The sequence below is a fragment of the Nocardia sp. NPDC004123 genome (genome assembly GCF_053603795.1).
The window spans coordinates 56,215-111,809 of the sequence record NZ_JBSGGG010000001.1 but is presented as its reverse complement, the minus strand read 5'-3'; the positions used below and the strand labels follow the sequence as shown (position 1 = coordinate 111,809).

The 55,595-nt window shown below is 68.5% G+C and carries 55 protein-coding genes, 1 tRNA gene and 1 riboswitch (2 of these 57 only partly in view); of the genes, 38 read left to right on the top strand and 18 right to left on the bottom strand.

Going from position 1 to position 55,595, the window contains the following annotated elements:
- Positions 1–131: the 5' end (the start) of an ArsA-related P-loop ATPase gene (locus ACWEQQ_RS00560; RefSeq protein WP_364621551.1), read on the bottom strand. 889 nt of this gene lie to the left of the window's left edge; 131 of the gene's 1,020 nt are visible here — the first part of the coding sequence; it begins with the start codon at positions 129–131; its stop codon lies off the left edge, out of view.
- A 168-nt stretch (positions 132–299) separates the two neighbouring features.
- On the opposite strand from ACWEQQ_RS00560, the gene ACWEQQ_RS00555 reads away from it, so the two are divergent.
- The 3 genes from ACWEQQ_RS00555 to ACWEQQ_RS00545 all read left to right on the top strand — a co-directional run bounded on the left by ACWEQQ_RS00555 (position 300) and on the right by ACWEQQ_RS00545 (position 1,807).
- Positions 300–464, top strand: a complete 165-nt coding sequence (locus ACWEQQ_RS00555; protein ID WP_085996654.1) for a DUF4177 domain-containing protein — start codon at positions 300–302, stop codon at positions 462–464.
- On the top strand, positions 464–919 hold the full coding sequence (locus ACWEQQ_RS00550; protein ID WP_452346666.1) for a RidA family protein: 456 nt from the start codon (positions 464–466) through the stop codon (positions 917–919). The genes ACWEQQ_RS00555 and ACWEQQ_RS00550 overlap by 1 nt, the downstream gene beginning before the upstream one ends.
- 81 nt (positions 920–1,000) lie before the next feature.
- Positions 1,001–1,807, top strand: coding sequence for an MBL fold metallo-hydrolase (locus ACWEQQ_RS00545; protein ID WP_452346665.1), 807 nt, complete (start codon positions 1,001–1,003; stop codon positions 1,805–1,807).
- Between the two features lie 114 nt (positions 1,808–1,921).
- Here the strand turns inward: ACWEQQ_RS00545 and ACWEQQ_RS00540 are convergent, their stop codons facing one another.
- Together ACWEQQ_RS00540 and ACWEQQ_RS00535 are read right to left on the bottom strand one after the other, a co-directional pair.
- Positions 1,922–2,596: a Crp/Fnr family transcriptional regulator gene (locus ACWEQQ_RS00540; RefSeq protein WP_019044571.1), complete on the bottom strand. Its 675-nt coding sequence runs from the start codon at positions 2,594–2,596 to the stop codon at positions 1,922–1,924.
- A 273-nt stretch (positions 2,597–2,869) separates the two neighbouring features.
- Positions 2,870–3,097, bottom strand: a complete 228-nt coding sequence (locus ACWEQQ_RS00535) for a hypothetical protein (protein ID WP_081986109.1) — start codon at positions 3,095–3,097, stop codon at positions 2,870–2,872.
- A gap of 286 nt (positions 3,098–3,383) precedes the next feature.
- On the opposite strand from ACWEQQ_RS00535, the gene nth reads away from it, so the two are divergent.
- The 4 genes from nth to ACWEQQ_RS00515 are packed head-to-tail and all read left to right on the top strand — an operon-like array spanning position 3,384 to position 6,679.
- Entirely contained in the window at positions 3,384–4,064 is a 681-nt protein-coding gene (gene nth / locus ACWEQQ_RS00530) for an endonuclease III (RefSeq protein WP_452339808.1), read from the top strand.
- A complete protein-coding gene (locus tag ACWEQQ_RS00525) occupies positions 4,061–4,723 on the top strand; it encodes a TlpA family protein disulfide reductase (protein WP_452346664.1) in 663 nt (220 codons plus the stop codon). Before nth ends, ACWEQQ_RS00525 begins: the two co-directional genes overlap by 4 nt.
- A gap of 37 nt (positions 4,724–4,760) precedes the next feature.
- Positions 4,761–5,489, top strand: a complete 729-nt coding sequence (locus ACWEQQ_RS00520; protein WP_452346663.1) for an NUDIX hydrolase — start codon at positions 4,761–4,763, stop codon at positions 5,487–5,489.
- Entirely contained in the window at positions 5,486–6,679 is a 1,194-nt protein-coding gene (locus ACWEQQ_RS00515) for a MarP family serine protease (protein ID WP_354839071.1), read from the top strand. Before ACWEQQ_RS00520 ends, ACWEQQ_RS00515 begins: the two co-directional genes overlap by 4 nt.
- 73 nt (positions 6,680–6,752) lie before the next feature.
- Here ACWEQQ_RS00515 and ACWEQQ_RS00510 read toward each other — a convergent pair whose 3' ends face one another.
- The 4 genes from ACWEQQ_RS00510 to acs all read right to left on the bottom strand — a co-directional run bounded on the left by ACWEQQ_RS00510 (position 6,753) and on the right by acs (position 11,655).
- Positions 6,753–7,703 (bottom strand): alpha/beta fold hydrolase, encoded by a 951-nt coding sequence (locus tag ACWEQQ_RS00510; protein WP_452346662.1) that lies wholly within the window; start codon positions 7,701–7,703, stop codon positions 6,753–6,755.
- Positions 7,704–7,726: 23 nt separating this feature from the next.
- Positions 7,727–8,242, bottom strand: coding sequence for a phage holin family protein (locus ACWEQQ_RS00505; RefSeq protein ID WP_452339712.1), 516 nt, complete (start codon positions 8,240–8,242; stop codon positions 7,727–7,729).
- The gene (gene nhaA, locus ACWEQQ_RS00500) at positions 8,239–9,507 is read right to left on the bottom strand and encodes a Na+/H+ antiporter NhaA (protein WP_452346863.1); all 1,269 of its coding nucleotides are present in this window, start codon (positions 9,505–9,507) and stop codon (positions 8,239–8,241) included. The genes ACWEQQ_RS00505 and nhaA overlap by 4 nt, the downstream gene beginning before the upstream one ends.
- Before the next feature lie 201 nt (positions 9,508–9,708).
- The gene (acs, locus tag ACWEQQ_RS00495; RefSeq protein WP_452339711.1) at positions 9,709–11,655 is read right to left on the bottom strand and encodes an acetate--CoA ligase; all 1,947 of its coding nucleotides are present in this window, start codon (positions 11,653–11,655) and stop codon (positions 9,709–9,711) included.
- Between the two features lie 327 nt (positions 11,656–11,982).
- On the opposite strand from acs, the gene ACWEQQ_RS00490 reads away from it, so the two are divergent.
- From ACWEQQ_RS00490 to ACWEQQ_RS00470, 5 genes are read left to right on the top strand one after another with little or no spacing between them, the layout of a single operon-like run.
- Positions 11,983–13,587, top strand: coding sequence for a peptide ABC transporter substrate-binding protein (locus tag ACWEQQ_RS00490; protein WP_452346661.1), 1,605 nt, complete (start codon positions 11,983–11,985; stop codon positions 13,585–13,587).
- Between the two features lie 6 nt (positions 13,588–13,593).
- Positions 13,594–14,520: an ABC transporter permease gene (locus ACWEQQ_RS00485; RefSeq protein ID WP_452339709.1), complete on the top strand. Its 927-nt coding sequence runs from the start codon at positions 13,594–13,596 to the stop codon at positions 14,518–14,520.
- Positions 14,513–15,490, top strand: coding sequence for an ABC transporter permease (locus ACWEQQ_RS00480; protein ID WP_452346660.1), 978 nt, complete (start codon positions 14,513–14,515; stop codon positions 15,488–15,490). The genes ACWEQQ_RS00485 and ACWEQQ_RS00480 overlap by 8 nt, the downstream gene beginning before the upstream one ends.
- Before the next feature lie 5 nt (positions 15,491–15,495).
- Positions 15,496–17,184 (top strand): ABC transporter ATP-binding protein, encoded by a 1,689-nt coding sequence (locus ACWEQQ_RS00475; protein WP_452346659.1) that lies wholly within the window; start codon positions 15,496–15,498, stop codon positions 17,182–17,184.
- Between the two features lie 51 nt (positions 17,185–17,235).
- A complete protein-coding gene (locus ACWEQQ_RS00470) occupies positions 17,236–17,982 on the top strand; it encodes an oxidoreductase (RefSeq protein WP_452346658.1) in 747 nt (248 codons plus the stop codon).
- A gap of 466 nt (positions 17,983–18,448) precedes the next feature.
- Here the strand turns inward: ACWEQQ_RS00470 and ACWEQQ_RS00465 are convergent, their stop codons facing one another.
- On the bottom strand, positions 18,449–19,249 hold the full coding sequence (locus ACWEQQ_RS00465) for an HAD family hydrolase (RefSeq protein ID WP_379391106.1): 801 nt from the start codon (positions 19,247–19,249) through the stop codon (positions 18,449–18,451).
- Positions 19,250–19,640: 391 nt separating this feature from the next.
- On the opposite strand from ACWEQQ_RS00465, the gene ssd reads away from it, so the two are divergent.
- The 7 genes from ssd (at position 19,641) to ACWEQQ_RS00430 (ending at position 24,937) form a co-directional block, all read left to right on the top strand.
- Entirely contained in the window at positions 19,641–21,089 is a 1,449-nt protein-coding gene (gene ssd, locus ACWEQQ_RS00460) for a septum site-determining protein Ssd (protein WP_452346657.1), read from the top strand.
- On the top strand, positions 21,086–22,282 hold the full coding sequence (locus ACWEQQ_RS00455; RefSeq protein WP_452346656.1) for a TadA family conjugal transfer-associated ATPase: 1,197 nt from the start codon (positions 21,086–21,088) through the stop codon (positions 22,280–22,282). Before ssd ends, ACWEQQ_RS00455 begins: the two co-directional genes overlap by 4 nt.
- Before the next feature lie 234 nt (positions 22,283–22,516).
- On the top strand, positions 22,517–23,329 hold the full coding sequence (locus ACWEQQ_RS00450; protein ID WP_452346655.1) for a type II secretion system F family protein: 813 nt from the start codon (positions 22,517–22,519) through the stop codon (positions 23,327–23,329).
- Entirely contained in the window at positions 23,326–23,925 is a 600-nt protein-coding gene (locus tag ACWEQQ_RS00445; RefSeq protein ID WP_452339702.1) for a type II secretion system F family protein, read from the top strand. Before ACWEQQ_RS00450 ends, ACWEQQ_RS00445 begins: the two co-directional genes overlap by 4 nt.
- A gap of 72 nt (positions 23,926–23,997) precedes the next feature.
- A complete protein-coding gene (locus ACWEQQ_RS00440) occupies positions 23,998–24,213 on the top strand; it encodes a DUF4244 domain-containing protein (protein WP_452339701.1) in 216 nt (71 codons plus the stop codon).
- A gap of 35 nt (positions 24,214–24,248) precedes the next feature.
- Positions 24,249–24,563, top strand: a complete 315-nt coding sequence (locus ACWEQQ_RS00435) for a TadE family type IV pilus minor pilin (protein ID WP_452339806.1) — start codon at positions 24,249–24,251, stop codon at positions 24,561–24,563.
- A complete protein-coding gene (locus tag ACWEQQ_RS00430; RefSeq protein ID WP_452339700.1) occupies positions 24,560–24,937 on the top strand; it encodes an Rv3654c family TadE-like protein in 378 nt (125 codons plus the stop codon). The genes ACWEQQ_RS00435 and ACWEQQ_RS00430 overlap by 4 nt, the downstream gene beginning before the upstream one ends.
- 353 nt (positions 24,938–25,290) lie before the next feature.
- Here ACWEQQ_RS00430 and ACWEQQ_RS00425 read toward each other — a convergent pair whose 3' ends face one another.
- The gene (locus ACWEQQ_RS00425) at positions 25,291–27,687 is read right to left on the bottom strand and encodes a DEAD/DEAH box helicase (protein WP_452346654.1); all 2,397 of its coding nucleotides are present in this window, start codon (positions 27,685–27,687) and stop codon (positions 25,291–25,293) included.
- 435 nt (positions 27,688–28,122) lie between these two features.
- Here ACWEQQ_RS00425 and ACWEQQ_RS00420 point away from each other — a divergent pair, with 435 nt between their 5' ends.
- The 10 genes from ACWEQQ_RS00420 to ACWEQQ_RS00375 all read left to right on the top strand — a co-directional run bounded on the left by ACWEQQ_RS00420 (position 28,123) and on the right by ACWEQQ_RS00375 (position 40,185).
- Complete coding sequence (locus tag ACWEQQ_RS00420) at positions 28,123–28,329, top strand: cold-shock protein (protein ID WP_011206895.1); 207 nt, start codon at positions 28,123–28,125, stop codon at positions 28,327–28,329.
- Between the two features lie 315 nt (positions 28,330–28,644).
- Positions 28,645–31,527, top strand: coding sequence for a type I DNA topoisomerase (topA, locus tag ACWEQQ_RS00415; protein ID WP_452346862.1), 2,883 nt, complete (start codon positions 28,645–28,647; stop codon positions 31,525–31,527).
- 113 nt (positions 31,528–31,640) lie between these two features.
- Positions 31,641–32,147: a DinB family protein gene (locus tag ACWEQQ_RS00410; RefSeq protein WP_452339698.1), complete on the top strand. Its 507-nt coding sequence runs from the start codon at positions 31,641–31,643 to the stop codon at positions 32,145–32,147.
- Between the two features lie 42 nt (positions 32,148–32,189).
- Entirely contained in the window at positions 32,190–33,404 is a 1,215-nt protein-coding gene (locus ACWEQQ_RS00405) for a DNA polymerase III subunit delta' (RefSeq protein WP_379393447.1), read from the top strand.
- An 82-nt stretch (positions 33,405–33,486) separates the two neighbouring features.
- Positions 33,487–33,562 (top strand) — tRNA-Thr (locus tag ACWEQQ_RS00400).
- Positions 33,563–34,041: 479 nt separating this feature from the next.
- Positions 34,042–34,863, top strand: coding sequence for an FAD binding domain-containing protein (locus ACWEQQ_RS00395; RefSeq protein ID WP_452346653.1), 822 nt, complete (start codon positions 34,042–34,044; stop codon positions 34,861–34,863).
- A 16-nt stretch (positions 34,864–34,879) separates the two neighbouring features.
- Positions 34,880–37,597 carry a molybdopterin-dependent oxidoreductase gene (locus ACWEQQ_RS00390; RefSeq protein WP_452346652.1) on the top strand — a complete coding sequence of 906 codons (2,718 nt, stop codon included), beginning with the start codon at positions 34,880–34,882 and terminating at the stop codon, positions 37,595–37,597.
- Between the two features lie 15 nt (positions 37,598–37,612).
- Entirely contained in the window at positions 37,613–38,584 is a 972-nt protein-coding gene (locus tag ACWEQQ_RS00385; protein WP_452346651.1) for an antibiotic biosynthesis monooxygenase, read from the top strand.
- A gap of 18 nt (positions 38,585–38,602) precedes the next feature.
- A complete protein-coding gene (locus tag ACWEQQ_RS00380; RefSeq protein WP_452346650.1) occupies positions 38,603–39,688 on the top strand; it encodes a hypothetical protein in 1,086 nt (361 codons plus the stop codon).
- Positions 39,688–40,185: a nucleoside deaminase gene (locus ACWEQQ_RS00375; RefSeq protein ID WP_452346649.1), complete on the top strand. Its 498-nt coding sequence runs from the start codon at positions 39,688–39,690 to the stop codon at positions 40,183–40,185. Before ACWEQQ_RS00380 ends, ACWEQQ_RS00375 begins: the two co-directional genes overlap by 1 nt.
- 75 nt (positions 40,186–40,260) lie before the next feature.
- Here the strand turns inward: ACWEQQ_RS00375 and ACWEQQ_RS00370 are convergent, their stop codons facing one another.
- Both ACWEQQ_RS00370 and ACWEQQ_RS00365 read right to left on the bottom strand, forming a co-directional pair.
- Entirely contained in the window at positions 40,261–41,325 is a 1,065-nt protein-coding gene (locus ACWEQQ_RS00370; RefSeq protein ID WP_452339691.1) for an NAD(P)H-dependent amine dehydrogenase family protein, read from the bottom strand.
- A 25-nt stretch (positions 41,326–41,350) separates the two neighbouring features.
- Positions 41,351–42,139, bottom strand: coding sequence for an SDR family oxidoreductase (locus ACWEQQ_RS00365; RefSeq protein ID WP_364606614.1), 789 nt, complete (start codon positions 42,137–42,139; stop codon positions 41,351–41,353).
- 149 nt (positions 42,140–42,288) lie between these two features.
- Here ACWEQQ_RS00365 and ACWEQQ_RS00360 point away from each other — a divergent pair, with 149 nt between their 5' ends.
- The 3 genes from ACWEQQ_RS00360 to ACWEQQ_RS00350 all read left to right on the top strand — a co-directional run bounded on the left by ACWEQQ_RS00360 (position 42,289) and on the right by ACWEQQ_RS00350 (position 43,751).
- Complete coding sequence (locus ACWEQQ_RS00360) at positions 42,289–42,918, top strand: TetR family transcriptional regulator (RefSeq protein ID WP_452346648.1); 630 nt, start codon at positions 42,289–42,291, stop codon at positions 42,916–42,918.
- Positions 42,919–43,091: 173 nt separating this feature from the next.
- Entirely contained in the window at positions 43,092–43,544 is a 453-nt protein-coding gene (locus ACWEQQ_RS00355; RefSeq protein ID WP_452339690.1) for a DUF2752 domain-containing protein, read from the top strand.
- 18 nt (positions 43,545–43,562) lie between these two features.
- Positions 43,563–43,751 carry a hypothetical protein gene (locus ACWEQQ_RS00350; protein ID WP_452346647.1) on the top strand — a complete coding sequence of 63 codons (189 nt, stop codon included), beginning with the start codon at positions 43,563–43,565 and terminating at the stop codon, positions 43,749–43,751.
- Positions 43,752–43,767: 16 nt separating this feature from the next.
- Here ACWEQQ_RS00350 and ACWEQQ_RS00345 read toward each other — a convergent pair whose 3' ends face one another.
- Together ACWEQQ_RS00345 and ACWEQQ_RS00340 are read right to left on the bottom strand one after the other, a co-directional pair.
- A complete protein-coding gene (locus ACWEQQ_RS00345) occupies positions 43,768–45,081 on the bottom strand; it encodes an aminotransferase class V-fold PLP-dependent enzyme (protein ID WP_452346646.1) in 1,314 nt (437 codons plus the stop codon).
- Between the two features lie 56 nt (positions 45,082–45,137).
- Positions 45,138–45,251, bottom strand: a riboswitch (SAM riboswitch).
- A 64-nt stretch (positions 45,252–45,315) separates the two neighbouring features.
- Complete coding sequence (locus tag ACWEQQ_RS00340; RefSeq protein WP_452346645.1) at positions 45,316–45,771, bottom strand: class I SAM-dependent methyltransferase; 456 nt, start codon at positions 45,769–45,771, stop codon at positions 45,316–45,318.
- A gap of 450 nt (positions 45,772–46,221) precedes the next feature.
- Here ACWEQQ_RS00340 and ACWEQQ_RS00335 point away from each other — a divergent pair, with 450 nt between their 5' ends.
- Positions 46,222–47,166: an NADP-dependent oxidoreductase gene (locus ACWEQQ_RS00335; protein WP_452346644.1), complete on the top strand. Its 945-nt coding sequence runs from the start codon at positions 46,222–46,224 to the stop codon at positions 47,164–47,166.
- 89 nt (positions 47,167–47,255) lie between these two features.
- On the opposite strand, the gene ACWEQQ_RS00330 is transcribed toward ACWEQQ_RS00335, so the two are convergent.
- Positions 47,256–47,870, bottom strand: coding sequence for a class I SAM-dependent methyltransferase (locus ACWEQQ_RS00330; protein WP_452339685.1), 615 nt, complete (start codon positions 47,868–47,870; stop codon positions 47,256–47,258).
- 333 nt (positions 47,871–48,203) lie between these two features.
- Here ACWEQQ_RS00330 and ACWEQQ_RS00325 point away from each other — a divergent pair, with 333 nt between their 5' ends.
- On the top strand, positions 48,204–48,863 hold the full coding sequence (locus tag ACWEQQ_RS00325; RefSeq protein WP_452346643.1) for a biliverdin-producing heme oxygenase: 660 nt from the start codon (positions 48,204–48,206) through the stop codon (positions 48,861–48,863).
- A 153-nt stretch (positions 48,864–49,016) separates the two neighbouring features.
- Positions 49,017–49,655: a LysE family translocator gene (locus ACWEQQ_RS00320; RefSeq protein ID WP_452346642.1), complete on the top strand. Its 639-nt coding sequence runs from the start codon at positions 49,017–49,019 to the stop codon at positions 49,653–49,655.
- Between the two features lie 13 nt (positions 49,656–49,668).
- On the opposite strand, the gene ACWEQQ_RS00315 is transcribed toward ACWEQQ_RS00320, so the two are convergent.
- The 3 genes from ACWEQQ_RS00315 to ACWEQQ_RS00305 all read right to left on the bottom strand — a co-directional run bounded on the left by ACWEQQ_RS00315 (position 49,669) and on the right by ACWEQQ_RS00305 (position 51,129).
- The gene (locus ACWEQQ_RS00315; protein ID WP_452339682.1) at positions 49,669–50,217 is read right to left on the bottom strand and encodes a flavin reductase family protein; all 549 of its coding nucleotides are present in this window, start codon (positions 50,215–50,217) and stop codon (positions 49,669–49,671) included.
- Positions 50,218–50,294: 77 nt separating this feature from the next.
- Positions 50,295–50,768 carry a YbaK/EbsC family protein gene (locus ACWEQQ_RS00310; RefSeq protein ID WP_354831494.1) on the bottom strand — a complete coding sequence of 158 codons (474 nt, stop codon included), beginning with the start codon at positions 50,766–50,768 and terminating at the stop codon, positions 50,295–50,297.
- Positions 50,769–50,808: 40 nt separating this feature from the next.
- Positions 50,809–51,129 carry a 2-oxo-4-hydroxy-4-carboxy-5-ureidoimidazoline decarboxylase gene (locus ACWEQQ_RS00305; RefSeq protein WP_452346641.1) on the bottom strand — a complete coding sequence of 107 codons (321 nt, stop codon included), beginning with the start codon at positions 51,127–51,129 and terminating at the stop codon, positions 50,809–50,811.
- Between the two features lie 146 nt (positions 51,130–51,275).
- Between ACWEQQ_RS00305 and ACWEQQ_RS00300 the strand changes: the two genes are divergently transcribed.
- Entirely contained in the window at positions 51,276–52,097 is an 822-nt protein-coding gene (locus ACWEQQ_RS00300) for a crotonase/enoyl-CoA hydratase family protein (RefSeq protein WP_452346640.1), read from the top strand.
- Positions 52,098–52,181: 84 nt separating this feature from the next.
- Positions 52,182–53,837 carry an MDR family MFS transporter gene (locus ACWEQQ_RS00295; RefSeq protein ID WP_452346639.1) on the top strand — a complete coding sequence of 552 codons (1,656 nt, stop codon included), beginning with the start codon at positions 52,182–52,184 and terminating at the stop codon, positions 53,835–53,837.
- A 65-nt stretch (positions 53,838–53,902) separates the two neighbouring features.
- On the opposite strand, the gene ppa is transcribed toward ACWEQQ_RS00295, so the two are convergent.
- On the bottom strand, positions 53,903–54,394 hold the full coding sequence (gene ppa / locus ACWEQQ_RS00290; RefSeq protein WP_379383333.1) for an inorganic diphosphatase: 492 nt from the start codon (positions 54,392–54,394) through the stop codon (positions 53,903–53,905).
- A 133-nt stretch (positions 54,395–54,527) separates the two neighbouring features.
- Here ppa and dacB point away from each other — a divergent pair, with 133 nt between their 5' ends.
- Positions 54,528–55,595 carry the 5' portion of a D-alanyl-D-alanine carboxypeptidase/D-alanyl-D-alanine endopeptidase gene (gene dacB, locus ACWEQQ_RS00285; protein ID WP_452346638.1) on the top strand. It continues 393 nt past the right edge of the window, so only the first 1,068 of its 1,461 coding nucleotides appear in the window; the start codon lies at positions 54,528–54,530; the stop codon falls past the right edge of the window.

The window sequence follows — 55,595 nt, the reverse complement described above, 5'->3', positions numbered from 1 at the left end:
AGTGCCAGTGCCAGTGCCCCGGCGACGGTCGACTTCCCGGTGCCCCCTTTCCCGGAAACGTAGTGCAGGCGGGCCTTGTCCGCCCGCTCCGGCCAACCTGCTTCGACCCCCGGCTCAACCGAAACGGGCACTGCTATCGGTACTCCCACGCTCGCGAGCCTATAACTCGTTCCGAATTCCTGCCCACAGGACTCGGCAACTGTCTGATACACCACTCTGGAAACTCGTATTTCCTGATCTCGCAGCGTAGTCGGCGGGCCTGGGGAACTGGGGGAACCTGGCCGGGCTAGTCTCAGCGCATGAGTGATGTGACCGTGTGGGAGTACGCGACGGTGCCCCTGTTGACCCATGCCACCAAGGCCATTCTCGACCAGTGGGGTTCCGACGGCTGGGAACTCGTCACGGTGCTGCCCGGACCGACCGGTGAACAGCACGTCGCCTACCTGAAGCGGGCGAAGAGCTGATGTCCTGGGCCGAGAACCTGAAGGAGCTCGGGCTCGAACTGCCGACGGCTCCGAAGCCGGTCGCGGCGTACGTGCCCGGCGTCCGGTCCGGCAACTACGTCTACACCTCCGGGCAGTTGCCGTTCGTGAACGGCGAGCTGCCGCTGACCGGCAAGCTCGGCGCCGAGGTCACCGTCGAGCAGGGCGCGGAGATGGCCAAGCTGGCCGCCCTCAACGCCCTTGCGGTCGTGCACGATCTGGTCGGCCTCGACAATGTCGTGCGCATCGTCAAGGTCGTCGGTTTCGTGGCCTCCGCGTCCGGCTTCAACAGCCAGCCGCTGGTCATCAACGGCGCGTCCGAGCTGCTCGGCGCGGTGCTCGGCGAGGCCGGGGTGCACGCCCGTTCCGCGGTCGGCGTCAACGAGCTGCCCCTGAACACCCCGGTCGAGGTGGAACTCATCGCCGAGGTGCGGTAACCCCGAAATGCTTGGGGCACAGTCGGAAGCGTGATGCGTTCAACTCTGGACGCATCACGCTCGGTGCATTAGGACGAAACAATGACGCTCACTCACCCCGCGTACGAGCAACTGCGGCAAGTGACTCCGTCCGCCGCCGTCGTGCTGGCCGACAATCCCAGCGGAATGACATTGCAGGGCACCAACACCTGGCTGCTGCGCGCTCCCGGCGCCACGGAATACGTTGTGGTGGACCCGGGTCCGAAGGATCGCGCGCACACCGAGGCGCTGGTGCGCGAGACCGGTGGGAACATCGCCCTCACCCTCATCACCCACAAGCATCACGACCACACCGGCGGCATCGACCACCTGGTCAAGGCCACCGGAACCGCGGTGCGCGCCAAGGATTCCGAGTTCCTGCGCGGCGCGGGCACCCACCTGACCGACGGTGAGGTCATCGAGGTCGCCGGGCTGCGCATCACGGTGCTCGCCACCGCCGGGCACACCGAGGACTCGCTCAGCTTCCTGCTCGACGGCCCGGACGGCGAGCAAGCGCTGCTCACCGGTGACACCGTCCTCGGAAGCGGTACGACCGTCCTGGAATCCTGGGACGGCGCGCTGGCGGCCTATCTGGACTCGCTGAACCGGCTCGTGGCGGTCGCTCCCGGCCGCACCCTGCTCCCGGCCCACGGTCCCGACCATGCCGACGCCGAACCGGTCATCCGCTACTACATCGCCCACCGCGAGGAGCGCCTGAACCAGGTCCGCGCCGCCTTGGAGAAGCTCGGCCCCAAGGCCAAAGCACTGCAGATCGTCGCCGAGGTCTACGCCGATGTGGACAAGCGCCTCTGGCCGGCCGCCCACAGCTCGGTCGAAGCGCAGCTGGCGTACCTGCGTTCACAGGAATAGGGGTTTCAGGGCCGAAGCCCCGGAGGATCCGAAGAGTTCGGTCCTCTACACGTCGAGGCGCGTCGCCACCGCTACGGGGGTGGCGACGCGCCTCGCGTATGTAGCTGTCGCCGCTCAGCGAGCGCGGCGGGCCAGTCTCTCCGAGTCGGAGATCAGCACGCTCTTGCCCTCGAGCCGCAGCCAGCCGCGGTGCGCGAAGTCGGCGAGCGCCTTGTTCACGGTCTCGCGGGAGGCGCCGACCAGCTGGGCGATCTCCTCCTGGGTGAGGTCGTGGGTCACGCGCAGCGCGCCCGCCTCCTGGGTGCCGAAGCGCTGAGCGAGCTGCAGCAGCGCCTTGGCGACACGACCCGGAACGTCGGTGAAGATCAGGTCGGCCAGGTTGTTGTTGGTGCGGCGCAGGCGGCGGGCGAGCACCCGCAGCAGCTGCTCGGCGATCTCGGGGCGCTGATCGATCCACGCCTTGAGGGCGTCCCGGTCCATGGTGACCGCGCGGACCTCGGTGACGGTGGTGGCCGTCGAGGTGCGCGGGCCCGGGTCGAAGATCGAGAGCTCGCCGAACATGTCCGACGGGCCCATGATCGTCAGCAGGTTCTCACGACCGTCGGGGGAGCGGCGGCCGATCTTCACCTTGCCCGAGGTGATGATGTACAACCGGTCGCCGGGTTCGCCCTCGTTGAAGATGACGTGGCCGCGCGGGAAGTCAACGGGCTGCAGCTGTTTGGCGAGAGCGGCCACCGCGGTGGGCTCGACGCCTTGGAAGATGCCTGCTCTGGCGAGGGCCTCGTCCACGAATGTGCTCCTTATGGGAAATGGCTCTGTCCTGGACCGAAACGACTCGGCCGACAGTGCAGTCTACTTTGCAATACCGCCGGGTAGTGATAGACACCACGCGCCGAGCTCATTCTCAGACACGCGGAGCCGCAGTAAGCGACACACAACGACGGTTTCGCGACACGCTTCATAAGCAATCTACGACACGCCGTGAGACCTGCGTCATGAAGATCGTAAAAAGTGGTCCGGAGCTGAAAGCCACCGGACCACTCGACCACCGACCCGCGCGGATCAGCTGGCCTGTGCGACGTCCATTCCCTTGGCCGCGGGCCGGGCGCGCCGCGGACGCGCCGCCGCGGCCGGCAAACCCAGCTTGGTCAGATCGCTGACCTCGGCATTCGTGGCTCGATCGAGATACTGCTGGACCTCTGGGTCTGGTTCGAGAAGCTTGCGAAGTCGATTCTCGACCCGTTCCATCACCAACGCGAACAGCATCAGCGCTATCGGAAACAGCACCACAGCGAGTCCTTGCATAGGCAGCAGTAAACACGCCGAAGGTCTCAGATGGAACACGGCGGGTACTCAGCCCGGTTGTGGGGCAGGGGTGGTTCCGTAAGGTGGGGGCGTGCGTGTCTCTGAATCCAACGCGGCCGTGAGCGGGGCAGACCCGGATAATTCGGGCGTTCAAGCGACCCCTGACGGAGCTCCGGTCGATGTCTCGGATGCGCCACGGTTTTCGCGTCCGGCCAAAGCGCGCAAGCGCGACAAAGAGACTCGGATCGGCCTGGTCCGGCGGGCCCGGCGTATGTACCGGGAAATGACCATCGAGTTCCCCGACGCGCACTGCGAGCTGGATTTCACCACGCCCCTCGAATTGGCGGTCGCCACAATTCTTTCCGCGCAGTGCACCGACGTGCGGGTGAACCTCACCACACCCGCGCTGTTCGCGAAGTACCGCGGCGCACGCGATTACGCCGAAGCCAATCGGGCCGAGCTGGAGGAGTACATCCGGCCCACCGGCTTCTACCGCAACAAGGCCAATTCCCTCATCGGGCTGGGCCAGGAACTGGTCGAGCGTTTCGACGGCGAACTGCCGGGCACCCTCGGCGAACTGGTCACCCTGCCCGGCATCGGGCGCAAGACCGCGAACGTCATCCTCGGCAATGCCTTCGATGTCCCGGGCATCACCGTCGACACCCATTTCGGGCGGCTGGTGCGGCGCTGGGGCTGGACCGCGGAGGAGGACCCGGTCAAGATCGAGCACGCCGTCGGCGAGCTGATCGAGCGCCGTGACTGGACCATGCTCTCGCACCGGGTGATCTTCCACGGCCGCCGCGTCTGCCATGCGCGCAAGCCCGCGTGCGGCGCGTGCCTGCTGGCCAACGACTGCCCGTCCTTCGGCGCGGGGCCGACCGATCCGACCGAGGCCGCCAAGCTGGTGAAGGGCCCGGAGACCGAGCATCTTCTCGAGCTGGTCGGCCTGTGAGCGCCGAGACGGCGCGGGGCAACACCGGGTGGCAATGGGCGCTGGCGGCGGTGATCGTCGCCGTGGCGGCGGCGGTCGCCCTGTGGCCGCAGTTCACCCACTCCGACGACAAGAGCGCCGCGACCGGCTCGACCACGGCCACCGGGCCCGCCGAACCGGCTGTCGCCGACTCGGATCGGGCCGCGGCGGCGCTGGCCGCCTGTCCCGTGCCCACCGGCGCGCCCGTCGGCGACGGCCCGCTGCGCGGCATCACGCTGGACTGCCTGGCCGACGGCCGGCCGGTGGATCTGGTTGCGGCGCTGGCCGGCAAGCCCGCGCTGCTCAATCTGTGGGCCTACTGGTGCGGTCCGTGCGCGGAGGAACTGCCGCTGCTGCAACAGTTCTCGCAGCAGGCCGGGAACGCGCTCACGGTGCTGACCGTGCACAGCGATCCGGGGACCGCCAAGGCGCTGTCGCGGCTGAGCGGGCTCGGCATCCACCTGCCCGGGGTCGAGGATTCGAATGCCAGGGTCCGCACCGCGGTCGGCGCGCCCGCCGTGCTGCCGATCTCGGTGCTGTTGCGCGCCGACGGCACCGTTGCGAAAGTCGTGGTGCGCCCGTTCACCAGCGTCGAGGACATTTCCGCCACCGTCGCGGCCGAATTGGGGGTCAGGGCGTGAGGGCTGGACGAATGGATCTTTCGACAAGGGTGTGGTGATGAGACTCGAGGCGTCTGCCAATGGCATTCCGGAGTGGCTGCGCGGGGTGGCCGAGCACGACCCGGCCGATCCCACCGGCGTGAACCCGGTGCTGCGCCGCAGCACCATGCGGCGCTTCGCCGCCGCGGCGACCCGGGCCCGGGAGGCGTCGGTGCTGGTGCTCTTCGGCGGCTCCCCCGAGCCCGATTCGACTGCGCCGGGCGGGCTTCCGGCCGATGCCGACGTGCTGCTCACCCAGCGTGCCGCCACCCTGCGCCAGCACAGCGGCCAGGTGGCCTTCCCGGGCGGCGGGGTGGAACCGCAGGACGACGGCCCGATCAGCACCGCCCTGCGCGAGGCGCGCGAGGAGACGGGGCTCGATCCCGCCGGCGTGGAGCCGATCGCGGTGCTGCCCAAGATCTTCGTGCCGCCGTCGCGGTTCGATGTGACGCCGGTGGTCGCCTACTGGCGTACCCCCGGCGAGGTGGGGGTGGTGAGCGAGACGGAGGCCGCCCGCGTGGCGCGGGTGCCGCTGTCCGAGCTCATCGATCCGGCCAACCGTTTCGTGGTGCGCCATCCACTGGGCTATGTGGGCCCGGCGTTCACCGTGGACGAAATGCTGGTGTGGGGGTTCACAGCCGGGGTGCTCGCCGGATTGCTGGCGGTGTCCGGGTGGGAACGCGAATGGGACCATCACGATGTACGTGATCTGCAGGCCGCATTGGCCGCGGTAGGGATGACATTATGAGCGCCTCGGGCTGGCTCGACCTCGGCATCATCATTCTGGCGCTGCTGGCCGCGACCTCCGGGTGGCGGCAGGGCGCGGTCGCTTCGGCGCTCGCCTTCCTGGGCGTCATCCTCGGTGCGGTCGCGGGCATTCTGATCGCGCCGCACATCCTGAAGCACCTGAACGAGGGCCGCACCCGGGTGCTGGTGGGCGTGCTGCTCATCGTGGCGCTGGTGATCGTCGGCGAGGTCGCGGGCATGGTGCTCGGGCGGGCCGCGCGCGGCGGCATGCGGGATCCGTTCACCCGCAGCGTGGACAGCGTGGTGGGCGCGGGCCTGCAGGCGGTGGCGGTGCTGGCCACCGCGTGGCTGCTGGCGCTGCCGCTGACCAACTCCTCGCAGCCCGGAATCGCGGCCGCGGTCACCAACTCCCAGGTGCTGCGCAATGTCGACCATGTCGCGCCGGACTGGCTGCGGCGGGTGCCGACCGACTTCTCCAACCTGCTCAACACCTCCGGGCTGCCGGATGTCATCGGCCCGTTCGGGCACGTCCCGATCACCGCCGTGGAACCGCCCGATCCCAGCGTGCTGCAGCTGCCGGTGGCCCAGCAGCTGCAGGGCAGCGTGCTGCGCATCCGCGGCATCGCGCCCAGTTGCCAACGGCAGCTGGAGGGTTCGGGCTTCGTGGTGGCCCCGGAGCGCATCATGACCAATGCGCACGTGGTCGCGGGCACCAACACTGTCAGCGTGGACACCGCGCGCGGGTCGCTGCCCGCCACCGTGGTGTTGTTCGACTCGTCCAAGGACGTGGCGATCCTGGCGGTGCCGGGCCTGAACGCGCAGCCGCTGGACCTGGCTCCGGCCGACGCCGGCTCGGGGGAGAGTTCCATCGTGCTCGGTTACCCGGGCGGCGGGCGCTACACCGCCAGCGCGGCCCGCGTGCGCGAGACCCTGAACCTGAAGGGTCCCAATATCTACCGCGACGCCGACGTCAAGCGTGAGGTCTACACCATTCGCGGCCAGGTCCGGGCCGGTAACTCCGGCGGCCCGCTGGTGGACACCGACGGCCGGATCCTGGGCGTGGTGTTCGGCGCGGCGGTCACCGACGACGACACCGGGTACGTGCTCACCCTCGACGAGGTGCGGCCCGAACTGAGCTCGGCGGCAGGTCAATCGACGGCGGTCGGCACCGGCAGCTGTGTGCTGAGCTGAGCCTGGAAGAACGGAAAAACGGCCCCGGCGAACATGATTCGCCGGGGCCGTTCTTCCGTATCGGAGAGCCCCGTCAGGCCAGCAGTTTGGCGATCTCCGCGGTCACCGGCTCCGGATTCTCCTGGTGCGCATAGTGACCCGCGTCCGGGATGGCCACCACCCGGCGCTGCGGCGAGAGCTGCCGGCCGCGGCGGATGGTGCCCGGCAGGATGTACCGGTCGCAGTCGCCGTACAGGGCCAGCGTGGGCACCGGCACCGGTTCGCTCATGGCCGCCATGAAACGCCGGCCGTCGGGCCGCCACTGGCTACGGAAGGCCCAGCGCTGATATTCCAGCGCACAGTGCGCCGCGCCGGGGATCCGGATGGCGGTGCGCATGCGGCGGGCGGTGTCGGTGAATTCCTCGGTGGCCGACCAGCGTTCGCCCACCCGGTCGCGGAGCAGGAGTTCGATCGCGATGCCGTCGTCGCGGGTGAGCCGGGCCTCGGGCACCCGCGGCACCTGATAGCGCAGGAAGTCCGGCAGCCAGGCCGAGCGCTGTGGCTTGTCGCGCAGCACCGCCCGCTTCAGCGCCACCGGATGCGGGGAGCTGATCAGCGCGATGGATCGCACCACCCGCGGGTGCAGAACGGCGGTGGCCCAGCACACCAGGCCGCCCTCGGCGTGCCCGACCAGGGTCGCCTCGGTGTGGCCCAGCGCGCGGATCAGGCCGGCGACATCACCGGCGAGGGTCCAGCCGTCGTAACCGCGTGGTGGCTTGTCGGTGTCGCCGTAGCCGCGCAGGTCCACCGCCACCGTGCGGAAGCCGCGTGCGGCCAGCCCGGTCAGCTGGTGGCGCCAGGACCACCAGAAGTCGCCGAAGCCGTGCAGCAGCACGACCAGCGGCATGTCCGGGTCCGTGTAGGCCGTCCCGGCGGGCACGGCCTCGACCACGTGGAAGCGAATGCCGTTGGCGTGCACGTCCCGATGGGACCACGGCCCGTCATAGCGGACTGCGGACGGATCCGGATGCGAATTCGACGACACGCCGATGGAGCGTAATCGAAGGTCTAGGTCCGGGGCTTGCCGAGTTCGACGGAGACCTCGGCCGTCTCCCCGTCGGTGTGGCCGAAACCACTGGGCAGCACGCTCTTCGCCTCCTTGAGGGACTCGATGGTCTTCGCCGGCGCACGCAGCTTGCGCACCTTCAGGTAGCCCAGCAGCGCGAAGGCCGCGACCGCCGCGATCATCAACAGGAACACCACCAGGAACGCGGCCCAGCGGTACAGCCAGATGTCGAGCAGTTCGGCGAGGAAGAAGAAAAAGAAGAAGGAGCTGAACAGCAGGATGGTCAGCGCCAGGATGAAGAAGACGCTGCCCTGCAGGCCCTTCTTGATCTCACCGGTGACCTCGGCCTTGGCGAGTTCCACCTCGGCGCGCACCAGGGTCGACATCTGCTCGGTCGCGTCGCGGACCAAGGTGCCGAAGGTCGCCGACTGATGGGCGTCGACATCGGACAGCGGAATCGAAGTGACGGTGCGGGTGCGGTTCCCGTCGTAGCCGTTACCGCCCTGTGTGAAGCTCAATTGCTCGACCCTTCTCCATGTCCCGGTAGTACTGTCCGGTGTCGCTCTTGATTTTGCAGTGCCCGCTCGTCACGTCGTGCCTGGTGAGCACGGCCCCGACGCAACAGTAGCGCCGAACCCGCCAGGGAAGCCGCCAAAGACGTGAGCAACACCGCCGCTTTCGCGAGCTCTGCGGCCGACCCGTCGCCGACGTCTTCCAAGGCCAGTTCTGCCACCAAGAGGCTAACGGTGAAGCCGATCGCGCCCAGTACCGACAGGGCGAACATGTCCCGATAACCGAGATCATCGGGTCGTTCCGCGATTCCCAACCGGACGGCGAGCCAACTGGATCCGAAGATGCCGGCCGTCTTGCCGACCAGCAGGCCCAGGACGATGGCCAGCGCCAGCCGGTCGGTGAACAGCTTCGACAGCACGCTCGCATCCAGCGGAACGCCCGAGGCGAACAGCGCGAACAACGGTACGCACAGTGCGGCGGAGATGGGCTGGAAGAAATGCTCGAGCCGGGCGGCGGGCACGCGGTGCTCGTCCTCGCCGGGATCCGGTCGCACCCGGGTGAGCAGGCCGCAGGCCACGCCCGCCAGGGTGGCGTGAATTCCGGCCTCGTGCAGGGAGTACCAGGCGATCAGGCCCAGCGGGACGTAGATGAACGGGCTGCCGAGGCGGAAGCGCTGGGCCAGCGCCCAGCCGGCCAGGCACAGCACGGCCACCAGCAGCCACAGCATCTTCAGGGTGGTGGTGAACAGGACGGCGATCAGGATGATGGCGATCAGGTCGTCCACCACGGCCAGGCTGAGCAGGAACACCCGGGCGCCGGCCGGAATCCGCGATCCGGTCATGGCGAGCACGGCCAGCGCGAAGGCGATATCGGTGGCGACCGGGATGGCCCAGCCGCGGTCCATGCCCGGCGCGCCCCAGCCGACGGCGGTGGCGATGAGCGCGGGCAACACCACACCACCGACGGCGGCCACGATGGGCAGGGTGGCGCGTTTGCGGTCGGCGAGTTCACCGACCACCAGCTCCCGTTTGAGCTCCAGCCCGGCCACGAAGAAGAAGATGGCCAGCAGGCCGTCCTTGGTCCAGTCGGCCAGCGTGAGGTCGAGGTGGAGGGCGGGAATGGCGAGCCTGGTGTCGACCATGGTCGTGTAGCTCGCGCCCCACGGTGAGTTGACCCAGATGAGCGCCGCGGCCGCGGCGATGAGAAGCAGTGCGCCGCCGAAGGTTTCGGTTCTCAGATAGCGGGTCAGCTCGGAACGGACCTGAGTGATCACGGTGCAGCCTTTCGGTCGGTCGACGAGAAAGCGGCGTGCTACACCACTCCAGGGACCGACGGCACAACCGCATGCCGACCAGACTTCCCGGCACACCTTTTGCGCAATTCTAACGGTCTGCCCGGAACTTCTTGACTACCCCGTACCCGAAGCGGCCCCCTGATCGCCGATCAGGGGGCCGCTTCGGGGTCTGCCCGTTTACGCCTTGCCGGCGCGGATGGACTCGAACACGTTGGGGTCCACCAGGGTTGAGGTGTCGCCCAGTTCGCGGCCTTCGGCCACGTCGCGCAGCAGGCGGCGCATGATCTTGCCCGAACGCGTCTTCGGCAGTTCCGGCACCACGTGGATCTCGCGCGGGCGGGCGATGGGGGAGATCTCGCGGGAGACCTCGGCCTTGAGTTCGGTGATCAGATCGGCGCCGGTGTCGGTGGCCTCGGCGGTGAGGATCACGAACGCCACGATGCCCTGGCCGGTGGTCTCGTCGGACGCGCCGACGACCGCCGCCTCCGCGACGCCGGAGTGGCCCACCAGCGCGGACTCCACCTCGGCAGTCGAGATGCGGTGGCCGGACACGTTCATGACGTCGTCGACGCGGCCGAGCACCCACAGGTCCCCGTCGGTGTCGAGCTTGGCGCCGTCACCGGCGAAGTACCAGCCCTTCTCGGCGTAGCGGGACCAGTAGGTGTCCTGGTACCGCTCGTTGTCGCCCCAGATGCCGCGCAGCATGGACGGCCACGGCTGGTCGAGCACCAGGTAGCCGTTGGCCTCGGTCTCGCCGAGGGAGACCGGATTGCCTTCCTCGTCGACGACTTTCGCGGAGATGCCCGGCAGCGGGGTCATGGCCGCGCCCGGCTTGGCCGCGGCGACGCCCGGCAGCGGCGAGATCATGATGGCGCCGGTCTCGGTCTGCCACCAGGTGTCCACGATGGGAGTCTTGTTGCCGCCCACCACATCCCGGTACCAGCGCCAGGCCTCCGGGTTGATCGGCTCGCCCACCGAACCCAGCAGCCGCAGGCTGGACAGGTCGTGCGAATCCGGGATCTCGCGGCCCCACTTCATGAACGTGCGCACCAGCGTCGGCGCCGTGTAATAGATCGTGACGCCGTACTTTTCGATGATCTGCCAGTGCCGGTGCTCGTCGGGGAAGTTCGGGGTGCCCTCGTAGACGACCTCGGTCGCGCCGTTGGCCAGCGGGCCGTACACGATGTAGCTGTGCCCGGTCACCCAGCCGATATCGGCGGTGCACCAGTACACGTCCTGACCGGGCTTGTGGTCGAACACGTGGTGGTGGGTGTAGGCGGCCTGGGTCAGGTAGCCGCCGGAGGTGTGCAGGATGCCCTTGGGCTTTCCGGTGGTGCCGGAGGTGTAGAGGATGAACAGCGGGTGCTCGGCGTCGAAGGCCTGCGCCTCGTGCTCGGGGGAGCCGAGCGCGACGGTCTCGTCCCACCACAGGTCGCGGCCCTCGGTCATCTCGGTCTCGATGCCGGTGCGGCGCACCACGAGTACATGCTCGACGGTCGAATCACCCTCGGCGAGAGCCTCGTCCACGGCCGCCTTGAGCGGGGCCGGCTTGCCGCGCCGCCACTGGCCGTCGGTGGTGACGACCAGCTTGGCCGCGGCGTCGTCGACGCGCTGGCGCAGGGCGCTGGGGGAGAAGCCGGCGAAGACCACCGAGTGGGTCAGGCCCAGGCGGGCGCAGGCCAGTATGGCCACGATGGCCTCGGGGACCATCGGCATGTAGATGGCGACCCGATCACCCGCGGCCAGCCCCAGGCCGGTGAAGTAGTTGGCGGCACGCGACACCTCGGCCAGCAGCTCGGCATAGGTGATGTCGCGGGAGTCGCCGGGCTCGCCCTCCCAGTGGATGGCGACCCGGTCGCCGTGCCCGTCGAGCACGTGCCGGTCCACGCAGTTGTAGGCGACATTGAGCTTGCCGTCGGCGAACCACTTGGCGAAGGGCGCGTCGTCCCAGTCCAGCACCTGGGTGAAGGGCTGATGCCAGTGCAGGCGCCGTGCCTGTTCGGCCCAGAACCCGTCCCGGTCCGCTTGGGCTCGAGCATAAAGAGAGGCGTCGCCGTTGGCGGCGGCCGCGAACTCAGCGCTGGGCGGATAGGCATCCAGGTGGTCGGCGGTGGTTTCGGTCATCTCGTCTCTTCTTCTCTCGCGTGCAGGCCGCGTAGGGGTGACGGCGGCCACGTTCGACCCTAACCGACTGTGACCTGCGTCGTGTTTCGCCGTCTCGATCGGTGGGCGGTCGTGACGAGGCTCCCATCGGCGGCATGACCGAACCGTGAACGCGGGGTCCCCGCTGCTGTGCACTGTGTCACGTAGGGTCTCCCATTCGGATGCCCCATGTTGCCGGATTGCTAACAAGCCGAACATTCCCGTTTCGATCCGCTGACAACATCGGCCGCGATCGTTAATGTCCGATTCACCCCGAGGCCGACCGTTTCCTGGGATGGGAGAAACGCGTTGCGAATCAAGACGATCACCGCGCTCGCCGTGGCGGCACTGGCCACAAGCCTCAGCCTGACCGCATGCTCCTCCGGTGAGGACAACAATTCCGACTACGTCACCGTGAACGCCGCCGAACCACAGAATCCGTTGGTGCCCACCAATACCAACGAGAACATGGGCGGCCGCGTGGTCGACCGGCTCTGGGCGGGGCTGAAGTACTACGACGCCAACGGCACTCCGCACGACGAGATGGCGCAGTCCATCGTCACGCCGGACCGCCAGCACTACACCATCACCATCAAGCCGGACTGGACGTTCACCGACGGCACCGCGGTGACCTCGAAATCCTTTGTGGACGCGTGGAATTACGGCGCCCTGGGCACCAATGCGCAGCTGCAGAACTGGGTCTTCACCCCGATCGTCGGGTACGACGACGTCGCGGCGAATCCGCCCAAGGCGCAGACCATGTCGGGCCTGAAGGTGGTCGACGACCACACCTTCACCGTCGACCTCAAACAGCCGTCCATCGACTTCGAGCTGGAACTCGGCTTCTCGCCGTTCTATCCGCTGCCCGCCGTGGCCTACAAGGACATGAAGGCCTTCGGCGAGAACCCGATCGGCAACGGCCCCTACAAGTTCGCCGGCGCCGGTGCCTGGCAGCACAATGTGCAGATCGACGTGGTGCCCAACCCGGACTACAAGGGCGGGCGGCCCGCCAAGAACAAGGGCCTGCGCTTCAAGATGTACGCGAACATGGACACCGCGTACGCCGACCTGCTCCAGGGCAATCTGGACGGCCTGGACGTGATCCCGGATACCGCGCTGGCCACCTACGAGAAGGACCTGGGCGACCGGGCCATCCACAAGCCCATCGCCTACAGCCAGCACATCGGCATCCAGCCCAATGTCGCCCACTTCTCCGGACCCGAAGGAGTGCTGCGGCGCAAGGCGATTTCGATGGCCATCAACCGGGAACAGATCGCCGCCAACATCTTCCACAACACCCGCGTCCCCTGCCAGGACTTCACCGCCTTCACCCTGCCCGGGTTCCGCGCCGGCCTGCCGGGTTCCGAAGTGCTGAAGTTCAATCCGGACGAGGCCAAGAAGCTGTGGGCGCAGGCCGACGCCATCTCGCCGTGGTCGGGCACCTTCCAGATCGCCTACAACTCCGACGGCGGTCATCAGGCCTGGATCGAGGCCACCGCGAACAGCATCAAGAACACCCTCGGCATCGACGCGGTCGGCGCGCCCTACCCGACGTTCAAGAACATTCGCGACGAGATCGTGCACGAGAACGTGGGCAAGGCGTTCCGCTACGGCTGGCAGGGCGACTACCCGTCCATGTTCGAATACCTGACCGCGCTGTTCCTGAGCACCTCGGAAACCAATGACGTGCACTACAAGAGCCCGGAATTCGACCGGCTGCTCAACAGCGCCCTCGCCGCCGCCACACCCGAACAGGCGTATGACGGCATCGCGCAGGCGCAGACCGTGCTGTTCCGGGACATGGCCGATATCCCGATCTTCGACTACAACGTCGCGGCCGGGCGCTCGGACAAGGTGAAGCAGGCGCCTGTCTCCTGGTCGGGGCTGTTCGACTTCGAGAACATCGAGAAGTAGCCCGGCATGGTGTGGTACGTCGTCCGGCGGCTGCTCCAGATGATCCCGGTCTTCTTCGGGGCGACGCTGCTCATCTACGCGATGGTCTTCCTGATCCCCGGCGACCCCATCCAGGCGCTCGCCGGGGACCGGCAGATGACCCCGGCGGTGGAGGCGTCCCTGCGCGCTCGCTACCACCTGGATCAGCCGTTCTTCATCCAATACCTGGAGTACCTGAAAGGCATTGTCACGCTGGACTTCGGGACGTCCTTCTCGGGTCGGCCGGTGCGCGACGAGCTCGCCCGCGCGTTCCCGATCACCTTCCGGCTGTCCGTCATGGCGGTCTGCATCGAAGCGGTCTTCGGCGTGACGTTCGGGCTGATCGCGGGGCTGCGCAAGGGCAAGCTCTTCGACTCCACCATGCTGGTGCTCAGCCTGGTGATCATCGCGGTGCCGATCTTCGTGGTCGGCTTCCTCGCGCAGTTCCTGCTCGGCGTGAAGTGGGGCATCGCACCGGTGACCGTCGGGGCGAAGGCGAGCTTCACGGATCTGCTGGTACCGGCGTTCGTACTCGCGTCGCTGTCGTTCGCCTACGTGTTGCGGCTGACCCGGAACGCGGTGGCGGAGAACATGACCGCCGACTTCGTGCGCACCGCCACCGCCAAGGGACTCAGCCGCAGGCGGGTGATCGTGGTGCACATCCTGCGCAACTCGATGATCCCGGTGGTCACCTTCCTCGGCACCGATCTGGGCTTCCTGCTCGGCGGCGCGGTGGTCACCGAGGGCATCTTCAATATCCCGGGCGTCGGCGGCACGCTCTACCAGGCCATTACGCGCGGGGAACCGCCCACGGTGGTGGCCTTCGTGACGGTGCTGATCGTGATCCTGTTGCTGTCCAACCTGATCGTCGACCTGCTCTACGCCGCCCTCGACCCGAGGATCCGCTATGCCTGAACCCGAGGCCCGCGACAGCCGGCAACCCGCGGTCCGCGAAATGCGCCGTGGCCAGGAGCATTTCGTGGCGCCGCCGGACGAGGTCCAGGTCCTGGCCACCGACACCCTGGACGAGACCACCGCCCCCACCAGCGTGTGGCGGGACGCCTGGCGGCAGCTGCGGCGCAATCCCATCTTCCTCGCGGCGGCGGTACTGATCGTGCTGGTGGTGCTGGTCGCCGTGTGGCCGCAGCTGTTCACCAGCCAGGATCCGCGCTACTGCAACGGTGACTTCAGCATGCAGAAGCCGTCCGGGGCGCACTGGTTCGGTTTCGACAAGCAGGGCTGCGACATCTACGCCCGCACCATCTACGGCGCCCGCGCCTCGGTGGTGACCGGTGTCGGCGCGACGCTGATGTACGTGCTCATCGGCGGCGCCCTGGGTGCGATCGCCGGATACTATGGCGGGCTGCTGGATTCGGTGGTGTCGCGGATCTCCGAGGTGTTCTACGCGCTGCCGCTGATGCTGGCCTCCATCGTGCTCATGCAGCTGCTCGCCTCGCGTACGGTGTGGACGGTCATGCTCACGCTGGCCTCGTTCAGCTGGCCGCAGGCCGCGCGCATCGTGCGCGGCGCGGTGATCGAATCGAAGAACAGCGAGTACGTCACGGCGGCAAAGGCCCTGGGCGTCTCCAGATTCCGGACGCTGGTGCGGCACGTGCTGCCCAACTCGGCCGGGCCGCTCATCGTGGTGAGCACCATCGCGCTGGGTGTCTTCATCGTCACCGAGGCGACGCTGTCGTATCTGGGCGTCGGGCTCACCCGGCAGACCGTGTCGTGGGGATCGGATATCGCGGTGGACCAGAAGGAGATTCGCACCTCGGCCATCCTGTTCTACCCGGCCACCGCGCTCGCGCTGACCGTGCTCAGCTTCATCATGCTCGGCGACGCCGTGCGCGACGCCTTCGACCCCAAGGCCCGCAAGAGGTGAGCGCCATGACCGAACCACTGCTCGAGGTCCGCGATCTGAACGTGGCCTTCACCGCCGACCGGCGCGAGGTCCCGGCGGTGCGCGGGGTGAGCCTGACGGTGTATCCGGGGCAGACGGTCGCCATCGTCGGCGAATCCGGATCCGGCAAATCGACCACCGCGCACGCCATCATCGACCTGCTGCCCGGCACCGGCCGGATCACTTCCGGCTCGGTGCTCTTCGATGGCAAGGACCTGTCGAAGGCCACCGGCCGCGAGATCGTCGGAGTGCGCGGGCGCGGTATCGGCTTCGTGCCGCAGGACCCCATGTCCAACCTGAACCCGGTGTGGAAGGTCGGATTCCAGATCCGGGAAACCCTGGAGGCCAATGGCGTTGCCAAGGGCCGGGCCGCCCGGCAGCGAGCTGTCGAACTGCTCGCCGAGGCCGGCATGCCCGATGCCGAACGCCGCGTCAACCAGTACCCCCACGAATTCTCCGGCGGCATGCGCCAGCGCGCGCTCATCGCCATCGGCCTGTCCTGCCGGCCGAAACTGCTCATCGCCGACGAACCCACCTCGGCGCTCGACGTCACCGTGCAGCGTCAGATCCTCGACCACCTCGACGGCCTGACCACCGAACTCGGCACCGCGGTCCTGCTCATCACCCACGACCTGGGCCTGGCCGCCGAACGGGCCGAACACCTGGTCGTCATGTACCGCGGCCGCGTGGTGGAATCCGGACCGGCCCTGCAGATCCTGCGCGAACCCCAGCACCTGTACACCAAGAAACTGGTGAACTCCGCGCCCTCGCTGGCCTCGCAGCGGCTGTCCTCGGTGCGCAAGCGGGCCGAGGTGCGCGAGCAGGCCGTCCAGGTCGCCGGGCAGCTGGCCGAAACCGACGCCGAATTCGCCAGTGCCCCCGACGATCTGCTCGTCGCGGACCACCTCACGCGGGTGTTCCGCATTCGCGGCAACGCGCCGTGGCGATCCTCCGAACTCGTTGCGGTGGACGATGTCTCGTTCACTCTGCGGCGCGGCACCACCACCGCGATCGTCGGCGAATCCGGTTCGGGCAAATCCACGGTGGCACAGATGGTGCTGGGCCTGCTGCCGCCCACCGCCGGCCGCGTCACCTTCGACGGTCGCGAGGTGGCGACCCTGGATGCCAAGGCCGCCTTCGCTTTCCGTCGCCGCGTGCAACCCGTGTTCCAGGACCCGTACGGGTCCCTCGACCCGATGTACTCCATCTACCGGACCATCGAGGAGCCGCTGCGCACCCATCGCCTCGGCACCCCGGCCGAGCGCGAGGCCACCGTGCGCGATCTGCTCGACAAGGTCTCGCTCCCGGCCTCGGTCATGCGCCGCTACCCGAACGAGCTCTCCGGCGGCCAGCGCCAGCGGGTGGCCATCGCCCGGGCCCTGGCGCTCTCCCCGGAGCTGGTGGTCTGCGACGAGGCCGTCTCGGCCCTCGACGTGCTGGTACAGGCTCAGATCCTGCAGCTGCTCAACGAGCTACAGGCCGATCTCGGCCTCACCTACCTGTTCATCACCCACGACCTGGCCGTGGTCCGCCAGATCGCGGACGACGTCCTGGTCATGCAGCAGGGCAGGGTGGTCGAGGCCGCATCCACCACCGAGGTGTTCGACCACCCGCAGTCCGAATACACCCGCCGCCTGCTCGACGCCATCCCCGGTCGCGACCTGCTCGCGGGATGACCGACCGGGTGTCGGCGGGCGATCCGATACCCGGCAGTAGCCTCGTACCTCGTGACCGACCCGTTGCAGCCCCTCGTCGACCTGCCCGGCGTGCGTGATGCCGCCGACAAGGCCCGCGACGCCCTCGCCGAGGTGCATCGCCACCGGGCGAACCGCCGCGGCTGGCCCACCACCGCCGCCGAGGCCGCCGTCCGCGCGGCCCGCTCCTCCGCCGCCATCGACGGCGGCACCATCGATCTCCCCGCCGACGGCCGCGTCGACGACCCGATCCTGGCCGGCTCGTTGCGCGTGGGCCAGGCCCTCGACGCCGAGGCCCTCACCAACCTGGTCGGCGTCTGGCAGCGCGCCCCGCTCCAGGCTCTCGCCCGCCTGCACCTGCTCGCCGCCGCCGACATGGTCGACGACCAAGAACAGCTGGGCCGCCCCCGCAATGTCCCCGGCGTCGCCGAACGTCTGGACCTGCTGGTCCAGACCATTACCAGTACGAAGGCCCCCGCCCCGGTGATCGCGGCCGTCGTTCACGGCGAACTGCTCTCCCTGCGGCCCTTCGGCACCGCCGACGGCATCGTCGCCCGGGCCGCCTCCCGCCTGGTCGCTGTGTCCAGTGGCCTGGACCCGCACAGCCTCGGCGTCCCCGAAGTCTTCTGGCTCCGCCGCCGCCAGGCCTACCTCGACGCCGCGGCCGCCTTCGGTATGGGGACCGCGGAGGGCGTCGGCGGCTGGGTGATCTTCACCTGTGGCGCTCTCGAAGACGGCGCCCGCGAGGCCCGCTCGATCGCGGACGCCGCCTCGGGGTAAGCCCCCTGATCACGAAACTGTCTGTACGCCACGGGTTTCCGGGGTCCATACACGTCAAAGCGGGCGGCGTTGTCGCGAATTGCGACCTCACCGCCCGCTAGCACGGACTACCCGGTTACCAAGCGTGCTTTTCTGGTTGTGTTTTCTTCGGCCTCGGCGAGCTCTCCAGCATCCGGCGGTTCATCCCCGCATTGATTGCGAGGCCCTTGCCGTCGATATCCTGGATAACGCAGGCCCACAACTACTGTTGCCCTTGTCGCGGCGTGCTCCGCGTGGGTGCCTGGTGTCCGTGCTGGGAAGGGTGGGATGGGAGGTCGAATCTTCTCTTCCGATCCGATCTTGGCCTTCCGTCCTTCCGTGCCTCCATTGTTACCCCGTGACCGCCATCACATCAAGACCTGGGGAAACTTTCAAAAACTCGGCGTGTCCCGCCATTTTTCATCCGGGCGTTTCCGGCGGGTCGGCGTCAGCGGCGCCGTCGCAGCAGCCGGTAGGTGAGCGCTCCGGCCGCCAGCGCGCTGAGCCCGACCGCGGCGGTCGCGGCCACCGTGGTGGTGGTCGGAGCCGGGATCCGCGCCCACAGCGACACCGGATTGGAGAAGGCGAGAATCGGCCAGCCACGGGTGGTGGCCTCGCGCCGAAGGCCCCGATCCGGATTCACCGCCGTGGGGTGACCCACCACCTCGAGCATGGGCAGATCGGTGACCGAGTCGGAGTAGGCGTAACAGCGGGACAGGTCGTAATCGTATTGCGCCGCAAGCTTTTCGATCGCCTCGACCTTGCCCGGGCCGTAGCAGTAGAACTCGACTTCGCCCGCGTACCTGCCGTTTTCGATGACCATGCGGGTGGCGGCGAAGTGGTCCGCGCCGAGCGCCGCGGCGATCGGGGCCACCATCTCCTCGCCGGAGGCCGAGACGATCACCACGTCGTGGCCTCGAATCCGGTGGTCCGCAATGAGATCCGCCGCCTCGGCGTAGATGAGCGGGTCCACGATGTCGTGCAGGGTCTCGGCGACGATCGAGCGCACCTGGTCCACATCCCAGCCCGCGCACATCTTGGTCAGATGCTCGCGCATGCGCTCCATCTGATCGTGATCGGCGCCGGACAGCAGGAACAGGAAGTGGGCGTAGCTGCTCTCCAGCACGGCCCGCCGGCTGAGCAGTCCCTGGTCCAGGAACGGCTTGCTGAACACGAAGGCGCTCGACCTGGCGATCACCGTCTTGTCGAGATCGAAGAAGGCGGCGACTCGTCCGCGTTCGGCTGTCACGTCGTCCAGGATATGGTTCTGCGCCGCGCCATTTCATTCGCCTCTGCCGCATGCGTGGCGAGGGTCACCGCGAGACCCGGTTCATCCGGGTTAGCCAGGGGGAAGCCGAGCCGTCGGGGCGGGAAAAAGACTCGCCGGGCGGACTTGCAATCCGGTCGGGGCTTGGGTGTAGTATCGCAGATACCTGGACATGGTCCAGGCGCGTTCAGCCCGACCCCCCGGGGCTGAACCCGACGGCCCCAGCCTCCTCCCCCCCCGGCTGGGGCCGTCCTCTATTTACGGACAGTTCCGGATCCGTTCCCGCTTCTCGAGTTCTGCACAGGCCGCGTGTTATCCACACTCGCCGTGGAGGCGCTTTCGCCGCTGCTCCGATCGGGCGACGCTGACCTGCATGAACTCCGATGCCGCCACCCCACCGGCCCTGTCGCTGGTCGCCGATCCCCGCCTGCGCGACGAGATTCGCCGCATCGCCGCCGCGGCCGACCGCCCGCTCGACGAGCGCGTGCCGCCGCCGGGCCGCCACTCCTGGACCAATGCGTCCGTGATCATCGTCGATACCGCTGCCGCACATAGCTGTGCGTCCGCCGCCCACCCCCGCCGCCCGGGGATTCTCCTGGTGACCGATGGCGAGCCCGGTTTGCTCGATTGGCAAGCCGCCACCGCGGCCGGCGCCGAACAGGTGCTGCCCCTGCCCGCCGCCGCCGACGCCCTGATCGCCGCCTTCGCCGCCCACGACCGCCGGCGCCCCGGCGACGGCGCGGTCCTCGCGGTGGCCGGTGCGGGCGCGGGATCCGGCGCCTCCGTGCTGGCCGCCGCCGTAGCCCTCACGGCCGCAGGCCGTTTCCGCGACCGCACCCTGCTGGTCGACTGCGCTCCCTACGGCGGCGGCCTCGACCTCCTCCTCGGCCTGGAGCGGGCGCCGGGGCTGCGCTGGCCCGACCTCACCATCGAACACGGCCGCGTTTCCGCTCCCGCTCTGCACGAGGCGCTGCCCGCCACTGCGGGGTTGGCCGTACTCTCCTGCGGAAGAGGCGCTCCCGCAACCGAACTCGGCGCGCTCTCGCCGAGTGCGGACCCGATTGCCCTCGGGCGCAGCTCCGTCGGCGGTGCCGCTTGCCACGTACAACCCGCACCGATGCTTCATCCCGTCCCGCTCTGTTCGGACGGAACCTCCTCGCTCGCAACGGACCTCGACGGGCCTCCGTCTTGCGTGGTCGACCGCGGCGTCGCTGTCTTCAGTCCGCAGGCGCTCTCCGGCGCGACCGGTGATCATGCGGCCGAGTTGAGCCGTGCCGACGGATCGGTGGCGGCGGCACTCGCGCCCGCCGCGGTGCGAGCGGTCCTCGAGGGCGGCCGGGCGGCCGGCGATCTCGTGGTCGCGGACCTGTCCAGCGACCACGGACCGCACACCGACCAGGTTCTCGAGGTGGCCGATCTGGTGGTGCTGGTAACCCAGGCGCGCCTGCGCTCGATCGCCGCGGCCGAATCCGCCGCGGCCTACCTGACCGCGCGAAATCCGAATGTGCGCTTGATCGTCCGGGGCCCCGCGCCCGGCGGCCTCGCCCCGTCCGACATCGCCGAGGCGCTCACCCTGCCGCTGCTCACCGCGGTCCCGTCGCAGCCGGGCCTGACCGAGCGCCTGGAACGCGGGGGCCTGACCGTCCGGCGGCGCGGTCCGCTCCGCACCGCCGCCGAAACCGCTTTGACCGCACTGTTTTCCGAGAGTCCCCGCTACTGCCGGCCTCCCGGCGGCCCGGGCCACTCGTGGTGGCGTATTGCCCGCGCGCACGGTTCGACCTGTGGTTCTCCGTTGCCGGAACCTGCGGGATCCCGGCAATGAGTGAGCTGGTGACGACCGAGCTGCTGGAGCGGGTGCGGGAGCGGCTGGCGGAAGGGGCGGCGGATCCGGATCCGGCGCGGGTGGCGGCGGCCATTCGGGCCGAGGCGGGCGGGGTGCTCGCGGACACGGATCTGTTGCGGGCCTTGCGATTGCTGCAGACCGAGATGACCGGCGCGGGCGTGCTGGAGCCGCTGCTGCACGACCCCGAGGTGGCCGATGTGCTGGTCACCGGGCCGGATTCGGTGTGGGTCGATCGGGGTCGGGGCCTGCGGCGTACCCCGGTGCGGTTTCCGGACGAGGCGGCGGTGCGGCGGCTGGCGCAACGATTGGCCCTGGCGGCCGGACGGCGGCTGGATGATGCGCAGCCGTGGGTGGACGGACGGCTGGCGGGAACCGAAGCGGCATCCGGGGATTCCTTCGGGGTGCGGTTGCACGCGGTGCTGTCGCCGATCGCGCACGGCGGCACCTGCCTGTCGCTGCGCGTGCTGCGCCCCGCCACCCAGGGTCTGGACGCGCTGGCTGCGGCCGGTGCGGTGCCACCGGACGCGAAACTCCTGCTGGAGCACATCATTCGTGCCCGGCTCGCCTTCCTGGTGGTCGGTGGCACCGGCGCGGGGAAGACCACACTGCTGTCGGGCCTGCTGGCCAAGGTGGCCCCCGCCGAGCGGATCGTCTGCGTCGAGGACGCGGCCGAGCTCGCGCCACCGCATCCGCATGTGGTCCGCCTGGTCGCCCGCCCCGCCAATGTCGAGGGCGCGGGCCAGGTCACCGTGCGTGATCTGGTGCGCCAGGCGCTCCGTATGCGCCCGGATCGCATTGTGGTGGGGGAGGTTCGGGGCGCCGAGGTCGTCGATCTGCTGACCGCGCTCAATACCGGCCATGACGGTGGGGCGGGGACCGTGCACGCCAACTCGCCCGGCGAGGTCCCGGCCCGGCTGGAGGCGCTCGCGGCCCTGGGCGGCATGCCCGCGCCCGCCCTGCACAGCCAGCTGGCCGCCGCGATCCAGGTGATCCTGCATGTCCACCGCCGGCCCGACGGGCGTCGCGCGCTCCGCGAAATCGGCGTGGTCACCCCCGTCGACGGCCGGGTGCGGATCGCACCCGCATGGACCGCCGACACCCGTCCGACTCCGGGCGCTGTGCTCCTCAGGAAACTCCTCGACGAAAGGACTCGGGATGATCCCCGCGAGTGAAGACTGCCCGGGCTCGTGCGGTTGCCCCCGGCCCCGGTCGAATTCGCCGTTCCACGGTTCGATTCCGCCCTCCACTCCAGGCTCGGATCGGTTGTGCTGCAATTCGTTCGGTCTGCGTGGCTCACGGTTCGCGGGATCGCGGCTGGCGTTGCGCGATGGCGGTTGCCAGCCGAGTATCACCGATTCGATTGGCGCCGAGGATGATCCGGGCTCGAAGCAGTCCGGAGGTGACTGATGGGATCCGGCTTCGGCCCGCACGCGCTCGCATCGGTCTGCCTCGCGCTGGCGCTGCTCGTGGTGCCTCCGCCGATCGCGCGGCGGCGCATGTCTCGGCTGTTCAAGCTTCGTGAGTGCGGGCGAAAGGCCAGGCGCGGCTGGATGATCCGCATTGCGCCGTTGTCGGCATTGCCCCTGATGCTCCTCGTCGGCCCCGGTCCGGTGGTGGCCGCGGTACTGCTGGCGACCACCGTCCTGATTCGGTGCCGCCGCGCGAGGCGAGAACGGCAGCGGGGCATCGAGATCGCACAGTTGCTGGAGGGGCTGGAGGCGGTGATCGGGGAGCTGCGGATCGGCGCACATCCGAGCGCCGCGGCCCAGGTGGCGGCCCGTGAGACCGCGGGCGACGTGGCACGGGCCTTCGCGGTCAGCGCGGCGCGGAGCCGGTTGGGCGGGTCCGGCGCGGAGGGCCTGCGGCGTCCCGGCTCGGTGGTGGCGCGGGAACTGTCCCGAGTGGCCGGGGCCTGGCGGGTGGCCGAGCGGCACGGGCTCGCCCTGGCCGAGCTGCTGGCCGCCGCGCGTTCGGATCTGCTGGGCCGCAAGCGATTCCGCGATCGCACGTCCGCGGCGCTGGCCGGGGCCCGGGCGACCGCCGCGGTGCTGGCCCTGCTGCCCGTGCTCGGCCTCGGCCTGGGCGAGCTGATGGGTGCGTCCCCGCTGCGTGTGCTGTTGCTGTCCTCGGCGGGCACGCTGCTGCTGCCCCTGGGGTCCGCCCTGAGCTGCGCCGGTCTGCTGTGGGCCGATGCCATCACCGACAAGGTGCTGCGATGACTCCGTCCGTGGCCGCGGTGCTGGCGGCTATCGCGGTGCTCATGCTGCCGGGCCGGACCGGTGCGGTCCGCAGGCTGCGCCGACTGCGGGACCCGGTGCGCGGTAATCCACTGCCGCAAACGGAGTTCCGGGCCGAGCCGGATCCGCTCGGGGTCGCCTCCGCCCTCGATCTGCTGGCAGCGTGCCTGCGCGCCGGGCTGCCCACCGCCGCCGCTGCCGCGGCGGTCGCATCCGAGGCCCCCGATCCACTGGCCTCTGCGCTGCGCCGGGTTGCCGACCTGCTGGCGCTGGGCGCGGATCCGGCCACCGCGTGGGAGCAGGCCACGGCCGGCTCCGCCGAGGAGACTGTGACGGCGCTGGCGCGGCTGGCCCGTCGCTCGGCGCGCTCGGGAACCGGATTGGCCACGGCCGTGGCCGAATTGGCGGAGCGCCGCCGGGGCGAGCTCGAGGATGTGGCCGCGGCCCGGGCCGAGCGGGCCGGGGTGCTGATCGGCGGCCCGCTCGGCCTCTGCTTCCTGCCCGCCTTCCTGTGCCTGGGAATCGTCCCGGTGGTGATCGGCCTGGCGGGCCGGGTGCTGGAAGGCGGTCTGCTGTGACCGGCGGCGGCCGCGAGGTTCACGACTGTGCCGGTGCGGATCGGCCGTGCCGGAGTGAGGGAAGGAGCGAGCATGGGAACGTCCGTCCGAAACCTGCTCTGGGAGCTGCGGACCCGGCTGCTGCACGCCGTGACCGCGGACCACGGGATGAGCACCGCCGAATACGCGATCGGGACGATCGCGGCCGCCGCCTTCGGGGCGGTGCTGTACACGGTCGTGACCGGCGACAGCATTGTGAGCGCCCTGACCAACATCATCGACAAGGCGCTGAAGACTCCCGTCAAGTGACGTATGTCACACCACCTCCCCATGCCGAGGCGGGCATGGCGACCGTGGAGGCGGCCATAGCGCTGGCCGCCCTCGTCGCGGTCGTGGTGCTGGGCGTCGGCGCCCTGCTGGCGGTATCGGCGCAGGTGCGTTGTGTCGATGCCGCCCGCGAGGCGGCCCGTCTCGCCGCTCGCGGTGACACCGACGTCGGTGTCGTCACCGCCCGCCGGGTCGCACCGCCCGGTGCCCGGGTCGTCGTCCGCACCGAGGGCGACCTGGTCGTCGCCGAGGTGAGTGCCCGCGCCACCCTTGTTCCGGTCACCCTGCACGCGGCGGCGGTGGCGGCGCGGGAGCCCGGAGCATCCCGATGAGGCGCACGATCATGGATCGGGCCGGGAGCGAGGCGGGTGGCGTGACCGTCACCGCATGCCTGGCCCTGATCGGCCTGCTGGCGGTCGCGGTCCTGATTGCCCAGGTCGGAGTGGCGGTGGCGGCCCGGCACCGGGTGCAGGCCGCCGCGGATCTGAGTGCGCTGGCCGCGGCCGGTGCGCTGGATGGCGGCGTCTCCGCCGCGTGCGGCCGGGCCGCGGCCGTCGCGGGCCGGATGGGCGTGCGACCGGCCGGATGCGTGGTGCTGGGCTGGGACGTGACGGTGACGGTTGCCGGCCGGGTATCGCTGGGCCCACTGGGGGAACGGGACGTGCGCGCGGTCGCGCGGGCGGGCCCGGCGGACGAGCCGAGGTAGCGAGGCAATATCTCGTACCGAGCGGTTGGTTAGAAATGTGATGGCGCGGGCCACATCAGTGGTCGATCAATGTCGAAATTCGATGAATGCGGGAGGCGAATAGATTGGGTATCGATTGCTTTCCAATTCGTTCCCGGAGACTCATTCGAATGAATGCACAGGTAAATCCGGGAGCGACATTATCGAACGGAGCAATCCCTCAGTTAACAGGATAGCATCCCTTTTTAATCGACTTGGGTCTCCGGCGTGTCGCGGCCACTCCTCAGCATCCGGATTCCGCCCGATATCAGCCAGCTGACAAGGCCGACCGGTTGGTCGTGTGGCGCTCCGGTCTCACGACGGAGACGGCTGTGTCACGGTTCGGGAGAGCGGTCGTCATCTTCCCCGAGTTCGGCCAGCACGGCCCGCAGTAGCCGGGCCGCACCGGCCTTGTCCAGCGGGTTGTTGCCGTTGCCGCACTTGGGTGACTGCACGCAGGACGGGCACCCATGCGCGCACGCGCAGGACTCGATGGCGCCCAGCGTGGCCGTCAGCCAGTGCCGCAGCCGGACGAAGCCGCGCTCCGCGAAGCCCGCCCCGCCCGGATGCCCGTCATAGACGAAGACCGTGGGCAGCCCGGTGTCGGCGTGTTCGGCGGTAGACACGCCGCCGATATCCCACCGATCGCAGGTCGCCACCAGCGGCAGCATGCCGATCGCGGCGTGTTCGGCCGCATGCAGTGCGCCCGCGGCGTGCCGGGCGTCGATCCCGGCCCGGGCCAGCAGGTCCGGCGTGACCGTGTAGAACACGGCCCGGGTGGGCAGCGTCTGCGCCGGCAGGTCCAGCGGCACCAGGTCCAGCACCTCGCCGCTGGGCAGCCGGCGCAGGTACGCGACCACCTGACGGGTCACCAGCACCTGCGCCAAAGCCGTTGTGACCGAGCCGGATCGGCGCTCCTCGGTCACCGCCTCGATCTCCAGCGAGGTGACCACCCGTGCACTGGTGCTCCACCCCGGCGTGTCGGCGTGCACCAGCGCGACGCCCTCCTCGAGGTCCAGCTCGTCGACCACGTAGCTCTCGCCCTGATGCAGGTGCACCGCGCCCGGATGCAGGGTGGCCGGAGCGCGCCCGGCGTCGGTGGTGCCCAGCATGCGGCCCGACTCGCCGTCCACCACCGCCACCGCCGTGCCGATGCCGCCGCGCACGTCCACCGCGTCGTGCGGATGCGCGCCGGCGGTCACGAACCAGCGCGCCGACCCGTCCCGCGCTACGCCCGCACGCCGCCGGATCACACCCTGTTCGGCCAGGTCGGACAGCAGTTCCCAGGCCTGGAAGGCATGCACTTCCGCATCGCTGAGCGGCTGTTCCATGGCCGCGCACAGCAGATGCGGTCCGAGCACGTACGGGTTGTGCGGGTCGGTGATGGTGGCTTCCAGGGGCCGCCCGAGCAGCGCCTGCGGGTGATGCACGAGGTAGGTGTCCAGGGGGTCGTCCCGCGCGATGAGCAGCACCAGCGACCCCTGGGTGCGTCGGCCGGCGCGCCCGGCCTGCTGCCAGAACGAGGCGACCGTCCCCGGATATCCCGCCACCACAACGGCATCCAGCCCGGCGATGTCCACGCCCAGTTCCAGGGCATTCGTGGTGGCCGCACCCAGCAGCGAGCCGTCCGAGAGCGCCGCCTCCAGCGCCCGCCGGTCCTCGGCCAGGTACCCGGCCCGATAGGCCGCGACACGCCCGGGGAGCTCGGCATCCACCTCCGCCAGCAGCCGCCGCGTGTCCATGGCGACCAGTTCGGCGCTGCGCCGCGACCGCACGAAGGTCAGCGTGCGCGCCCCCTCGACCACCAGATCCGCCATCACGGTGGCGGCCTCGGCCCCGGCCGAACGCCGCACGGCCGCACCGTTTTCCCCGGTCACGCCGCTGCCGAGCAGCGGCGGCTCCCACAGCGCCACGGTCCGCGCGCCCTGCGGCGACCCGTCGTCGGTGACCGCGACACACGGTGCGCCGATCAGCTTTTCGGCGGTGGCCGCCGGATCGGCCGTGGTCGCCGAGCACAGCACGAAAACCGGATCCGCTCCGTAGCGCTCGGCGAGTCGCCGTAACCGGCGCAGCACGAGCGCCACGTGCGAGCCGAAAACTCCGCGATAGATATGACATTCGTCGACCACGATGTATTTGAGCTGACGCAACAATCGCGCCCACCGCTGATGAGACCGCAGCATTCCGACGTGCAGCATGTCCGGATTGGTGAACACCCATCGCGCGTGCGCCCGCACCCACTGCCGGATTTCCGCCGGCGTATCGCCGTCATACGGCGCGGGATGAATGGTGCGCAGCGGATCTTCGCTGGTCAGCTCGTTGACCATGCGCAGCTGATCGGCCCCCAGCGCTTTGGTCGGCGACAGATAGAGCGCTGTGGCCCGCGGATCCTGTTGCAGCGCGGTCAAAACCGGCAGCTGATACGCCAGCGATTTCCCGGACGCCGTCCCGGTCGACACCACCACGTGCCGCCCCGCCGCGGCCAGTTCCGCGGCGCGGCTCTGGTGGCTCCACGGCTCCGCGACTCCGGCCGCCTGAACTGCGGCGATGACATCCGGAGATGTCCATTCGGGCCATTTCGTGATCTGCGCCGCGCGCGGCGGTAGCTCGCTGACATGGGTGAGTCGGGGGTCACCCGAAAGCGGGCTATTAAGGACACGATTCAGCAACGATCTCCCGTAGCTGATGTCGCTGTTGTCTCCGGATCGACGCATCGGATCCTCGCCATTCATCGAAGCGTCACCGCGACACGCCCAACGGGTGCGAAACGTGTGTGCGCCTGCCGCCTCACCTGCCATTTCACTGCAGAGTAGCGACCTGCCTCACACCCTGTTTGCCAGATGCTCGCTCTGTTATCCGAAAGCAAACCAACTTCAAGTACGGATTTGGGCATTATGCCCCTCACCTGCGCATTCGCAAGATCAACTTTTTTGCAAATTGTGGGTAACTCCGCTGTTGAATTCCCGGAAGACATGGTTCACTGGTTCCTGGTCGCAAGCTTCTGTGTTCGAGGGAACGGATCGAAAGTCCAAACCATCAGCAGGATCGATGTTGCGAACGGTGTACTAGGTGCTTTCCTGCAGGGGGAACAGAGTACAGCGGTCTCAACGGACCCGGTGGATGAACCCAGTTGTCCGCCGTTCCGGTATGGAAAGAGAAGGAACAGAATGGCACAGGGAACTGTGAAGTGGTTCAACGCGGAGAAGGGGTTCGGCTTCATCGCGCCCGAGGACGGCTCAGCTGACGTCTTCGTCCACTACTCCGAGATCCAGGGGTCGGGCTTCCGCACCCTCGAGGAGAACCAGAAGGTCGAGTTCGAGGTTGGTCAAGGCACCAAGGGCCCGCAGGCCACCGGTGTTCGCGCGCTCTCCTGAGCGAGCCAACCCCTCAGGTTCCGTCCCCCATCGCCCCCGGCGGTGGGGGACGACCCATATCTGGACCCATTACACTCGATCACGATCAGGGGCTACATCGTCGCCGTGCACCAGCCACGGCCTTCGAACACGGTATAAACGTTGCTGGCAGCGATATCGGACATCGCAGCCGTTTGCCCCAGCCGCGTAGAGCGCGTACACCAGCGCCGACGCGGATCGAGATGAAAGGTGTGTTCGCCGGTGGCAACACGAGACCGCGGTGCAGCGCCGAACCCCCAGGCAGCGCCCGACCAGGGCCGTTCCCTGCGTCGTCTCGTGATTGTCGAGTCGCCGACGAAGGCCAAGAAGATCGCCCCCTACCTGGGCCGCGGCTATGTCGTGGAGGCCTCGGTCGGTCATATTCGGGACCTGCCGCGGGGTGCGGCGGATGTGCCCGCCAAATACAAAGGACAGCAGTGGGCTCGGCTCGGCGTGGATGTCGATCACGATTTCGAGCCCATTTATGTGGTCAGCCCCGATAAGAAGGGGAAGGTCAGTGAGCTGAAGAGCCTGCTGGCCGACGCCGACGAGCTCTACCTCGCCACCGACCCCGACCGCGAGGGCGAGGCCATCGCCTGGCACCTGCTGGAGACGCTCAAGCCCAAGGTGCCGGTGCGGCGCATGGTGTTCCACGAGATCACCGAGCCCGCCATCCAGGCCGCCGCGGCCGATACCCGTGAGCTGGACAAGGATCTGGTCGACGCGCAGGAGACGCGGCGCATCCTGGACCGGCTCTACGGCTACGAGGTCTCGCCGGTGCTGTGGAAGAAGGTCATGCCGCGGCTGTCGGCGGGCCGGGTGCAGTCGGTGGCGACGCGCGTCATCGTGCAGCGCGAGCGGGAGCGCATGGCGTTCCGCTCCGCGGAGTACTGGGATATCGCGGCCAAGCTGGATGCCGGCGGGCGCGGGCAGGAGGACGGCGGGAATCCGCGGGTCTTCGGTGCGCGGCTGGTCAGTGTCGAGGGCGCTCGCGTGGCGACCGGTCGCGATTTCGGATCCGACGGGCAGCTGAAATCCCAGGGTGTCGTCGTACTCGACGCCGGCTATGCGCAGCGGCTGGCGGAATCGCTGCACGGCGTGGATTTCACGGTTTCCTCGGTGGAATCCAAGCCGTACACGCGAAAGCCGTACGCGCCGTTCATGACCTCGACGCTGCAGCAGGAGGCCGCGCGCAAGCTGCGTTTCACCTCCGAGCGCACCATGCGGGTGGCGCAGCGGCTGTACGAGAACGGTTACATCACTTATATGCGTACCGACTCGACGACTTTGTCGGAGTCGGCGATTCAGGCGGCTCGGGCACAGGCCACGCAGTTGTACGGCGCGGAATACGTGAGTCCCACGCCGCGGCAGTACACCCGCAAGGTCAAGAATGCGCAGGAGGCACACGAGGCCATTCGTCCCGCGGGCGACATCTTCGCCACGCCGGGACAGTTGCATGCCAAGCTCGACGGCGACGAATTCCGTTTGTACGAGCTGATCTGGCAGCGCACGGTGGCCTCGCAGATGCAGGACGCGCGCGGCACCACGCTGACGGTGCGCATTACCGGCATCGCGAATAGCGGTGAGGAGTGCGTGTTTTCGGCGTCCGGCCGGACGATCACCTTCCCGGGATTCCTCAAGGCATATGTGGAGAGTGTCGACGAGGAGGCGGGCGGCCAGTCCGACGACGCCGAATCGCGGCTGCCGGCGCTGACCGAGGGCCAGCGCGTGACGGCCATCGAGCTCGAGCCGGACGGGCACACCACCAATCCGCCCGCACGCTTCACCGAAGCTTCGCTGATCAAGGCGCTGGAAGATCTCGGCATCGGCCGTCCTTCCACCTACTCCTCGATCATCAAGACGATTCTCGACCGCGGCTATGTGTACAAGCGCGGCAGCGCGCTGGTGCCGTCGTGGGTGGCGTTCGCGGTGATCGGGCTGCTGGAGGACCACTTCGGGCGGCTGGTGGACTTCGACTTCACCGCGGCCATGGAGGACGATCTCGACGCCATCGCCGGTGGCCGCGAACAGCGCGGAAACTGGTTGTCCTCCTTCTATTTCGGTGGCGATCACGGTGCCGAGGGTTCGGTGGCGCGGTCGGGCGGCCTGAAAAGGATGGTGGGCGAACGACTCGACGGCATCGACGCGCGAGAAGTCAACTCCATCAAGCTCTTCAGCGATGACGAGGGCCGCGATGTGGTGGTCCGGGTCGGCAAGTTCGGGCCGTATCTGGAGCGCATGGTCGTCAATCCCGATGACCCGGACGGGAATCCGGTGTCGCAGCGGGCCAACCTGCCCGACGATCTGCCGCCGGACGAGCTGTCGCCCGAGGTCGCGGAGAAGCTGTTCGCGACTCCGCAGGAAGGTCGCTCGCTGGGTACCGATCCGGCGAGCGGGCACGAAATCGTCGCCAAGGAAGGACGTTTCGGCCCGTACGTCACCGAGATCCTGCCGGAACCCGCGGAGGATCTGGACACCACGGCGAAGAAGCCCGCCAAGAAGGCGGCCGACAAGCCGAAGCCGCGCACCGGGTCGCTGTTCAAGTCCATGAGCGTGGAGTCGGTGACGCTGGACGACGCGCTCAAACTGCTGTCGCTGCCGCGCGTGGTGGGTGTGGACCCGGCCTCCGGGGACGAGATCACCGCGCAGAACGGGCGGTACGGGCCGTACCTGAAGAAGGGCACGGATTCGCGCTCGCTCACCGGTGAGGATCAGATCTTCACGGTGACGCTGGAGGACGCGCTCAAGATCTACGCCGAGCCCAAGCGGCGCGGCGGGCAGTCGGCCAGTGCGCCGCCGCTGCGTGAGCTGGGTGTGGACCCGGTGTCGGAGAAGCCGATGGTGATCAAGGACGGGCGGTTCGGCCCGTATGTCACCGACGGTGAGACCAATGCCAGCCTGCGCAAGGGCGACGAGGTCGAATCCATCACCGATGCACGGGCTTCGGAGCTGCTGGCGGACCGGCGGGCACGCGGGCCGGTGAAGAAGGCCGCGAAGAAGACCGCCAAGAAGGCGGCCGCGAAGAAGACCGCGGTGGCCAAGACCGTGGTCAAGAAGGCGGCGGCGAAGAAGGCGGCGGCCAAGACGGCCGACGGCGTCACCACCAAGAAGGCAGCGGCGTCCAAGAAGGCCCCGGCCAAGAAGGCGGCGGCGAAGAAGGCCGCGGCCTCGCAGTCCTGACCTGATCGAAGCGCCCCCGTCACGACGGGGGCGCTTTGCTTTTCGGCCGCTGTGTCTGTCGGTGGCCTGCCGTAGCGTGTAATCCGGAACACGCACCAGCGGAAGGACATTCGATGACCGTCGACCACGAGCGTGAAGAACTGATCAAGATCCTGGACAGCCAGCGCGAGCTCTTCCGGATCACCGTCCGCGGCATCGACGACGAGCAGGCGCGCCAGCGCACCACGGTCAGTGAACTCACCCTCGGCGGTCTGCTCAGCCACGCGGTGAATATCGAGCGGCACTGGACCACCATCCTCGCGGAGCGCGACCCGAACTCCGAATTCGATGTCTCCCGAATGGATTCCGAGTATCGGCTGGACCCGGAACAGACGGTCGCCGGCCTGCTGGCCGAGTGGGAGGTGGTGGCCGAGCACACCGGCAAGCTGATCCGCGAGCTCCCCAACCTCGAGGATTCGGTGCCGACGCCGACCGCGCCCTGGGCGCCGGAGCGGGAATGGCTCAGCGTGCGCTACATCCTGCTGCACATCTTCCGGGAGATCGCGCACCACTCCGGGCACGCGGACATCATCCGCGAGGCCCTGGACGGCGCGAACACGACATATCAGCGCGCGAACTGACTCCCGGCCGGGCTGTCGGGGGTGGCGGCTAAGGTGGTCGGCGTGGCGGGTGTCTTCGATCGGCTGGTCGGCCAGGGTGCGGTCGAGTCCGAGTTGACGGCTGCGGCGGTGGCGGCACGGGGTGGGGCCGGATCGTCGTCGGCCATGACGCATTCGTGGTTGTTCACCGGGCCGCCCGGATCGGGGCGGTCGGTCGCGGCGCTGTGCTTCGCGGCGGCGCTGCAGTGCACGGACGAGGGGACGCCCGGATGCGGGCGGTGTCACGCGTGCACGACCACCATGGCCGGGACACACGGCGATGTGCGGCGGGTGGTGCCGGAGGGTTTGAGCATCGGCACCAAGGAGATGCGCGAGATCGTGCAGGTGGCGTCGCGGCGGCCGAGCACCGGGCGCTGGCAGGTGGTCGTGGTCGAGGACGCCGACCGGTTGACCGAGGCGGCGGGCAATGTGCTGCTGAAGGTGGTGGAGGAGCCGCCGGAGCGCACGGTGTTCCTGCTGTGCGCGCCGTCGGTGGATCCCGAGGACATTTCGGTGACGCTGCGATCCCGGTGCAGGCACGTGCATTTGGCGACGCCGTCGGTGGATTCGATCGCGCGGGTGCTGCACGAGCGGGACGGTCTGGACCAGAAGACCGCCGGCTGGGCGGCCTCGATCAGCGGTGGACATGTCGGGCGCGCCCGGCGGCTGGCCACCGACGACCAGGCCCGGGCCCGGCGCAAACGAGCCCTGGCGCTGGTCACGGCGACCGCCCGGCCCGCAGCGGCGTATGCGGCCGCCGACGAACTGGTGAAGTCGGCCGATGACGAGGCCAAGCAGGTCAGTGCCGAGCGCGACGGGAAGGAACGCGAGGAACTGGCCACCGCGCTGGGCGCGGGCGGCACCGGTAAGGGCACCGCCTCGGCCACCCGCGGTTCCGCCGGTGCGCTGAAAGACCTGGAGAAACGCCAGAAGTCGCGGGCCACCCGCACCGGGCGCGATGCCCTGGACCGGGCCCTGATCGATGTCGCGGGCCTGTACCGGGACGCGCTCGCGGTCCGATTCGGCGCCGCCACCGCGGATTCCTCCTCGGGCGTGACCCTCACCCACCCGGACATGGCCGACCAGATCCGCGAACTCGCGACCGACGTCCGCCCCGAGGGCCTGCTGCTCTCCATCCAGGCGGTGCTCGATTGCCGCGAGGCCCTCGAAACCAATGTGAAGCCGCGCTTCGCCCTCGCCGCCATGGCCGCGGCCCTGATCGCGGCCCGTTCCGCCTGACCCGGGCGTGTCCCGCATCACCGCGAGCTCCCGTTTTCGCGATTCGGGCGCGAGACGATAGACTCGCACCGCCGGAAGGCACGCCGCCTTAGCTCAGTCGGTAGAGCGCTTCACTCGTAATGAAAAGGTCGGGGGTTCGATTCCCCCAGGCGGCTCCAAACAAGCAGGTGGAGAGCGTATGTCGCTCTCCACCTGCTGTCGTTTCGGGGTCCGAATCCGGTGCCGGTGGCACTGGGGAAGCGCGCGGATCGAAATCGTCTGGCTGGCATACGAACTCATTGCCTGCGTGCCGAAGCTTGCCCTGTGTGATGATGACGCAGGCCGTCTGTGGGACCCGGCGGCCGGTCGCGGAACACCGATCCGAATCCGGTCTGGCCGATGCGTCAGCTCCACGAAAGATCCAGGTCAACCCGCCGTCAGCGCATATCGTTGCGGGGCGGAGGTCGCCTGGTGATCAACCATCCACGGATATTGACAGTATCTCCCGCTCAATGTCAGTCTGGGGAAAACGTGATCATGATTCGTTGCGAACACATCACTCCGTGTACCCGGTGTGAGAGAAATTCCCAGAATCGACCCGGAACTCTACGGTCAGTCTGTTCAGCAGCGCCTGACGGCGTGTCGGCGGAGGGCTCGTATGGATCTGAACACCGTCGTCGACGTCCTCCGCCCGACTTCCGGCCGGCCGGGTGCGGACTGGCACATCGGAGACGCGTGGCTGGCCGGTGGCACGTGGTTGTTCTCCGAGCCGCAGCCGAATGTCCACCGACTGGTCGACCTCACCGAACTCGGCTGGCCTCACCTGGTGGCCGACGGCGAGGGTCTCGAGATCGGTGCGACGTGCACGATCAGGGAGCTGCACGAGTTCGCACCGCCGGATGGCTGGCCGGCGGGCAGCCTGCTGCGCACCAGCTGCGAGGCCTTCCTGGCGTCGTTCAAGATCTGGAATGCCGCGACGGTGGGCGGCAATATCTGCATGTCCCTGCCTGCCGGACCGATGATCACCCTGGCCGTGGCGCTCGAGGCGACCTATCGCGTGTGGGCCGCGGACGGAACCGAGAGAACCATCGCGGCGAAGGATTTCGTCCTCGGCAACCATCGAAATGCGCTGTGGCCCGGGGAAATCCTGCGTAGTGTGCACATTCCCGGTGACGCGCTGCGCAAGCGCCACACGCACCGGCGATTCACCCTGACCAAGCTCGGCCGTTCCACAATATTCATGGTCGCGACCCAGACGCCGGGCACCCGTGATCTGTTGCTCACCATCACGGCGGGTACCACGCACCCGGTCGTGCTGCGGTTCGACACCGTGCCCGACGCCGACACCCTGCAGGACCACATCGACGCGATACATGCCGATGTCTGGTTCGCCGACCCCAACGGCACACCGGGTCACCGCAAGCACCTGGCGAGACACTACGCCGAGGAGATCCGGGTCGAACTTGGCGGCTTGCGGTGAAATCCGGAGGCTTGCGATGAGCTATGTCGTCAACGGGAAGACGTTCTCCCAAGAGCCGCAACCCGGTCAGTGCCTGCGGACCTTTCTGCGTCACCTGGGCTGGTTCGGGGTGAAGAAGGGGTGCGACGCCGGTGACTGCGGCGCATGCACGGTCTGGCTCGACGGTCGTCCGGTGCACAGTTGCCTCACGCCGGCGTTCCGTGCCGACGGGCATGAGGTCACGACGATCGAGGGGCTCGGTTCACCCGAGGAGATGCACCCGATGCAGCGGCAGTTTCTCGAGGCCCCGGGATTCCAGTGCGGCTTCTGCACAGCCGGGATGATCATGACGGCGTCCGCCCTCACCGACGAGCAGAAGCAGGACCTGCCGCACGCGTTGAAGGGAAACCTGTGCCGCTGCACCGGCTATCGGGCAATCGAGGACGCGATCAACGGCGTGGCCGGCATCGAAGTCGCCGCACCGGGCCGGGCGATCGGCACCAGTGTCGGCACGCCGGCCGGGGCCGACGTGGTGACCGGGCGCGCCGAGTACACGATGGACACCGAGCTGCCCGGGATGCTCCATCTGAAGGTGCTGCACTCACCCCATGCCCATGCGCGCATCGTCTCCATCGACAAGTCCGCGGCGCTGGCCGTGCCCGGAGTGCACCGCGTGTACACCTGGGAAGACGTGCCCCGGAGGCTGTTCTCCACCGCGATCCACACCGATCATCTCGTCGACCCCGACGACACCTACATCCTGGACAACGTGGTGCGCTTCGCCGGCCAACGGGTGGTCGCGGTGCTGGCCGAATCGATCGGCGCCGCGCAGGAGGGCTGTCGCAAGGTCGCCGTCGATTACGAGGTGCTGCCGGCGGTATTCGATCCCGAGCAGGCGATGCAATCCGGTGCGCCGCAGCTGCACGGATCCCACGACCCGTTCGTGCAGGACCCCGTGCACAATATCCTGGTCGAGTTGCACGGCGAAATCGGTGATGTCGCACAGGGATTCGCCGAAGCCGACGTAATCCACGAAGGCACGTACTTCTCACCGCGGGTGCAGCATGCCCATCTGGAGACGCACGGATCGATCGCCTGGATGGAAGCGGGCCGGCTGCATGTGCGGACCAGTTCGCAATCGCCGTGGATCGCGAAGGGGAAGCTGGCCCATCTGTTCGACCTGCGACCCGATCAGATTCGGGTGTTCTGCAAGCGCGTCGGCGGCGCCTTCGGCGGTAAGCAGGAAGTGATCAGCGAAGATCTGGTGGCGCTGGCGACGCTGGACACCGGCCGGCCGACGTGTCTGGAATACACGCGCGAGGAGGAGTTCACCACTGCCTCACCGCGACATCCGATGAAGATCACGGTGAAGCTGGGGGCGCGGTCCGACGGAACACTGACCGCTTTCGAGTTCCGCAATGTCTCCAATACCGGTGCCTACGGAAACCACGCCGGCGAGACGTTGTTCGCCGGAGGCGGCGCGATCGCGCTGTACCGCTGTCCCAACAAGAAATTCGACGGCTACTCGGTCTACACCAACACCGTGCCCAGTGGCGCACTGCGCGGCTACGGCATGACCCAGCCGGTCTTCGCGGTGGAGTCGGCGATGCACGAGCTGGCCGTCGCCCTCGGCATGGATCCGCTGGAGCTGCGCCGCCGCAATATCGTTCGGCCCGGTGACGCGTTGCTGTCGATCGAGGACGAGGCCAACGACGTAGCGTTCACCGAGGATGGACTGGCCGCGTGCATCGACCGGGTCGACGCCGCGCTGCGTGCCCACCCCGACGGGCAGGCGCTGGGGCAAGACTGGCAGATCGGCACCGGCACAGCCACATCGATGCACGAAACCGCGCCACCGACCGAACATGTCTCGGTCGGGCTGGCCACCCTGGGCGACGACGGCATCTATGAGATCGCCGTGGGCACTGTGGAATTCGGTGAGGGGACACCGACGGCGCACGTTCAGATCGCCGCGGCCGAGCTGGGCACCACGCCGGCACGGATCCGGCTCGTCCAGGCCGACACCGACCGCACGGGTTTCGACACCGGCGCATTCGCGAGCGCGGGTCTGTTCGTGGCCGGCAATGCCGTGCAGCGGACGGCCGCCGCGTTGCGCGACCGGATTCTGCGCTTCGCCGCCACGCATACCGGGGTCGATCTGGCCTGTTGCGCCATGGATGACGATGCCGTGCGCTGTGGCGACACCCGCATCGGATTGACCGAATTGGCGGCGGCCGCCCGCCGCCGGGGTGCGCGGTTGACCGAATCGCGCAAGGCGTACGGGTCGCCGCGCAGCCTCGCCTGCAACACGCAGGCCTTCCGAGTCGCGGTGCATCGCGTGACCGGTGAGATCCGCGTCCTCTACAGCGTGCAGGCCACCGACGCCGGGGTGGTCATCAATCCCGCACAGGTGCGCGGTCAGATCGAAGGCGGTGTGGCCCAAGGCCTCGGCTTCGTGCTGACCGAAAATTATCTCGTCGACGAAAACGGCGTCATGACCAATCCGACGCTGCGCAACTACCGCATACCGACCTACGCCGACACTCCGCGCACCGAGGTGATCCTGGTCGGCTCGACCGACTCGGTGGGTCCGGCGCGGTCCAAAGGGATTGCCGAGTGCTGCATCAACCCGGTCGCACCGGCACTGGCGAACGCGGTATATGACGCGACCGGCGTCCGATATCGCGAGCTGCCGCTCACTCCCGACCGCATCTTCGGGTCCCTGCGACCGGTCCGGTCGACCTCGACCGGCTGAGTGTCGGAGACAACGATGACCCGCGAGCAGTCGGCCATCAACGCCGCCACCGTCATCATCGGAGAAACGGTGCGGCCCGGCTGTGAAGAGGCTTTCCTGTCCTGGCAGCACGGGCTGAACAGCATGGCGTCGCACTATCCGGGATTCATCGCCGCCGAGGTCAACCCGCCGACAGCCGTGCAGCCGCAATGGTCGGTGATCTACCGCTTCGACTCGATCCCGAATCTGCGCGCGTGGATCAACAGCGCCACGCGTCAGGACCGGCTCGCCGAAGGACGGCGCTACCTGGACGGCGCGCCCACGCAGCAGATCGTGACTGGCGGGGCCGCGCCCCCCGACACCCTCGTCACGGCCGTGGTGACCCATCGGGTCCCGCCCGAGCACATCGACGAGTTCCTGGCCTGGCAGGAGCGACTTCGGCTGGCGGAGAACAAGTTTCCGGGTTTTCGCGGTGCCGAGATCTTCCGGCCGATCGAGGGCGTGCAGGACGAGTGGACCATGCTCTACCGCTACGACACCGCCGCTGACCTGGACGGGTGGCTGACCTCGGCCGAGCGCCGGCAGTTGCTCGACGAAGGGAAGCGGTTCAGCGACTTTCGATTACGCACGATCGACAACTCCTTCGGCAGCTGGTTCGCGTTCGACGAACATGGGGGCCGGGCGCGGACGCCGTCACGGACGAAGACATCGATCGCGGTGTGGGTCGGCCTGTATCCGACGGTCGTGCTGCTCACCTTGGCGCTGGGGTGGGCGCGGCTCCCGCTGTGGCTGGGCATGTTGATCGGAAACCTGTTGTCCAGCTTCGTCATGACCTTCGTGACGATGCCTTGCTATGTGAATCCATTGCTCGAACGGTGGCTGCACCCGGACCCTGAAGCGCCGACCACGGCGACCAACGTGCGGGGCGCCCTGCTGATCGCCGCGGCGATGGCGTTCTGGGCGGTCGTGTTCTGGCTGGTGACCGTCGTGTTCTGGAAATTGCCGTGAGAAGGAGGAGTGATCGTCATGGCCGAATCCAATGGCCACGCAGTCCCGGAATTCATGCGCCCGGTCGTCGCCGACGAGCCGCCCGCGAGTGCGCGCACCGTCGCCGAGCACGCGGTCCTCGCGCTGAACGAGTCGATGTTGCAGCTCTACGAAACATCCCTGGTGAAATTCAAACAGAACATGCGCGACCAGGTGCCGATCATCCTGGCGCTGTTCACCGGCGAAGGCGGGCAGATGATCCTCTACCGGCCCGGCCGGGAGCCCGAATACGCGCCGCCGGTGCCGATCGTGTACCAGCTGGCCAAGTCGGTGGGCCACAGCACCATGGCCATCTACGAGATCGTCTCACCGTACCTGTTCGATGCGTACGCGAATCAGCTGTGGCGAGCCCCGCTCGAGATGTATCGGGCGCAGCATCGGCCGGCCCTCGAAGGCCTTGACGCCCTGGATATCTCCGAGGACGATCGCTCCCTCCTCCGCGCCATTCTGCAGCGCAATCTGACCTTCATGGACGAGTGCCTCGCGCAGGGTGGTTACAGCTACGACGAAGTCGAGAAGTACATCCGCGGCGTCGTACCGTATTCGGCCAAGTCGATCGGCATCGGCTCGGGCGCCCAGGTGGGCCATTGGATGAACGTCATCGAAGGGTGGAAGGAACAACTCGGCACGGACTGGGAGCGCACCTACGCGGTCAGCAATTCGCTGTACATCGCACGGCAGAACAACATCCTGTACAGCATTCTCGTCCAGTTCATGGGCACCGAGACGATGGGCGACCGGTTGCTGCTCGTCGAGACACCGGAATTCGAGACCACACCCGAGAAGATGCTCGACGTGCTCGGCCGCATCGTCGCCGACCGTTCGCTCGGCATGGTCTTCTTCCGCGACTACTTCCTCATGGACGTCGAACTGCTCGGCGGCGGCGGCCGGGCGGCCATCGAGCGGGAGATGGCCAAACGGGGCAAGAAGGCGTTGCTGCCGACTCTGGCGCCCTTCCATTCCAACGATTGGCCGTGGAAGACGGACCCGGCCAAGGGCACCGGCCCGGCGCGGATGGAAGACATCGCCGCGGGTGCGGTGATTCGCCCGGAATCGGTCGGCTGATGACGGATTCGACAAGGGATTTCGTCCAGCGCACCATCGAGATCGCGCGTACCAGCGTCGCCGAGGGCGGGCTGCCGTTCGGGACCGTCGTCGTCAAGGACGGTGAAATCCTCGCCGAAGGCCGGAATTGCGTTCCGGTGACTCACGACCCGACCGACCACGCGGAGATTCGCGCCATCCGCGAAGCGTGCCGGAAGCTGGGCACGGAGTACCTGACCGGATGCACGGTGTACGCCATCGCCCATCCGTGCCCGATGTGTCTGGCGGCGCTGTATCTCTGCGCGCCCGATCAGGTCGTTTTCCTGGTCACGCGCGAGGATTGCGCGCCATATATGGCCGGCGGAAACGACAAGTACTTCGAACCCAGCACTTTCTATGGCGAGATCGCCAAGCCCTGGGACCAGCGGCGTCTGCCCATGCGCTACCAGCCGCGCGATGACGCCATCGCGGTGTACAAGCTCTTTCGGGAACGCCGGGGCGGTGATCAATCGTCATGACAGTGGCGGCCGGCCCGACGATGCCGACGAAAAAGGTGAGGACCGTTGTCGGTCCTCACCTTTTGTCGTTGGGGATCAGGAGACCAGGCCGCGGCCGGTGGTCAGAGGGAGATCCATGGCGGTCAGCAGGCCGGGGCGGGATTGGACCACGGCGGGGATGGCGCTGACCAGGCGGGCCGCGGTGCCGACGACGCCGGCTTCGGCGTGGTCGCCGTTGCTGTAGAGCTGCAGGTCGAGGAGGTAGTCGGGTTCGCCCTTGACTTCGACTCGGTAGCAACCCTTTCCGGCCGGTTGGGGCCAGTCGGGAGCGAGGTCGGGGTGCAGGCGGGTGGTGTGTTCCAGGGTGAGGACCTCGCGGCCCTTGCTGATGCCGTGCACCTGGAAGCGGAGGGCGGCGGCGGTGCCGGCGGCGATGGTGCGACTGCCCACCTTCAGCTCTTCGCTCGCGGGCAGGCGCTCGAAATGCTGTGTGACGGAGTCGAGTTCGATGTCGAGGGCGGCGGCCAGCTGGCGGATGACACTGCCCCAGGCGAGGGTGAGAACGCCGGGCTGGAGCAGCAGCGGCAAGTCGTCGAGGGCGCTGCCGAAGCCCATGATGTCGAACAGGACCTTGGGATTGTCGTAGGTGGAGTAGTCCATCACCTCCGAACAGATGATCTTGTCGATGCGCTCGGAGCCGCTGGACAGCAGCAGCGGCAGCCAGTCGTTGGCCCAGCCGGGGTCGATGCCGTTGACCCACAGGGAGGCGCCGCCCGCGTTGGCCGCCTCCACGATCGGGGCGATGGCCTCGTCGGGGAGGGTGCCGTAGGGGAACTGCAGGAAGACGGGGCTGCTGGAGACGACATTGATGCCGGCGCGGAGGAAGGTCTTCAGATCCTCCACCGCCTCCATCAGGCGGTCGTCGGCCATGGCGGTGTGGACGATGCAGTCGGGCTTCAGGGCCAGGAGCGCCTCGGCGTCCTGGGTTGCGGTGACGCCGATCTCGCGGTCGAGACCGGCCAGCTCGCCCGCGTCCTTGCCGGCCTTGGCGGCGCTGGAGACCCAGACGCCGACCAGGTCGAGCTCGGGGCGGGCGATGATGGAGCGCAGGGTGCGGCGGCCGACATTGCCGGTGCTCCACTGGACTACGCGGTACTTCATGGGAAAACTCCTGCGGCGCGGCGGATTACAGGTCGGGGATGGGGAGGTCCAGGTTGGGCGCGGCGATGCCGCCGTCCACCTCGAGCACCTTGCCGGTGATGTAGCCGCCCGCGCGGGAGCTCAGGTAGACGATCGCGGCGGCGATCTCCCACGGCTCACCGAGCCGGTGCAGCGGGGTGGCGTCCTCCATCTGCTGCTTGATCTCCGGTTGCTGCGCAACGACTTCCAGCGCGGAGGTGAGCACCGAGCCGACCGCGATGGCGTTCACCCGGATGCGGGGGGACAGGTCGGCGGCGGCCAGCCGGGTCCAGTGCGCGAGGGCGGCCTTGGCGGTGCCGTAGGCGAGGAAGCCGCGGCCGGGGGAGCGGCCCATCATCGAGGAGATATTGACGACCGAGCCGCCGTCGTTCTTCAGCATGTGCGGCACCGCGGCCCGGGTGAGGGCGTGCGCGGTGGAGACATTGAAACGGAATGCCTCCTCGAGGAATTCGGGGGTGGTGGTGAGGAAGGTATTGGGCATGGTGCCGCCGACATTGTTGACCACGATGTCGATGCGGCCGAGCTCGGCGGCGGCGGTTTCGGCCAGCGCGGTGACGGCGGAAAGATCCGACAGGTCCGCGGGGACCGTGATGGCACGGCGGCCGAGCGCGTGGATCTTGCCCGCCACCTCGTCGAGCTGAGCGGCGGTGCGCGCCGAGATGGCCACGTCCGCACCGGCTTCGGCGAGGGCGAGCGCGGTGGCGGCGCCGATGCCGCGGCCCGCGCCGGTCACGACGGCGACGCGGCCGTCCAGTCGGAAGGTGTCCAGGATCATCGCGAATTCAGTCCTTCTGGGAGTGACGACAGTCACAAGAAGCTTTAAGCATTTATTCTTAATCGTCAAGGATAAGTTCTTTATCCGCTGGTGAACGGCTATGGTGCAGACTGTGGCAAGGATCGACAGGTGGCAGTGACGGTGTCCGAATGGCAGTGACAGAAGCGCGCGAGCGCATCATTCTCGCGGCGGAGCAGCTGATCGCCGAGCGTGGGCAGGCGGTGCCGCTGCGCGATATCGCGGCAGCCGCGGGACAGCGGAACAACTCGGCGATCCAGTACCACTTCGGCTCCCGCGACGGGCTCATCGAGGCCGTGGTCGAGCACCGGCTCGCCACCCTCGAGGTGCGGCGGCTGGAACTGCTGGCCGAACAGGCCGGAACGGGTGCGACCGGCGTGCACGACCTACTGGAGGCGCTGGTCATTCCCATGCTCGAGCTGAGCGACCGGCACGGGATCAATCACTATGCGCGGTTCCTCGAACAGATCCACACCCATCGGGCGGTCACCGACGCGGCCAATCTGGAATCCGCGCGGCGCACCTCGGTGCGGGTGATCATGCAGCAGCTGGAGCGGGAACTCACCGACCTGCCGAAACGGTTGCGGCTGCGGCGGTTACGCGCCTTGCCGACCGTACTGTTCGCCTTGCTGGCCGACCACGAGCGGGCCGTGGAGGCCGGGCGGGTGGCCACGGGGGACGTGACGGCGTGGGGGGAGATCGTGGACATGCTCGCGGGGGTGCTGACCGCGCCGGTGGTGGAGCGCGCGCCGATTCGCTGACGCCGGAGCGCGAACGGCCCGCCCCGGATCGAATCCGGCGCGGGCCGTTCGGACACCGAGCGCGGTGGACTAGCGCTGGTGCGGCCGAGGGTAGTTCGGCGGCTGCTGGTAACCGCCGGACGGCGGCGGGTAGCCCTGGCAGGGCGGTGGTGGTGGGGCTACCGTTGATGGTCGTGGACACCACGGCAGCAGCAGTCATGGAAACGCCCGCCCGGCCGCGATGGCTCGGCGTCGGGTTACCGCTGCTGGCCGGTGGGGCGGTGGCCGGCGGGCTGGCGTTGCTGCACTTCCGGGATCCGCACGTGCAGGGGGCCTACGGGGTGTGCCCGTTCTACGAACTGACCGGATACTGGTGCCCCGGCTGCGGCGGGTTGCGCGGGCTGCACAACCTCACCGATGGCCGGATCCTCGACGCCATCCACAGCAATGTGCTGCTGCTCCCGCTGACACTGGGCTTCATCGCCTGGTGGGGCGCCTGGGTAGTGCGCGGGTGGCGGGGCAATCCGGTGCCGCCGCGACTACCGCAGGTGCTGCCCAGGTACGCGGTGTGGGTGGCCCTGGCATTTCTCCTCGTCTTCACGGTTGTGCGGAACACACCGTGGGGTAGTTGGATCGCACCGGTTTAGGCGGGGCATGCTCTGCGTATGAGCGATTCGCTGAAGGAGCGCGTGCGGCAGAAGCTGATACGGCAGCTCGAGGAGGATGGGCCGCCGGACCCCGATCAGGAGGACACCCGGCAGCTCTCGGTCCTGGACGACCTCGATGCGCTCGAGGCGGTGGCCGACGACGATCCACTCGTCGAGGTGCTCGCGGCCCGCTACATGGTGCCCTGACCGGTTCCCGGCCGATTCAGAAACCGCAGGCAGACCCGCCCTCGGCCGAACTGCCGAAGGGGCGGGTCTCGGGGACCGGGTTCCAATGTCCTTCGGTGCGGGCGTAATTCCACGCCGGGCCGTGCGCCACCAGGGTCGCGATGGCCTCGACGAGGCGGTCGACGTCGGCGGCGGTGGTGCCCAGGCCGATGCTGGCGCGCAGGGCGGCATCGACACCGAGGCGGGACAGCAGCGGGTGAGCGCAGAAGCGGCCGTCGCGCACCCCGATGCCGTGCTCGGCGGAGAGGTAGGCGGCCACCTGGCCGGGCTCGAAGCCGTCGACGGTGAAGGCGACAATGCCGACCGCGTCGGTGCTGTCGCGCCAGATCCGCAGGAAGTTCACGCCCGGAACGGTTTTCAGGCCGTAGCGCAGGCGGTGGGTGAGGTACTGCTCATGCTCGAGCACGGTGGTCTCGTCCAGCTCGGCGAGGGCGTCGCAGGCCGCGGCCAGGGCGGCGACGCCCAGCACGTTCGGGGACCCGGCCTCGTGGCGCTGCGGGGCGGGAGCCCATTCGACGCTCTCGGTGCTCACCGAGCGCACCGCGCCGCCGCCGGCCAGGTAGGGCTCGGCCGCGTCCAGCCAGTCCCGGCGGCCGGCCAGCACGCCCGCGCCGAACGGGGCATAGGTCTTGTGACCGGAGAAGGCCAGGTAGTCGATGCCGGTGGTGCGCAGGTCGATTCGGCGGTGCGGGGCCAGCTGGGCGGCGTCCACCAGGATGCGGGTGCCGCACTGGTGGGCGATCCAGGCCAGCCGCTCCAGCGGCAGCAGTTCGCCGGTCACATTGGAGGCGCCCGTAACCGCCAGCAGCGCAGCGGGTTTCGAGCACAGCTCGGCGACCAGGCGCTGGATGGTCTCCTCGATGGTCTCCGCGACCGGAACCACCCGGCGGCCGCGCCGGGTCCAGGGCAGCAGGTTGGCGTGGTGCTCGACGTCCAGCACCACGGTGTCACCGGGCACGCAGGCGGCGAGCAGGTTCAGTGAGTCGGTGGTGTTGCGGGTGAACACCACCACCTGGTCCTCGGCCGCGTTCAGGAAGCGGGCGACCGAACCGCGGGCCGACTCGTAGCAGTCGGTGGAGACCCGGGAGGCGTAACCCGCGCCGCGGTGCACGCTGGCGTAGTAGGGCAGCAGATCCGCGACCCGGTCGGTGACCTGCCGCAATGCGGGTGCGCTGGCGGCGTAGTCGAAGTTGGCGTAGCCGGCCGTCCCGCCCTGGACCAGCGGGACCCGCAGGTCACAGCCGGAGACATCGGCGAGGGCGGCACAGGTCTGGTCGGCGAAAGCAGTCATCACGAAATCCCGTCGGATTCATGGACGCGCGATCGGGAAAAGAGAAATCGATCGAGAGTCCGCGCTTGCCGCGCCCGGTCGGGCGTCGGCCCGGTCGTCACCCGGAGCACCCCACCGCGGAGGAGGGTTGCCGACCAGCAAGCCGGGGCTTCGCGCTGGTACTCATGACCTGATTGCAGAGACTGGCAGACGGCTCGCGGGCTTGTCAACCCCGCCCGGTCGTGGCGGCCGCCGTCACGATTTGCGAGCCGCCACGCAGCGTTCCAGGTCGGGCACCCGGACGTCGCGCCCGATCGGGTCGAGATAGCTCGCGGTGTACTCCGGTCCGCCCGCTTGCTCGACCTCGCACCAACCGTGGTCGGCCAGCAGTGCCGGGACCTGGTCCGGATGCAAACCGAAGGTCCAGAGTCGTTGCCGCGCCACGAATCTGCGGTAGGTGGCGGCGCAGCCCTGGAGGTTGGTGCCGTCCAGAAAGTCCTGCCGGATGTAGCTGAAGATGAGCTCGCTGCCGGTGGGGGCCTCGGCGAGAGCTGAAAAGGTGGCGCGCACAGCGGGTTCGGTCAGGTACTGCGTGACGCCCTCCCCGAGGGAGAGGGTCCTCGCGTCGGTGCGGTAGCCGTGCTCGGTCAGCGCGGTGCCGAGGTCATCGGTTTCGAAGTCGATCGAGACCTGAGTCATGTTGTCGGGCAATGCTATTCGCTTCCGCCTCCCAGGCGCCGACTCCCTCTCGGCTCATGCCCGCGCGCAGTAGGCGTCGCCCGGCGGGTCGGCGCGCGATCGACCGCCACGCGGCGGGCAGCATGCGGATGGCCAATTGGTCTGCCAGCAGCCGATTACTTCACGCGGGCCACGGTCGCGCTGCGGGAGGCTGCGCACGACATGCTGGAGCGTCGCGGGTCGGTGTGACGAACGGCGCGACCGTTGTGACTCGCAGCCGCCTTCCCGGCCGGCCTCCGGCCGTCCCTACTTGGTGCTCCAGGCGCGTCCGCAGGCCCATCGGCGCAGGTAGCATGGGCTGCGCCCGCGCGTGTGATGTGCAGTTCGCACGATGTCGCGCCGCGGGGTGTCTGCTACAAGTTCGGTTCTTCCGGATCTTCCCGACCACGTGGCCGCACGGCCTGGATACAGGGAGGTATTCACATGAAGGCGATCGTGGTGACGGACCGGGCCGCTGGAACGGCCGGGATGACGTTGGTGGAGCGGCCCGATCCGGATGCGGCGAGGTTCGCGAGCCTCTCGGGCGCGAGCTACGGCGATGTCATCGTCGAGGTTCATGCGTCGGGATTCACCGGGGATGAGTTGGAGTGGCCCTCGACCTGGGTCGATCGGCTCGGCCGGGACCGGACGCCGTCGATCCCCGGGCACGAGCTGGCCGGGGTGGTCAGCGCTCTCGGCTACGGCACAACCGGCCTGTCGGTGGGGCAGCGGGTGTTCGGGCTGACGGACTGGACTCGTGACGGCACGCTGGCGGAGTACGTGGTCGTCGAGGCACGTAATCTCGCGCCGCTGCCGGGCGACATCGACTTCACGGTGGGCGCGGGCGTCACGATGGCGGGCTTGACCGCCTGGCAGGGGCTGTTCGAGCACGGCCGCCTTCAGGCGGGGCAGAGCGTCCTCGTGCACGGTGCGGCCGGCGTAGTCGGGTCGATGGCAGCCCAGCTCGCACGTGAGGCCGGCGCCTACGTCATCGGCACCGGGCGCGCGGCCGGCCGGCAGACCGCGCTCGACTTCGGGGCGCACGAGTTCGTCGACCTTCAGAACGACTCTCTGGACGACATCGGCGGAGTCGATCTGGTCTTCGATGTCCTCGGCGGAGACATCCAGAAGCGGTCGGCGGATCTCGTTCGAGCCGGAGGAACGCTGGTGACCGTCACCGGGCCGCCCGAGGCGCGACCCGCCCACGGACTGGCGATCGACTTCGTCGTCGTATCCGACCGCACCCAACTCGGTGAGATCGCCCAGCGGGTGCGCGACGGACGAGTGCGGACGAACATCGGCACGGTTGCGACCCTCGACGACGCCGTCGCCGCCTTCAACCTGACCGAGCGACGCAAGGGTAAGACGGTCATCCGCGTTCGTCCGTGAGGATAGCGACCGGTCCAAGGCCGACGGCGCCTCGGTTTCCGCCACTGTCCGAGCCCGGGGTGTCGGCTTCGGAGGCACCTGCACCCTTCTCATGCTTGCGATAAAGCCCCGGTGCGGCGCAGCCGATAGAGGTGGACCATCCTGGCCGCCACCTTCAGCATGGGCACGTCTTCGATGATGGTCCAACCTGGGAATGCGGCCGTGATGTCCGCCGGTGCGGCGCCGCGGGGCAGTGGGCCATGGCGGCCCAGTTCGAACGCGACCATGAGCAGGGTTGCGTCTGCGGCGGCGGCGATGTCCACCTGCCGGCCCATGGTGTGCCGTTCGGGGTCGGTGAGGCCGTGGAAGACACCGAAGTCCAGAATCAGCCGGTATCCCGTGCCGACCTCGGCCGGGAGGGCGGTGATATCGCCTTCCAGGAAGCGGGCATCGACGCCGGCGGCGCGGGCGCGCCTGGTAGCGAGCCGGATCGCCTTCGGCACGATATCGACCCCGGTGACCCGCCAGCCGCGGCGGGCCAGTTCCACGGCGTGCCCGCCGGTGCCGCAGCCGAGATCCAAGGCGGTCCCGGCGGGCGGCTGTGCTCCCGCCTGCTCCTGGTCGAATTCGGCGGCCAGTATGCGGGATACATCGCGCTGCCGGGCCGCTGCTTCCCATGGGCGAAATCCCAGCGCATGCGCTACCCGATACCTGAAAACGCCCATGCTCGGTCCTCCTACGTGGGTCATGATGGGCAACTCGGAACCGCGGTAGGCGCGGCATCGTCATCGGTGGGCCGCGATCGTCTGGAGGATAGGGGATCGGGTCGGCGCTGATCGTCAGCGGTTCGGAAGGCGATCGCTGTCCGAACGGGAGTCTCCCGCCGGCCGACCCGTCGTTGTGACTCGCACACGACCGTATCGGAAAAATCGTCCGAAAGTTGGATCGGGTGGGCCGCAAAGTTCGAATCGCGCGAACGTTGCTGGGGCGTATGGTCGGTGTCGAAGTTAGGGTAGCCAAAGTGGTGTGCCCCCGAGTTGACCACGAGGAGCCCGACCATGCTGGAGACCAGCACCCCGTTCTCGACGCTCATTCGCACCGCGACCGAGCAGCAGCACAACGAGGCGGAACACTCCACGTTCATGCGCGACATGCTCGGCGGGCAGCTCGGGGTGGAGGCGTTCTACCGGTACACCGCCCAGCTCTGGTTCGTCTACGCCGCCCTCGAAAAGCGCTCCGCCGCACTGGCTTCCGACCCGGTCGCGGGTCCGTTCGTCAAGCCGGAACTGGCGCGGCTGGCCGCGCTGGAGGCCGACCTGGCCCACCTCGGCGGCGCGAACTGGCGCGATGAACTGACCGCACTGCCCGCCACCACCGCCTACGCCGCCCGCATCGAGGAGTGCGCGGGCGACTGGCCGGCCGGCTATGTCGTCCACCACTACACCCGCTACCTGGGCGATCTCTCCGGCGGCCAGGTCATTCGCGGTACCGCCGAGAAGCTGTGGAACCTGCCCAAGAAGGGCGACGGCGTGCGGTTCTACGTCTTCGAGGACATCGCCAACCCGGCCGCGTTCAAGCGCGACTACCGCGAGGCCCTCGACCAGCTTCCCCTCGACGGCCCCGAGGTCGATCGCGTACTCGACGAGGCGCGACTGGCGTTCACGATGAACACTGATCTGTTCCGTGAGCTGGGTGCGGAATTCAGCGCGCGGAACTGAAACTCGCAACCCCGAAGGTCGCCGACCCCCGTTGATCGACAGGGGCGGCGGCCTTCGTCATTTCCGCGGTGCGTCGTTGACCCTGTTCGTCGGGGGCAGGGTCAGCGATCTCACCCTTGCGCCGGTCCGCGGTGATGGGTTGCCATGGAGGGCATGAGTTTTCCGCTGCTACTGAGTTTCGTGGGGTTGTGTGTGCTGCTCGCGCTCACGCCGGGGCCGGATACCTTTCTGGTACTGCGATTCTCGATGGCCGGATCGCGATCCGGAATCGCGGCGGCGGTGGGCTCGGCGTTCGGCGGGATCGTGTGGGCCACCGTGGTCGCGGCCGGGGTCGCGGCGCTGCTGGAGCAGTCGGCGACCGCGTATCGCACGCTCAAGGTGATCGGCGGAATCTACCTGGTGTACCTGGGCGTTCGGGCGCTGCTGGCGCATCGGCGCGGGCCCGGCGCGGCGGCCGGCGGGGCGGATGTCGCGGTGGCGCAGGGTGCGCCGGCGTCGCTGCGCTCGGCCTTCGCTGCCGGATTGCTGTCGTGTGTCTTCAATCCGAAGGTGGGATTGTTCTACCTCGCGGTGCTGCCGCAGTTCCTGACCCGGGTGACATTCCTCGACACGCTCACGCTCGGAGCCATCGAATCCAGTATCGCGGCAATCGAAATGATCCTGCTGGCGGTGGCGGCCGCGCGGGCGGTGGAGTTGCTGCGACGGCCGCGCGTCCGGGTCCGGCTGGAGCAGGCGAGCGCGGCGATCCTGGCGGCGCTGGGCATCGGCACGGCGGCCTCGGCCGCGGCCTGAGTCGGCGCCCGAGTCAGTCGGCGATCTCGGCGCGGTGGTACGCGCCGTTGTAATACACCAGCGGGCCGACCGCCGGGGAGTTCTCGGTGTTGTCGTGCACCTGGGTGACCAGGCCGATGACCAGGGTGTGGTCGCCGATCGGGAGGAGCTGATGGACCGTGGCGCGGACCCAGATGGGCGTGCCGTGCAGGACGGGTTCGCCGCTGCCGAGCGTCGTCCATAGGGACCGGTCGGTAAAACGCTCCTCGGCGGCCCGGCTGAACCGCTGGGCCAGATGTTTCTGATGCTCGCCGAGGAAATGCACCACCAGCGATTCGGCCCGCAGCATGGCCTCGATGCTGGAGGAAGTCTCGGCGATATTGAACGAGATGAGCGGCGGCTGTGCGGAGAGCGAGGCGAACGAGGTGGCGGTGAAGCCCACCGGACCCTGGTCGGACTCGAGCGTGACGATGGTGACCCCGGCCGGATAGTGCCGCATGGCGGCGCGGTACTGCTGCGCGGTAATGCCGCTCAGATCGTCGGGCACGTGTAGCTCGGTGCCGGGCGTCGGGGAATCGCTCACGTCACGAAACTACGTGGTCGAGCGCCCGGTTATTCCACCCTGTAAGAAATTGCCCGGTCCGCGCCGGTAGGTGGTGCTCAGTCCACGTCGATGGCCAGGCCCGCGGTGATCCGGACCAATTCCCCGAAGGTGGTGCGGAACAGTGTGTTCGGATGCCCGCCCGCGGCCCACAATTCCTGATACTGCGACAACGCGGTGTCGACGAAGGTCGGCAGATTGGTGGGGTGCCCGAGCGGGGCGACACCCCCGATGGGCTGCCCGGTCACCTCGCGGACCATGGCCGCGGGCGCCCGGGAGAGCGTGCCCTCGAGGCGCTCCCCCGTGCGGCTCAGATGCACCTGGTGCGCGCCGGACACCAGCAGCAGCACCGGATCGTCGTCGAGCAGGAAGACCAGCGATTTGGTGATCGCCCCTACTGTCACGCCGAGCGCGTCGGCGGCTTCCTGCGCGGTGTGGGTGGGACTGGGCTGGGTGATGATCACCCCGTGATGGCCGCGCGCGATCAAGGTGTCGGAGACCTTCGACGCGACCGGTGGCAGGGACCTGCGCATGGCAACCAGGGTAGAGCGATTGCGGTGGATGTGCCGGGGATCAGTAGTCGGGATAGCCCTCCTCCGGGCCCAGCAGCTCGGTGAGGCGGTCGCGCACGATCGGGGCCAGCTCCTCGGCGGTGCGCTGCGAAACCCACTGGTGCGCACAGGAATCGAAGACCCGTTCCAGGTCGATCGCGGACAGGGCGTGCAGCTCCGCCGCGGCGGCCGTCTGGAGTGCGGTGTGGCCCGGGTACGGGCGGCCGTCGGCGATCTTCTGGGCCCAGGTGACATTGCAGCAGCATTCGTACAGGGCATGAATCGCGCGGCGGCGGGGGAGCGTATTGAAGCGGTCGAGGCCGATTCCGTGATGCATCAACATCCAGACCTCACACACGGGATGGGCGAGTTGTGCGGACCCGCTAATCGTCCGCCGGAAAGCGGATCGAAAACACTGGGACGCAGCAGATTTAGCACAGGATTAACACCGGCCCGCCACGCCCCCGGCACCCCCGATACGCTGGACCGATGACCGATTGGAAGGCTTTCGAGGTCGAAAGCAAGGACCACATCGCCCAGGTGACGCTCACCGGTCCCGGCAAGGGCAATGCCATGGGCCCCGACTTCTGGCGCGAACTGCCGCTGATCTTCGGCGAACTCGACGCCGACCCGGACATCCGCGCCATCGTGCTCACCGGATCCGGCACGCACTTCTCCTACGGCCTGGACCTGCCGGCCATGAGCCCGCTCTTCGGGCCGCTGCTGGCCGACCGGGCGCTCGCCGGGCCGCGCACCGACTTCCTCAAGCAGGTGCGCAGCATGCAGGACTCGGTCACCGCGGTCGCCGACTGCGTCAAGCCGGTCATCGCGGCGATCTCCGGCTGGTGCATCGGCGGCGGACTGGACCTCATCGCCGCCGCGGATGTCCGCCTGGCCAGCGCCGACGCCAAGTTCAGCCTGCGCGAGGCCAAGGTGGCCATCGTCGCCGACATCGGCTCGCTGCACCGGCTGCCGGGCATCATCGGCGAGGGGCACGTGCGTGAACTCGCCTACACCGGCAAGGACATCGACGCGGCCCGCGCCGAGAAGATCGGCCTGATCAACGACGTGTACGCCGACCAGCAGGCCGTGCTGGACGCCGCCCACGCCATGGCGCGCGAGATCGCCGCCAACCCGCCGCTGGTGGTGCAGGGCATCAAGGACGTCCTCGACCAGCCCAAGCGCGGCAGGATCGCCGACGGGCTGCGCTACGTATCGGCCTGGAACTCGGCGTTCCTGCCGTCCGAGGACCTCACCGAGGCCATCCAGGCGGTCTTCGAGAAGCGCCCCCCGGAGTTCAAGGGCAAGTGACCCCAGGGGTTCCGGCCTCGTAAAAGGACCCCATGCCTCCGGTTCCCGGCCTATCGTTTTGGGCGGGGGACCGGAGGTTTGGTCATGGCTACATCCGAGGTGAGCGAGTCGACCGGTGCGGGCGGCTTCACTCATCGCGAAATAATGGTGATCCTCAGCGGACTGCTGCTGGGCATCCTGCTCGCGGCGCTCGATCAGACCATCGTGTCCACCGCGATCCGCACCATCGCCGACGATCTGAACGGGTATTCACTGCAGGCCTGGGCGACCACCGCGTATCTGATCACCGCCACCCTGGCCACGCCGCTGTACGGCAAGCTCTCGGACATGTACGGGCGCAAGCCCTTCTACCTCGCCTCGATCACCATCTTCGTGACCGGCTCGCTGCTGTGCACCTTCGCACAGTCCATGTACGAGCTGGCCGCCTTCCGGGCGCTGCAGGGGCTGGGCGCGGGCGGGCTCATGTCGCTGGCGCTGACCATCGTGGGCGACATCGTGAGCCCGCGCGAAAGGTCCAGGTACCAAGGGTATTTCCTGGCCGTGTTCGGTACCTCGAGTGTGATCGGGCCGGTGCTGGGCGGGCTGTTCGCGGGACAGCACAGCATTCTCGGGATCGCGGGCTGGCGCTGGGTGTTCCTGGTGAACGTGCCCATCGGCCTGTTCACCCTGGTCGTGGTAACCCGGGTGCTGCGCCTGCCGCCACGCGAGAAATCCCGTGACCGCGTGGACTACTGGGGTGCGCTGGCGCTCATCATCGCCATGAGCCCGCTGCTCATCGTGGCCCAGCAGGGGCGCGAATGGGGCTGGGGCAATGCGCGATCCATCGTCTGCTACCTGATCGGCGCGTTCGGGGTGATCGCCTTCATCCTGGTTGAAGCCGCGCTGGGAGAGGCTGCGCTCGTCCCGCTGCGCATCTTCGCCAACCGCACCTTCGCGCTCGGCGTGGTCATCTCGTTCGTGGTGGGCGCGGGCATGTTCGGCGGAATCCTGCTGCTGCCACAGTATTTGCAGGCCGACCGGGGTGCCGGCCCGATGCTGGGCGGGCTGCAGATGATCCCCATGGTGCTGGGCATGATGATCGGCTCGGTGGTGTCGGGGCAATTGATCTCGCGCACCGGGCATTACCGCGTCTACACGCTACTGGGCTCGGCCATGATCACCATCGGGCTGTTCCTGCTGCACTACCTGAAGGCCGATACGGCGTTCTGGATCGTGGTGCTGTTCATGCTGTGCGTGGGCTTCGGGCTGGGCAATCTCATGCAGCCGCTCATCGTGGCGCTGCAGAATGCGTTGCCGCCCAAGGACATGGGCGTCTCCACCGCTGCCGCCACCTTCTTCCGGCAGATCGGCGGCACGCTCGGCGCCGCGGTGTTCCTGTCGATCCTGTTCGATCGGCTCGGACCCAATATCCGCGCGCAACTGCTGGAGGCGGGCAAGGACCGCAGGTTCCAGGACGCCGTCGCCGCCGGGGCGCACGACGGGAATCCCGCGGATATGGCGCTGTCGCAAGGACTTCTGAAACACGACACCTCGGCGGCGCAGGGGGTGCTGAACGACAGTTCGGTGATCCAGAAGCTCGATCCCGTGCTCGCACACCCGTTCAAGGTGGGATTCGCGGAATCGCTGTCGACGGTCTTCCTGACCACATCCGCCGTCACCCTGCTGGCGTTCGTGCTGGTGGTGTTCTGGAAGGAAGTCCCGCTGCGCACGACCGCTGGGCTCGCGGCCGCTGCCGAATAGGACGGGGGATTCGGGAAAACGAAAGGGGCGGCGCGGAATCCGCGCCGCCCCTCGTCGGCGGGAGCTCAGTGGCCGCCCTGCTCCTTCAGGCGCGCGTAGGCCTCGTCGACCAGCTTCTCGGCCTTCGCGCGGCCCTCCCAGCCCTCGACCTTGACCCACTTGCCGGGCTCCAGGTCCTTGTAGTGCTCGAAGAAGTGCGCGATCTCCTTGCGCTGGAACTCCGGGATGTCCTCGACGTCCTGGATGTGCGCCCAGCGCTTGTCGCCGGCGGGCACCGCCACCAGCTTCTCGTCGATGCCGGCCTCGTCGCTCATGATCAGCACGCCGACCGGACGGGCCTCGACCAGCACACCCGGGAACACGGACTCGGGCAGCAGCACCATGCAATCCAGCGGATCGCCGTCGCCGCCGAGGGTGTTCTCGATGTAGCCGTAGTCGGCCGGGTACATCATCGGCGTGTACAGGTAGCGGTCCAGCCGAACGCGTCCGGTCTCGTGATCGACCTCGTACTTGTTGCGCTGACCCCGGGGGATCTCGATGGTGACGTCGAACTCCACGTCATCTCCTTTTCGGTGGGCGGTATAGCTGCCGACTCGCCAGCTCGTTCAAGGGAACGACTGCGCAACGAGGATAGTGTGGACCGCGGTAGAGCCATCAGCCCCACCACAGGTATCAGGGAGACAGCGGCAGGTGTTTGGTCGGAACAAGCAGAACATCGGTGGTCTGGAGGCCAAGCGGCGACGCAGAACCTGGATCGTGGTGTCGCTGGTGCTGGTCGTCGTGGTGGCGGCGGCCGGGGCGGTGGCGGTGATCCTGAAGCCCTGGACGGAGGAATTCCGGCACGGGGGGTTGACGATCGCCGATCCGCCCGCGCCCGTGAAGCCGATTCCGCAGGTCGCGCCCGCCCCGGTGACCGCGCCCGCCGCCTCCGCGAACGGGCTGGCCGCCGCGCTCGGACCGGTGGTCGGCAATCCGGACCTCGGGATCTTCGCCGCCTCGGTCTCCGACGGGGACACCGGCAAGGTGCTGTGGACCATGGACCCGGACAAGGGCATGATCCCGTCCTCCACCGCCAAGATCCTCACCACCGCGGCCGGACTGCTCGCCCTGCCCGACGATCACCGGATCACCACCAAGGTGGTGACCGGCTCGGCCCCCGGCGAGATCGTGCTGGTCGGCGGCGGCGACCCGACCATCACCGCGCAGCCGGACGGCAAGGGCTACTACCCGGACGCGCCCCGGCTGCAGGACCTGGTCGCGCAGATCAAGACCGCCGGGCAGCGGGTGGACTCCATCGTGGTCGATACCTCCGCCTACGCGGGTCCGAACTTCGCGCCCGGCTGGGACAACGCCGATATCGCGGGCGGCTCCATCGCGCCGCTGGATCCGGTCATGATCGACGGCGGCCGCCTCGACCCGCTGGTCGAATATTCGCCCCGCACAACCACTCCCGCCCTCGACGCGGGCCGGAAGCTGGCCACCGAACTGGGCGCCGATCCCGCCAAGGTGAAGCTGGGCACCGCCCCGGCGAGCGCGAACCAGCTGGCCGCCGTGCAGTCCGCGCCGCTGCGGGAACGCATGCTGCAGGCCATGGTGCACTCCGACAATGTGCTCGCCGAGGCCATCGGCCGCGAGGTCGCGGTGGCGAGCGGGCAGGAAGCCTCCTTCACCGGCGCGGTGACCGCCATGACGACCGTGCTGCAGGCCGCCGGATTCGATCTGACCGGCCTGAAAATGGCCGACAACAGCGGGCTTTCG

What these genes read in the sequence shown, in the direction of transcription:
- ACWEQQ_RS00325 (WP_452346643.1), top strand. Translation starts at nt 48,204, where the DNA reads ATGCTGGAGACCAGCACCCCGTTCTCGACGCTCATTCGCACCGCGACC.
- ACWEQQ_RS00520 (WP_452346663.1), top strand. Translation starts at nt 4,761, where the DNA reads ATGAGACTCGAGGCGTCTGCCAATGGCATTCCGGAGTGGCTGCGCGGG.
- nth (WP_452339808.1), top strand. Translation starts at nt 3,384, where the DNA reads ATGTACCGGGAAATGACCATCGAGTTCCCCGACGCGCACTGCGAGCTG.
- ACWEQQ_RS00450 (WP_452346655.1), top strand. Translation starts at nt 22,517, where the DNA reads ATGGGATCCGGCTTCGGCCCGCACGCGCTCGCATCGGTCTGCCTCGCG.
- ACWEQQ_RS00375 (WP_452346649.1), top strand. Translation starts at nt 39,688, where the DNA reads ATGACGGATTCGACAAGGGATTTCGTCCAGCGCACCATCGAGATCGCG.
- ACWEQQ_RS00425 (WP_452346654.1), bottom strand. Translation starts at nt 27,687, where the DNA reads ATGAATGGCGAGGATCCGATGCGTCGATCCGGAGACAACAGCGACATC.
- ACWEQQ_RS00410 (WP_452339698.1), top strand. Translation starts at nt 31,641, where the DNA reads ATGACCGTCGACCACGAGCGTGAAGAACTGATCAAGATCCTGGACAGC.
- ACWEQQ_RS00430 (WP_452339700.1), top strand. Translation starts at nt 24,560, where the DNA reads ATGAGGCGCACGATCATGGATCGGGCCGGGAGCGAGGCGGGTGGCGTG.
- ACWEQQ_RS00345 (WP_452346646.1), bottom strand. Translation starts at nt 45,081, where the DNA reads ATGACTGCTTTCGCCGACCAGACCTGTGCCGCCCTCGCCGATGTCTCC.
- ACWEQQ_RS00420 (WP_011206895.1), top strand. Translation starts at nt 28,123, where the DNA reads ATGGCACAGGGAACTGTGAAGTGGTTCAACGCGGAGAAGGGGTTCGGC.
- ACWEQQ_RS00515 (WP_354839071.1), top strand. Translation starts at nt 5,486, where the DNA reads ATGAGCGCCTCGGGCTGGCTCGACCTCGGCATCATCATTCTGGCGCTG.
- ACWEQQ_RS00330 (WP_452339685.1), bottom strand. Translation starts at nt 47,870, where the DNA reads ATGGGCGTTTTCAGGTATCGGGTAGCGCATGCGCTGGGATTTCGCCCA.
- ACWEQQ_RS00455 (WP_452346656.1), top strand. Translation starts at nt 21,086, where the DNA reads ATGAGTGAGCTGGTGACGACCGAGCTGCTGGAGCGGGTGCGGGAGCGG.
- ACWEQQ_RS00385 (WP_452346651.1), top strand. Translation starts at nt 37,613, where the DNA reads ATGACCCGCGAGCAGTCGGCCATCAACGCCGCCACCGTCATCATCGGA.
- ACWEQQ_RS00350 (WP_452346647.1), top strand. Translation starts at nt 43,563, where the DNA reads ATGAGCGATTCGCTGAAGGAGCGCGTGCGGCAGAAGCTGATACGGCAG.
- ACWEQQ_RS00395 (WP_452346653.1), top strand. Translation starts at nt 34,042, where the DNA reads ATGGATCTGAACACCGTCGTCGACGTCCTCCGCCCGACTTCCGGCCGG.
- ACWEQQ_RS00545 (WP_452346665.1), top strand. Translation starts at nt 1,001, where the DNA reads ATGACGCTCACTCACCCCGCGTACGAGCAACTGCGGCAAGTGACTCCG.
- ssd (WP_452346657.1), top strand. Translation starts at nt 19,641, where the DNA reads ATGAACTCCGATGCCGCCACCCCACCGGCCCTGTCGCTGGTCGCCGAT.
- ACWEQQ_RS00555 (WP_085996654.1), top strand. Translation starts at nt 300, where the DNA reads ATGAGTGATGTGACCGTGTGGGAGTACGCGACGGTGCCCCTGTTGACC.
- ACWEQQ_RS00480 (WP_452346660.1), top strand. Translation starts at nt 14,513, where the DNA reads ATGCCTGAACCCGAGGCCCGCGACAGCCGGCAACCCGCGGTCCGCGAA.
- ACWEQQ_RS00305 (WP_452346641.1), bottom strand. Translation starts at nt 51,129, where the DNA reads ATGTTGATGCATCACGGAATCGGCCTCGACCGCTTCAATACGCTCCCC.
- ACWEQQ_RS00310 (WP_354831494.1), bottom strand. Translation starts at nt 50,768, where the DNA reads ATGCGCAGGTCCCTGCCACCGGTCGCGTCGAAGGTCTCCGACACCTTG.
- ACWEQQ_RS00485 (WP_452339709.1), top strand. Translation starts at nt 13,594, where the DNA reads ATGGTGTGGTACGTCGTCCGGCGGCTGCTCCAGATGATCCCGGTCTTC.
- ACWEQQ_RS00435 (WP_452339806.1), top strand. Translation starts at nt 24,249, where the DNA reads ATGGCGACCGTGGAGGCGGCCATAGCGCTGGCCGCCCTCGTCGCGGTC.
- ACWEQQ_RS00360 (WP_452346648.1), top strand. Translation starts at nt 42,289, where the DNA reads ATGGCAGTGACAGAAGCGCGCGAGCGCATCATTCTCGCGGCGGAGCAG.
- ACWEQQ_RS00380 (WP_452346650.1), top strand. Translation starts at nt 38,603, where the DNA reads ATGGCCGAATCCAATGGCCACGCAGTCCCGGAATTCATGCGCCCGGTC.
- ACWEQQ_RS00320 (WP_452346642.1), top strand. Translation starts at nt 49,017, where the DNA reads ATGAGTTTTCCGCTGCTACTGAGTTTCGTGGGGTTGTGTGTGCTGCTC.
- ACWEQQ_RS00365 (WP_364606614.1), bottom strand. Translation starts at nt 42,139, where the DNA reads ATGATCCTGGACACCTTCCGACTGGACGGCCGCGTCGCCGTCGTGACC.
- ACWEQQ_RS00440 (WP_452339701.1), top strand. Translation starts at nt 23,998, where the DNA reads ATGGGAACGTCCGTCCGAAACCTGCTCTGGGAGCTGCGGACCCGGCTG.
- ACWEQQ_RS00370 (WP_452339691.1), bottom strand. Translation starts at nt 41,325, where the DNA reads ATGAAGTACCGCGTAGTCCAGTGGAGCACCGGCAATGTCGGCCGCCGC.
- ACWEQQ_RS00335 (WP_452346644.1), top strand. Translation starts at nt 46,222, where the DNA reads ATGAAGGCGATCGTGGTGACGGACCGGGCCGCTGGAACGGCCGGGATG.
- ACWEQQ_RS00300 (WP_452346640.1), top strand. Translation starts at nt 51,276, where the DNA reads ATGACCGATTGGAAGGCTTTCGAGGTCGAAAGCAAGGACCACATCGCC.
- ACWEQQ_RS00550 (WP_452346666.1), top strand. Translation starts at nt 464, where the DNA reads ATGTCCTGGGCCGAGAACCTGAAGGAGCTCGGGCTCGAACTGCCGACG.
- acs (WP_452339711.1), bottom strand. Translation starts at nt 11,655, where the DNA reads ATGACCGAAACCACCGCCGACCACCTGGATGCCTATCCGCCCAGCGCT.
- ACWEQQ_RS00295 (WP_452346639.1), top strand. Translation starts at nt 52,182, where the DNA reads ATGGCTACATCCGAGGTGAGCGAGTCGACCGGTGCGGGCGGCTTCACT.
- ACWEQQ_RS00475 (WP_452346659.1), top strand. Translation starts at nt 15,496, where the DNA reads ATGACCGAACCACTGCTCGAGGTCCGCGATCTGAACGTGGCCTTCACC.
- ACWEQQ_RS00445 (WP_452339702.1), top strand. Translation starts at nt 23,326, where the DNA reads ATGACTCCGTCCGTGGCCGCGGTGCTGGCGGCTATCGCGGTGCTCATG.
- ACWEQQ_RS00390 (WP_452346652.1), top strand. Translation starts at nt 34,880, where the DNA reads ATGAGCTATGTCGTCAACGGGAAGACGTTCTCCCAAGAGCCGCAACCC.